Consider the following 51,756-nt stretch of genomic DNA (forward strand, 5'->3'; position numbering starts at 1 on the left):
CCTCCCCCAATAGCCCCCGCCCCGCCCTCGCCCTCGCCCTGGCCCTGGCCCCGTCGATCATGGAGTTGTGATGGGCGAAAGCTCCATGTGTGCCCCTTCTGCGAGGCAACAACTCCATGATCGACACAGGGTCAGACCGGGCGGCTCCGGCGATCTTGCGGTTTCGGTTGTCGGGATGCGTGGAATGCCCCTTGTGCCACCGCAGAAAGTGCAAGATCGCGGGGGTGAGGGTCAGGGGGCTTGTTCGGCGATCAGCTCGTCGTCGTCCATGGCGCCGGTGGGGTGGAAGCCCAGGGAGGTGTAGAGCGCCGCTGCTGGGGTGTTGTCCGGGTGGTACGAGAGGCGGACCGGGGGGTTTCCGTCCTGGGCCGCCAGCCAGGGCGCCAGGGTTTGCACGGTGGCCCGGCCGACGCCCCGGCCCTGCTCCGCCGCGTCGATCAGCATCCCGCCGATCCAGTGCGAGCCGTCGTCGTCCACACCCCACATGACGTGGCCGACGACGGTCTCGTCGGCGTACACGGCCAGGGAGTTCCACACGTCGGAGCGCATGCTGAGCAGCAGGTAGCGGGCACCCAGCGCGGCCACGAACCGGCGCTGGTCGTCGCGCGGGGCGACGTCGGCCACCGCCCGCCAGTTGTCGTCGTCGACCGGCCGGAGTGTGACCCGCCGACCGAGCCGATCCAGGTGTGCGTTATCGATCATCGGCGGATGCTACCCGGCCCGGACAGAGAGATCTTGGACAGTTTCCGTCACGGGAGAACGGAAACTGTCCAAGATCTGCGGTCAGTCGAGCAGGGCGTCCAGGCCGACGGTGAGGCCGGGGCGGTTGCGCACCGCGCGGACGGCCAGCAGCACGCCCGGCATGAACGACACCCGGTCGTACGAGTCGTGTCGGATGGTCAGCGTCTCGCCGATGCCGCCGAACAGCACCTCCTGGTGGGCGACCAGGCCGGTGGCGCGCACCGCGTGGACGCGTACCCCGTCGATGTCGGCGCCGCGCGCACCCGGCACCTCGTCCTTGGTGGCGTCCGGCACCGGGCCGAGGCCGGCCTCGGCGCGGGCCCGGGCGATCTGCCGGGCGGTGTGGGTGGCGGTGCCGCTCGGGGCGTCCAGCTTGCGCGGGTGGTGCTGCTCGATGATCTCGACGGACTCGAAGTGTCGGGCGGCGCGGGCGGCGAACTGCATCATCAGCACCGCGCCGATGCCGAAGTTCGGGGCGATGACCACACCCACCTCGGGCCGGTCGGCCAGCCAGCCGCGCACCTGCTCCAACCGCTGCTCGGTGAAGCCGGTCGTGCCGACCACCGCGCTGATGCCCTGCTCGACGCACCACCGGAGGTTGTCCATCACGACGTCCGGCGTGGTGAAGTCGACGACCACCTCGGCGGCGGAGACGGCCGAACGACTGTCGCCCTGGTCGATCGACGCCGTCAGGGTGAGGTCGTCGGCGGCGTCGACGGCCTTGCAGACCTCGATGCCCATCCGGCCGCGCGCGCCGAACACGCCGACCCGAATCTTCTCCTGCTCGTCAGTCACGGGGCACAACCTATCCCAATCGGGACGTGCCCCAGTCGTCGGATCCGGGCGGCTCCACCGACCGGGACGCGCCCCGGACCGGGCCGCGACAGCCCTCAGACCGCGAAGTCGCCAGCGCCGAACGGGCCCACCACTGCCAACGACATCGGGCGGCTGAGCAACTCGGCGGCGAGGACGTTGACGTCCTCCACGCTGACCTCGTCGACCCGGCGGAGCAGCTCGTCGACGGGCATCAGGTCGCCGTAGAGCAGCTCACCCTTCGCCAGCCGGCTCATCCGGGAACCGGTGTCCTCCAGGCCGAGCACGAACGAGCCCTTGCTCATCCCCTTGCCCCGGGCCACCTCGGCCTCGGTCAACCCGTCGGCGGCCACCCGGGCCAACTCGGCGCGGGTCAGGGCCAGCACCTCGTCCACCTTGCCCGGCGCGCAGCCGGCGTAGACGGCGAACAGGCCGCTGTCGGCGTACTGGCTGGCGTAGGAGTAGACCGAGTAGGCCAGGCCGCGCTGCTCGCGGATCTCCTGGAACAGGCGGCTGGACATGCCGCCACCGAGCACGTTGTTGAGCACCCCGAGGGCGAACCGGCGATCGTCGAGCCGGTCGATGCCGGGGCAGCCGAGGATGACGTGCGCCTGCTCGGTCTCCTTCGGCTCCACCACCGTGGTCACCGGCCTGGTGCGTACCGCCGGGGTCGCCGCGCGGTGCGGTGCCGGGCTGGCCGGGTCGCTGTCCAGCGGGGTGCCGCGCACCGCCTGACGGACCAGCTTGACCACCGCCGCGTGGTCGAGATTGCCGGCGGCGGCGATGACGATCTGCGGCGCTGTGTAACGCCCCCGGTAGAAGTTCTGGATCTGCCGGCGGGTCATCGGGGTGACGGTCTCCGCGGTGCCGGAGATGAGCCGGCCCAGCGGGTGGTCGCCGTAGACGGCCTGGACGAAGAGGTCGTGCACCTCGTCGCCCGGCTCGTCGTCGTGCATGGCGATCTCTTCCAGGATCACGCCGCGCTCGGTCTCGACGTCGGCCGGCTCCAACAACGAGTCGGCGACCAGGTCGCACATCACGTCGATCGCCAGCGGCAGGTCCTCGTCCAGCACCCGCGCGTAGTAGCAGGTGTATTCCTTCGTGGTGAAGGCGTTGGTCTCACCGCCCACCGCTTCGATCTGCGAGGAGATCTCCAGTGCGGTGCGCTTGTGGGTGCCCTTGAAGAGCAGGTGCTCCAGGAAGTGCGCGGCACCCGCCTGCGGGCCGGTCTCGTCGCGCGAGCCGACCGCCACCCAGATGCCGAACGAGACGCTGCGCATCGCCGGAATCGCCTCGGTGAGGACGCGCAGGCCGCTGGGCAGCACGGTACGTCGTACCGTGCCGCCCAGCGGGTCGTCGCTGAGCGTCCGGGTCACCGCGCGGGCGGTGCCGCCGGAACGGCCCGCCCCGGTGCCCCGAGACGCAGCCACCCCCCGTCGATCCGGTGGAAACGGCGCGCTGAAGGCCCGACTCACGTGGTGCTCCCGGTTCGACGAGGGGTGGGTGATGCGAGGTACGACGATCAGCTGTGCCGGGTCCGGCGGCGCGGACGCTCGCCGCCCTCGCCACCCTCGCCGCCGTTACCGCCCTCGCCGCCGCGCTCCGGGCCACGCCCGCCACGGTCGCCGCCGCGCTCACGGTCACCGCGGTCACGCGGAGCCCGGTCGCCGCGGTCCCGACCAGCCGGCCGGTCGCCAGCGGCGGCCTCACCGGCGGCCGGAGCCTCGGTGCCCTCCGGGCGGACCTTGTCCAGGTAGATCTTGCCGCGGGCGTCGATGTCCGCGATCTCGACCTCGACCCGGTCACCGACGTTGAGGAAGTCCTCGACCCGCTCGACCCGCTTGCCGTCGCCCACCTTGGAGATGTGCAGCAGGCCGTCGCGGCCCGGCAGGAGCGAGATGAACGCGCCGAACGCGGCGGTCTTGACCACCGTGCCGAGGAACCGCTCGCCCTGCTTCGGGAGCGTCGGGTTGGCGATGCCGTTGATCCGGTCGACGGCCGCCTGGGCCGACGGGCCGTTGGTGGCACCGACGTAGATCGTGCCGTCGTCCTCGATGGAGATCTCGGCGCCGGTCTCGTCCTGGATCGCGTTGATGGTCTGCCCCTTCGGGCCGATCACCATGCCGATCTTGTCGACCGGGATCTTGACGGTGGTGACCCGCGGCGCGTAGTCGGACATCTCGGCCGGAGCCTCGATCGCCGCCTTCATGACCCCGAGGATGACCTGCCGGGCCTCGTTCGCCTGCTGAAGCGCGGCGGCGAGCACGTCCGACGGGATGCCGTTGAGCTTGGTGTCGAGCTGCAGCGCGGTGACGAACTCCGGGGTGCCGGCGACCTTGAAGTCCATGTCACCGAACGCGTCCTCGGCACCGAGGATGTCGGTCAGCGTCACGTACTGGGTCTTGCCGTCCACCTCGTCGGAGATGAGGCCCATCGCGATGCCGGCGACCGGCGCCTTCAACGGGACACCGGCGGAGAGCAGGCCCAGCGTCGAGGCGCAGACCGAACCCATCGAGGTGGAGCCGTTGGAGCCGAGCGCCTCGGAGACCTGCCGGATGGCGTACGGGAACTCCTCGCGCGACGGCAGCACCGGGATCAGCGCCCGCTCAGCGAGGGCGCCGTGGCCGATCTCCCGACGCTTCGGCGAGCCGACCCGGCCGGTCTCACCGGTCGAGTACGGCGGGAAGTTGTAGTTGTGCATGTAGCGCTTGCGGTTCTCCGGGGAGAGCGTGTCCACCATCTGCTCCATCCGGAGCATGTTCAGCGTGGTGACACCCAGGATCTGGGTCTCGCCCCGCTCGAACAGCGCCGAACCGTGCACCCGGGGCAGCACCCCGACCTCGGCGGTCAGCGCCCGGATGTCGCGCGGGCCACGCCCGTCCATGCGGACCTGCTCGCGCAGCACGCGGTTGCGCACCTCGGACTTGGTCAGCGAGCGGAAGGCAGCGCTGAGCTCCTTCTCCCGACCCTCGAAGCGAGCGCCCAGCTCCTCGGCGACGCGGGCCTTGACCCGGTCCAGGGCTTCCTCACGGTCGGCCTTGCCGGCGATGGTGATCGCCTCGGCCACGTCGGCGCGGGCCAGCTCGGCCACGGCGTCGTACACGTCGTCCTGGTAGTCCAGGAAGACCGGGAACTCGGTGACCGGCTTGGCGGCGACCTCGGCCAGCTCGCTCTGCGCGCGGCACAGCTCACGGATCGCCGGTTTGGCGGCCTCCAGGCCGCTGGCGACGATCTCCTCGGTCGGGGCGGTGGCACCGGCCGAGATGAGGGCGACGGCGTTCGGGGTGGCCTCGGCCTCGACCATCATGATCGCGACGTCGCCGTCGTCGAGCGTGCGGCCGGCCACGACCATGTCGAAGGTGGCGCGGGCCAGCTCCTCCAGGGTCGGGAAGGCGACCCACTGGCCGTCGATGTGGGCGACACGGGTCGCCCCGATCGGGCCGGAGAACGGCAGGCCGGAGAGCTTGGTCGACATCGAGGCGGCGTTGATCGCCACGACGTCGTACGGGTGCTGCGGGTCGAGCGCGAGGACGGTCTCGACGACCTGGACCTCGTTGCGCAGGCCCTTGACGAAGGACGGGCGCAGCGGCCGGTCGATCAGCCGGCAGGTGAGGATGGCGTCCTCGCTGGGCCGACCCTCACGGCGGAAGAACGAGCCGGGGATGCGGCCCGCGGCGTACATCCGCTCCTCGACGTCGACGGTCAGCGGGAAGAAGTCGAACTGCTCCTTCGGGTGCTTACCGGCGGTCGTGGCGGAGAGAACCACCGTCTCGCCCAGCTGGGCGATGACGGAACCGGCGGCCTGGCGAGCCAGCCGACCGGTGGAGAAGGTGATCTCACGGGTACCGAAGGACCCGTTGTCGATCACGGCGGTGCGGGATTCGGTGCCGAGTTTGGTCTCGGTCATGTGCTGTCGTGCTCCTTCGCGTCGTGGGCCCACGACATCGGGGAGCTGCTCAGCCGGCCGGTCTTCGATCGAAGCGCCCGGGTGGTCGGCATGATGCCGGGTTCCCGGGGGCCACTACCGGAGACCGGTACGCTGACCGGCTCCCTCTCGGGTGGTCGCGCGGCCCGTGTTTCTTCAGGTGGGACGCGGCACGGGGGAGCGGCCGTCCGGCCACTCCCCCGTCACGTCACCGGCGCAGACCGAGCCGCTCGATGAGCGACCGGTAGCGGGCAATGTCCTTCTTCTGGACGTAGTTGAGCAACCGACGGCGCCGGCCGACCAGCAGCAGCAGCCCACGGCGGCTGTGGTGGTCGTGCTTGTGCACCTTCAGGTGCTCGGTCAGCTCCGCGATCCGCTTGGTGAGGACCGCGACCTGAACCTCCGGCGAACCGGTGTCGCCCTCGGCGGTCGCGTACTCCGCGCGGATGCTGGCCTTGGCTTCCTGATCGAGCGCCATGTTCTCCCTGTTTCGATGGGTTGATCAAGTGGGTGTCCGTCGTCCCGATGGACCGGGAACGGACCGGTACCTCGCACCCGCGGCGTCGAGCAGGCACGCGAGGCCCCACGCCGGTCACCCGACGTCCCGGCAAGACTACCAGCACTCGCCGGTAACACCCGGCGAAGGGCCTCGGTGGCGGCCCGTCACGCCACGACGGTCAGGCCAACGCGCGCCTGGTGCGCTCGACGTCCTGGTTCATCTGGGCGATCAACGGCTCGATCGAGTCGTACCGGACCTGACCACGCAGGTGCGCCACGAAGTCCAGGGCCAGCCGCTCGCCGTACAGGTCGCCGGAGAAGTCCAGCGCGTACGCCTCCACCCGCCGCTCCCGGCCGGAGAAGGTGGGGTTGGTGCCCACCGAGACCGCCGCGAGCAGCGGTTCACGCTGACCGCGCCGGATCAGCCGGGCCGCGTACACCCCGTCGGCGGGCACCGCCGCGTACCGGTGGCAGAGCAGGTTGGCGGTGGGGAAGCCCAGCTCCCGGCCCCGCTGGTCGCCGCGGACCACGACCCCCTCCAGGCGGTGTGGGCGGCCCAGCGCGGCGGCCGCCGCGCCCACGTCGCCAGCGTCGACGCAGGACCGGATGTACGTGGAGGAGAAGACGGTGCCGTCCTCGGCGACCAGCGGGCCGCCCTCCACGCCGAAGCCGAACGTCCGACCCAACTGCTCCAGCAACGCGACGTCGCCGGCCGCCCGGTGCCCGAAGCGGAAGTTGCTGCCGACCACCACCAGCGCCGCGTGCAGGTGCTCGACCAGGACGTCGTGCACGAACTGTTCGGCCGGCACCCGGGAGAACTCCGGGGTGAACGGCACCACGCAGAGCACGTCCACGCCGAGCGCCTCGATCAGCTCGGCCTTGCGGGCCGGCTCGGTGAGCACCGCCGGGTGCGAACCGGGGCGGACCACCTCGGCCGGGTGCGGGTCGAAGGTGACCACCACCGACTGCACGCCCAGCTCGCGGGCCCGGGCCACGGTGTGCCCGATGGTCGCCTGGTGCCCCTTGTGCACGCCGTCGAAGACGCCGATGGTGACCACCGAGCGTCCCCACCCGCCGGGCGCCGCGTCGTAGCCCCGCCACCGCTGCATGCCGTTCCTCTCTGCTGTCCCGCCGCCGGCGGGTCGACACCGCCGGCTGCCGGCCGACGGACCTGCGCCCACGGTCAGGCCGGGGCGAGCACGATCTCCGCCCGAGCCCGGCCGTCCCGCTCGCTGACGATAGCGATCAAGCCGCCGGCCGGCCCGAACACGGCGTACGGCCCGGTGAGGCCGGCCGGGTCCAGTGGCCCACCGTGGGCGAGCACCCGGGCCTCGTCGGGCGTGGCCTCCCGGCGCGCGAAGAACCGGTCGGCCGCCGCGTCCAGGGGCAGGTTCACCACGTCCGGGGCGCGCTGCTCCAACTCGTCGAGGGTGGCCGCCTCGGCGAGGGTGAAGCCACCCACCGCGGTGCGCCGCAACGCCGTGAGGTGCCCACCGACGCCGAGCGTCAGGCCCGCGTCCCGGGCGATGGCCCGGATGTACGTGCCGGAGGAACAGGTCACGTCCACGTCCACGTCCACCACGTCCGGTTCGGTGCGGCGGATCGCCAGCACCGCCAGCCGGGAGATGGTGACCCGCCGCGCCGGCAGCTCGACGCTCTCCCCGTCGCGGACCCGCTTGTACGCCCGCTGCCCGTCGATCTTGATGGCGCTGACCGCGCTCGGCACCTGGTCCACCTCACCGCTGAGCCCGGCCAGCGCCGAGCGGATCGCGTCGTCGGTGACGTGGCCGGCCGGCACGGTGGCGGTCACGTCGCCCTCGGCGTCGTCGGTGACGGTGGTCTGGCCGAGCCGGATGGTGCCGGTGTAGCTCTTGCCCGCGCCGATCACGTACGTCAGCAACCGGGTGGCCCGGCCGACACCGATCACCAGCACCCCGGTGGCCATCGGGTCGAGGGTGCCGCCGTGCCCGACCCGTCGGGTCCTGGCCAGTCGGCGGATCCGCGCCACCACGTCGTGCGACGTCATGCCGCCGGGCTTGTCGACCACGATCAGACCATCGGTGCTCACGTCGGCCAAGCCTGCCAGATGACCGCTGTCGGAGAGTGCGTGGGCGGGCCCCCGGGTGACCCGGACGACCGGCGGGGTGCTCAGCGGACCGCGCCGGTCACCGCCCAGCCGCCGTTGCGCAGCCGCAGCAGCAGGGCGACCAGCCGGATCACCACGAACACCGTGAGCCCGGCCCAGATGCCGCCCAGCCCGAGATCGAGCGCGTACGCCAGCCAGATGGCCGGCAGGAAGCCGCCGAGCGCCGCCACGATGGTGAGATTGCGCAGGTAACGCACGTCGCCCGCGCCGATCAGCACGCCGTCGAGGGCGAACACCACCCCGGCCAGCGGCAGCATGACGACGAACCACGGCCAGGCGACGGCGGCCTGCTCGCGTACCCCCGGATCGGAGCTGAACCACGACGGCACGATGCCGGCGCCGGCGGCGATGAGCAGCGCGAAGCCCACGCCGCAGACGCCGCCGAGCAGCCCGATCCGGCGGGCGAGCGCCCGCGCCCCCGCGTCGTCGCCGGCGCCGAGCGCGGCGCCGACCAGGGACTGTGCGGCGATGGCGAGGGCGTCGAGCACCAGCGCGGTGAAGAACCAGAGTTGCAGGGCGATCTGGTGGGCACCGACGGCGGCGGCGCCGAACCGGGCGGCGACGGCGGTCGCGGACAGGAAGCTGGCCTGGAACGCCAGCCCACGGATCAGCAGGTCGCGGCTGAGCACCAGCTGCTGGCGGATCACCCGGGGCCGGGGTCGCAGCGACACCCGCTCAGCGACCAGGGCGGCGGCGAAGAGCACCCCGCAGAGCGTCTGCGCGACGACGTTGGCCACCGCCGAGCCGACCAGGCCCAGCCCGCCGGGGTAGACCAGCAGCGGGCAGAGCAGCGCGGAGAGCAGGTTGGGGCCGAGCACGAAGACCAACGGGCGGCGAGTGTCCTGCACGCCGCGCAGCCAGCCGTTGCCGGCGGCGGCGAGCAGCAGGCCGGGGGCGCCGAGGGCCGCGATCCGCAGCCACTGCGCGGCGGCGTCGGCCACCTCGCCACCACCACCGACGAGGGTACGTGCGAGCGCGCCACCGCCGAACTGCATGCCGACCGCGATCAGCAGACCGACACCGAACGCCAGCCAGGACGACTGGACGCCTTCGGAGACGGCGGCCGCCCGGTCACCCGCGCCGAACCGGCGGGCCGCGCGCCCGGTGGTGCCGTACGCGACCACGGTGCCGACCCAGGCGGTCAGCGTCATGACCGTGCCACCGACGGCGAGCGCGGCGAGCGGCACCCGGCCGAGGTGACCGACCACTGCCGTGTCGACCAGCACGTACAGCGGCTCGGCGGCGAGCACCACGAGGGCCGGCAGGGCCAGCGCGGCGATCCGGCGCGGCGAGGCGGGTCGGTGGGCGGTGGGGGCGGTCTGACTCATCGCCGCCGATCCTGGCACGACGACAGTAAGGATCGCAATCCCGCCCAGGGCTTACCCGGTCGCCGGTCGGCCGGGTGCGGTCGGGCCGGCCGGGGCGAGTAACTGGGGTCAGAGGCTTTGGAGCTGATGTCGCAGACGAATCAGGTCGTGACGTCGCAGACAAAGCGGGTGGTCACGCCGCAGACAACTCAGGCCGTGACGTCGCAGACGAAGCAGGCTGTGACATCCAGGCGAGGCGGGCCGTGACGTCGCAGACAGGGCAGGTCCTGCGATGTCGTAGACGATTCAGCTCCAAAGGCGCACCAAGAGGCGTCGGATCCTCCCCGGCCGTGTCGGCAGAGGGGATCACCACTGGTGCGGTCGACTCACTGACGGGTGTCCATCGACGTCTGCAGCGCGCGGCGGGCCTGCTCACGGGCGTCGTCGGTGGTGGTCTCGGGCTTGGGCTTGTTCGGCATGGTGGCGCTCCTCTTCCAGGGCGGGAGCCGCCGGCACGCGGCGGCCCTCACGGGCGATCGTGCTGAGCGCCCCACGGCGGTCCGGGGTTACCGGAGCAGCCGGCTGGGCAACGTGAGCCCGGGTCGGTCGACCCTGGAGGGAGGCGGCACAGGGTGTGGCACCACCGCCCGTGACCTGCACCGCCAGGCGGCGCAGGCCCTCTCCCAAGTTATCGTTCAGGTCCACATACTGCTTACGGTTCCCGCCATCTGGACACGCGACAACCCGGCTCAGCGGGCCAGAAAGTGCCAGCCCAGCCACCACCAGAACCCGAACAGACCGATCCGGCCCACCGGCACCGAGCCGACCTCGTACCGCATCACGTACGCGCAGACCTCGCCCAACGTGGGGATGCGGGACCCCTCCCGGCGGGCCATCCACTCCACCACCGCGAAGAGGACCAGCGCGGTGAGGAACCCGCCGATCGCGATCGCCCGCATCATCGCCGCACCAGCCCCCAGAAGGCGGCCAACCAGGCGAACCAGGCTGCCGACCGGGTCAGATGATCTTCCAGGAGAGGGTCGGCCAGCCGGGAGAAGGTGGGGAAGTCATCGCCGGCAGCCATCACGAAGGTCACGCCCTCGAAGACCCCGAAGACCACCACCGGCACCGCCCACCAGACGGCCCCCGCGCCCAGCTGGCGCGGTGCGGGCCGGCGCGGCACCCGGTTGCTCAGACCGAGCCAGATCAGCACCCCACCCGTGCCGAGGGTGAACAGATTCGCCTCGGTGGAGAAGGACGCGAACCGGCCACCGACGAGCGACAGGCAGACGAGAACGGGAACGGAGACGGCGGGCCGGTCCCAGGCGCGGGGGGCCTCCACGGTGAGGTCGTGCGGCTGCTCCATCCCGCAATTCTTCCCGGTCACACGGAGGGCGGGAAGACCGACACTCCCCGGAGCTGACCCTGATCTTCCGGATCCGATCGACGAAGGTCGAAGTTCGGCCTCAGCCGATCAGTGCCGCGTCCAGCTGAGCACGGATCGACTCGACCACCTGCTCGACACTGCCCCGACCGGTGAACCCGGCCGCGAACGTGTGCCCACCACCGCCCAGGGCGACCGCGACCCGACTGACGTCCACCGCGCCCTTGCTGCGCATCGACACCGCCCACTCGGCGGGCCGGGTCTGCTTCACCACGCAGCTCACATCCGCCTCGGCGGTGCATCGCACCGAGTCGATCAACGCCTCCAGCACGTACGGCCGCTGGTCGTGCCGGGCCAGGTCGTCCAGCGTGGCGAAGGTCCAGACCAACCCCCGGCCGGCAGCGGCGGCCGGCTCCAGCCGGGCCCGACCGAGCACCTCGCCGAAGAGGCGAACCGCGCCGAAGGGCCGGGTGTCGAAGACCCGGCGGGAGATGTCACCGGGCGAGATGCCGGTCGCCAGCAACCGGGCAGCCATCTGATGCACCGCCGGCGTGGTCGCCTCGAACCGGAACGAGCCGGTGTCAGTGGTCAGCGCCGTGTAGAGGCACTCGGCGATGGCCGGATCGACCACCACCCCGAGCCGGGCCAGCAGCTGCTCGGCCACGACCGACGTGGCCGCCGCACTCGGGTCGACCAGGTTGACCGTGCCGAAACCGGGGTTCGAGGCATGGTGGTCGAGCACCAGCGCCGCACCCGCCGTCGACAACCGCCCGGCCAGGTCGCCGAGGCGCGACACGCTCGCCGCGTCGAAGCAGATCACCAGATCGGGCGCCGGGTCGGCGGCGTCTGCCGGGACCAGCAGATCCAGACCGGGCAGCCCACGGAACGGCTCCGGCACCTCCGGCGGCCCGGGGAAGGTCGCCTGGACGTCGCGTACGCCGAACTGCCGCAGACCCAGACCGAAGCCGAGCATGCTGCCCAGCGCGTCGCCGTCCGGGTTGACGTGGCAGATCAGCAGCGTACGGCCGGTCGGCGGGAGAGCCCGCAGCAACGCCTCGGCCGCGGCCCAGTCCGCCTCGGCGGGGCCGAGCCCGGTAGCCCCGGCGAGCGGGGCGTCGGCGGTGCTGGTCACCGCGTTTCCCCACCCCGCGGGGAATCCTTGACGTCGGTGGCCTCGTCGGCCTCTTCCGTCTCGTCGGCCTCGTCCGTGTCGTCGTCCACCCGGTACGGCTGGGCTTCGCCCGCGTACTTCGCCTGGGCGGCGAGCCGCTGCACCTCGGCATCGGCGTTACGGGCGGCGGCGAGCAGGTCGTCGATGTGCTTGACCTGGTCCTGCACGTCGTCGAGGACGAAGGTGAGGGTCGGCGAGTGGCGCAGCCCGAGCGCCTTGCCGACAGTGCTGCGCAGCATCCCCTTGGCGCTCTCCAGCGCCGCGGCGGTGTCCGACTGGGCCACCGAGTCACCGAGCACGGTGTAGAAGACCGTCGCGTCGCGCAGGTCAGCGGTAATCCGGGCGTCGGTGATGGTGATCATCCCGAGCCGCGGGTCCTTGATCTGGCTCCGCACCACCGACGCGACCAGCTCACGCACCCGTTCCGCGTGCCGGCGTACCTTGGCCGGATCAGACATCTCGCCACCTCCACGGCGTCCTGCTCCCGGTCGACCCGGCGGCCCGGAGGCCGCCGGCCGACCGGCCAACATCTCGAACACTACCTTCGCGGCCGCGCCGGTCGCCCGGCACAGCCGGCACCATGGTCAGTCGTCGTCCGCCCCGTAGAGCCGGCGACGGACCGACAGCAACTCGACCTCGGGGCGCGCGGCCACCAGGCGCTCACAGGAGTCCAGCACCTCACGGACGTGCGTCGTCTCGGCGGCCACCACGGCCACCGCGAGCTGCGCTCGACCATGCAGGTCCAGCGCGCCCACCTCGGCGGCCGACACCTCGAAACGGCGCAGCGCCGCCACGATCGGCCGTACATATGATCTCTTGGCTTTGAGCGACCTGGAGTCGCCTGGCAGCAGCAGGTCGAAGACCGCGGTTCCGGTGAACATCGCCCCGGACGATACCGCCAACCCGCCCCGCATGATCAAGGGGTTTACGCCGGTCGGCGTAAACCCCTTGATCAGCGTGTCACTGCCGGATCAGGCGCGAACCTTCTCCCGCATCTCGAAGGTCTCGATGACGTCGCCGACCTGGACGTTGTTGTAACCACCCAGGGTCAGACCGCACTCGAAGCCCTCGCGGACCTCGGTGGCGTCGTCCTTGAACCGCTTGAGCGAGGTGATCGTGAGGTTGTCCGCCACGACCGTCCCGTCCCGAAGCAGTCGAGCCTTCGCGTTGCGTCGGATGACGCCCGACCGGACGATGCAACCGGAGATGTTGCCGATCTTGGACGAGCGGAAGACATCGCGGATCTCCGCGGTGCCCAGCTCGGCCTCCTCGTACTCCGGCTTGAGCAGGCCCTTGAGCGCTGCCTCGATCTCCTCGATGGCCTGGTAGATGACGGTGTAGTACCGGATCTCCACGCCCTCGCGGTCGGCCATCTCACGGACCTTGTTCGAGGCCCGCACGTTGAAGCCGATGATCGTGACCGGCTCGGACGAGGCGCTCGCGAGCATGACGTTGCTCTCGGTGATCGCGCCGACGCCCCGGTCGAGGACCTTGAGCTGAACCTCCTCGGGGATGTCGAGGTTGAACAGCGCGTCCTCCAGGGCCTCCACCGAACCGGAGACATCGCCCTTGAGGATGAGGTTGAGCGAGGTCTTCTCGCCCTCCTTGAGCTGCTCCATGAGCGTCTCGAGGGTGGCCCGACCACGGGAGTTGGCGAATGCCGCCGCCCGCCGCCGTGCCTGTCGCTGCTCGGCGATCTGCCGCACCGTGCGGTCGTCCGCCGCGGCGAGGAACGTGTCACCCGCACCGGGCGGCGCGGTCAGACCCAGCACCATGACCGGACGCGCCGGCCCAGCCTCGGAGAGCTGGTTGCCGTTCTCGTCGAGCATGGCCCGGACCCGGCCGTGCGCCCCACCGGCGACGATCGAGTCGCCCGCCCGCAGGGTGCCCTTCTGCACCAGCACCGTCGCCACCGCACCGCGGCCCTTGTCCAGGTGCGCCTCGATGGCCACACCCTGCGCCGGCCCGTCGATCGGAGCGGTCAGCTCCAGCGACGCGTCGGCGGTCAGCAGGACGGCCTCGAGCAGCTCCTCGATGCCGATGCCGGGCTTGGCGGCCACGTTGACGAACATGGTCTCGCCGCCGTACTCCTCGGCGACCAGGCCGTACTCGGTCAGCTGCTGGCGGACCTTGTCCGGGTTGGCCTCCGGCTTGTCGACCTTGTTGACCGCGACCACGATCGGCACGTCGGCCGCCTTGGCGTGGTTCAACGCCTCGATGGTCTGCGGCATCACGCCGTCGTCGGCCGCGACGACCAGGATCACGATGTCCGTCACCTGGGCACCACGGGCACGCATGGCGGTGAACGCCTCGTGACCCGGGGTGTCGATGAAGGTCACCGCGCGGTCCACACCATCGTGCGGAACGTGCACCTGGTAGGCACCGATGTGCTGGGTGATGCCACCCGCCTCACCGGCCACGACGTTCGCCTTGCGGATGGCGTCGAGCAGCTTGGTCTTACCGTGGTCGACGTGACCCATGACGGTCACCACCGGCGCGCGGCTGACCAGACGCTCCTCGGCCACCTCCGCGTCGAGGTCGATGTTGAACTGCGCGAGCAGCTCGCGGTCCTCGTCCTCCGGGCTGACGATCTGGATGTCGAAGCCCAGGTGCTCACCCAGCAGCTGCAGGGTGTCGTCAGAACAGGACTGGGTCGCGGTGACCATCTCGCCCAGGTTGAACATCTCCTGGACCAGCGAACCCGGGTTGGCGTTGATCTTGTCGGCGAAGTCCGACAGCGAGGCGCCACGGGAGAGCCGGACGACCTGACCCTGACCCCGGGGAGCACCCGAGCTCATGGTCGGAGCCGACAGGTTGTCGAACTCCTGTCTGCGCTGCTTCTTGGACTTACGACCGCGCGTCGGCCGGCCACCCGGACGCCCGAAGGCACCCGCGGCACCGCCGCCACGGCCACGACCACCGGCACCCGGACGACCGCCGCCGCCAGCCGGAGCACCCGGACGGAAACCGCCACCGGGAGCACCGCCGCCGCCACCGGGACCGCCACGGTAGCCACCGCCACCGCCGGCACCCGCGCCGCCACCAGGGCCGCCGCGGTAACCGCCACCGCCACCGGCGCCACCGCCGGGACCGCCACGGAAGCCGCCGCCACCGCCACCGGGACGGCCTGCGCCGCCGCCGGGACGACCAGCCCCACCGGGACCGGGGCGACCGGCAGCCGGACGCTGGCTCGGCATGGACGCCGGGCTGGGCCGCGGCGGCATGGAGTTCGGGCTCGGCCGCGGCGGCATGCCCGCCGGGCTGTTGGGCCGAGGGCCACCCGCACCGGCGGCCGGGGGCCGCTGCTGCTGGCCACCCTGGATGCCGAACGGGTTGTTACCGGCACCGCGCGCCGGCGGGCGACCGCCCGGCCGGGCACCCGGACCGGGAGCCGGCGCGCTCGGACGAGCTGCCGGCGAACCGGGACGGGGCGGCATCGCCGCGGGACCCGGCCGAGGGCCGGGACGGTTACCGCTGCCACCGTCCGCCGGGGGCTCCCGGCGAACCGGGTTCTCCCGCTGCTGCTGGCGGGCGGCCTGCGCGGCCTTGACCGCGGCCTCCTGCTCAGCCTTCAGCGCGGCGGCACGCGCCTCCGCGGCCGCCACCTCGATGTCGTGGGCACTCGCCGGCTTGGCGACCGGAGTCGCCGACTGCGGCGCACCGGGCACCGGACCCTTGGGCTTCGGACCGGGTGCCGGCGCGGCCGGCCGCCGAGGCGGCATCGGCTTGGCCGAGACCCGGGGCGCGCCCGGGGTCGGGGTTGGCGTCGGGGTCGGGGCTGAAGCCGGCGTCGACGCGGGCGCCGACGGGGCGGCCGGTGCCGGGGCACCGGCGGACGCGACGAATGCGTTACGCAGCCGCCGGGCGACGGGCGCCTCGACGGTGCTGGACGCGGACTTCACGAACTCGCCCATTTCCTTCAACTTGGCGAGAACGGTCTTACTCTCGACCCCGAGCTCTTTTGCAAGCTCGTGTACGCGGGCCTTGCCTGCCACTGCACTCCTCACTCCGAGGTCGTGCGGGCAGCACCCGCAGCGACCTCACTCGTGCACTTGAAGCCTGGTCATTTCAGGGACTTCATCGTGTGCTCATGTCGGTCGTCCTACCCTGCTAGCGACCCTCGCCCGGTCGGGCTGACCGGACGTAGTGGTTGGCGCATCGACGTGCTCTGCCAGCACACCGTGGTCAAGGACCTCGGTGCTGCGCAGCGCACGCCCGAAGGCGCGGCGCCGCACCGCCAGCGCGAAGCAGGCCGGATCCGGGTGCATGTTCGCTCCCCGACCCGGCAGCCTGCGGAGCGGATCAGGCCGGAGGCTGTGACCAGCCTCGTCCCTGACCGCGACGATCCGCAGCAATTCGCTGGCCGGCGCACGTTGCCGGCAACCCACACAGGTGCGCTCCGGCTGCGCGCGTCGTACCACTGGAGGAAGTCTACCCCTAGCTACCCGAGATCGCGCCGCCCGGCTCCCGCACGTGATCAGTTACCCCACGCGCGGCGGGCGGGGACTGCTCCGCATCGGAGCGGATGTCGATCCGCCAACCGGTCAATCGGGCCGCGAGTCGGGCATTCTGCCCCTCCCGACCGATCGCGAGCGAGAGCTGGAAGTCGGGAACTGTCACCCGGGCGGCCCGACCGGCCAGGTCGACCACCTCGACCCGCAACGCCTTGGCCGGCGACAGCGCGTTGCCGACGAAGGTGGCCGGGTCGTCCGACCAGTCGATAATGTCGATCTTTTCGCCGTGCAGCTCACTCATCACGGCCCGCACCCGCTGACCCATCGGGCCGATACAGGCGCCCTTGGCGTTCACGCCAGGGGTGGTGGAGCGGACGGCGATCTTCGTGCGATGGCCCGCCTCACGGGCGATCGCGCCGATCTCCACGGTGCCGTCGGCGATCTCCGGGACCTCCAGGGCGAACAGCTTCTTGACCAGCGCCGGGTGCGACCGGGACAGGGTGATCTGCGGCCCGCGCATGCCCTTGGCGACGTGCACCACGACGCAGCGGACCCGCTCGCCGTGCGCGTACCGCTCACCGGGCACCTGCTCGGACTGCGGCAGCACGCCCTCCAGCTTGCCGAGGTCGACGCTGACGATGCCCTTCTCGGTACGCGTCTCGTGCGCCTGCACCACACCGGTCACCAGGTCACCCTCGCGGCCCACGTACTCACCGAAGTGCACCTCGTCGGTGGCCTCCCGCAACCGCTGCAGGATCACCTGCTTGGCGGTCATGGCGGCGATCCGGCCGAAGTCGTGCGGGGTGTCGTCCCACTCGCGTACCAGGCTGCCGTCGGAGTCCATCTCCTGCGCGTACACCAGGGCGGCGCCCGACTTGCGGTCGATCTCCACCCGGGCGTGCGGTTCGGCCCCGTCGGTGTGCCGGTAGGCGGTCAGCAACGCGGTCTCGATCGCCGCGAGAATCGTGTCGAACGGGATCTCCCGCTCGCGCTCGAGTGCGCGCAGCGCCGCGAGGTCGATGTTCACCTCTCCTCGTCCTCCACATCATCTTCGTCGTCGATGTCGTCTGAATCGTCGATCTCGTCGGAATCGTCCGCGTCGTCGATCTCGTCGTCCGGCTCGCCGAGTTCGGCGAGCCGGGTGAACTCGACCTGTACGCGGCCGGGGCCCAGCTGGGCGTACGCCCAGGCGGCACGGCCGCCGTCGGTCTCCAGGTGCACGCCCTCGTCGTCGGCAGCGACCACCCGGCCGGTCACCTGACGGTCACCGGCGGGCTGTTCGCCACGCTGGCCGGGCAGCGTGGCCGCGCCCCGGACGGTGACCTTGACCAGTCGGCCCACGTTGCGCCGCCAGTGGCGGGGCAGGGTGAGCGGCCGGTCCACACCGGGCGAGCTGACTTCCAGCTGGTACTCGCCGGAGACGATGTCGCCACCGGTCTCCTCGGCGGCGTCCAGCGCGGCCGAGACCGCGCGGGAGACGTCCGCGACGGCGTCCAGGTCGATCCCGCCGTCGGTGTCCACCAGCACCCGCACCACATGTCGGCGGCCGGCCCGGGAGACCGACAGGTCCTCAAGGTCGTAGCCGGCGTCGTTGACCACCGGTTCGATCACGGCCCGCAGTCGGGTCCGCCGCGCGGCGAGGTCACCGCCGCGGGGACCCGCGGTGTCGCGGGGTCGACCCGTCGGCCTGGTGGCACGGCCACGCTGCGTCATCTCCGCACCTCTCCCTGGTCGACGGGGACCGGAAGTCCCGCCATGCCGGCACGCCACCGGAGTGGACACGCCGGTGGTTGCGCAGAGCGTAACGCGCCTGCCCGGCGGCGGACCGGGCGGCGCACCGACGCCGGTGCCCCCTGGACGGGCACGCATGGTGTTGACTTGGCCGGTGGGGATCGGCAGAACGACACAGCGCGACCAAACATCCGGACATTCCCGGCGAAAGCTCCTGGGCGCCGGGGTGCTGCTGGTGCTCGGTGGCACCGTGACGCCGCTGACCGGCTGTGATCTTTTCGACCGTGACGATGAGCCGACGCCACCGCCCGACCCGCTGCGGCCGATGGTGGACGAGTCACTCGCGCTGGCCGCCGCGTACCGGGCGAGCGCGACAGCGCATCCCGAGCTGGCCGACCGGCTCAACCCGATCGCCGAGACGCACACCGCGCACGCCACCGAGCTGGCCCGGGTGATCGGCGTGACGCTGCCGTCGGCGGCCTCCGCCGCCCCGAGCACCGCCCCGGCGGCCGACCCGAACGGCGCGCGGGCCGCCCTGCGGGCGCTGGAGAAGACCGCCCAGCAGTCCGCCACCGCGGCCTGCGCGGCGGCGCCCGCGGAACGGGCCGCACTGCTCGGGTCGATCGTCGCCGCCCGGGCCACCCACCAGGAGGCACTGAAGTGAGGCAGCCGTCCGCCGGGGAGGCGCTCGCCTCCGCACTGTCCGCCGAGTACGCGGCCATCTACGCCTACGGACGGATCGGCGTCCGGCTCAGCGGAGCGGCGCGGGACGCGGCACGCCAGGCGGAGGCGGCGCACCGCCGCCGACGCGACGCGCTGGTGGTGCAGCTCACCACGGCCGGTGGCGTCGTCCCGCCGGACCGCGCCGGTTACGCGCTGCCGTTCCCCGTCACCGACCGGGCCAGCGCCCTGCGGCTCGCCGCCGAGGTGGAGGAGCGCACCGCCGCGCACTGGCGGGCCGCCCTGGCGTCCACCACCGGCGCCGATCGGGACCAGGCACTGGCCGCCCTGGTCGAGTACGCCGTGCGGGCCACCCGGTGGCGGAAGACGGCCGGGCTGACCCCGCTGACTGTCCCGTTTCCCGGACGACCGACCTGAACCGGTCCGCTCCGGTTGCAGTACGCATACCAGGTATGCATACTCCGTTGCCATGTCCATCCGTCACGGGTTGCTCGCCCTGCTCGAACGCGGCCAGATGTACGGCTACCAGCTGCGCGCCGCGTTCGAGGAGTCGACCGGCTCGACCTGGCCGCTGAACATCGGGCAGGTCTACACCACGCTGTCCCGGCTGGAGCGGGACGGTCTGGTACGCCCGCTGCCGGAGAGCGAGGCCGGGCAGCGCCCGTACGAGATCACCGACGCCGGCCGCGCGGACCTGGCGCTGTGGTTCGCCACCCCGATCAGCCGCACCGACCGACCCCGCGACGAGCTGGCGATCAAGCTGGCGTTGGCGCTGACCACGCCCGGGGTCGACGTCCGCTCGGTGGTGCAGGCCCAGCGCAGCGCGACGATGCGGGCCCTGCAGGAGTTGACCCGGTTGAAGTACGGCAGCAACCGGCCGGAGGACCTCCCCTGGCGCCTCGTACTGGACTCGATGGTGTTCCAGGCCGAGGCCGAGGTGCGCTGGCTGGACCACTGCGAGACCAGTCTGGTCCGGCACCAGCCCAGCGGCCCGGCGCCTCCCGCTCCCCCGCCCGGTGACGCCGACGCGCGGGACGCTGCTCGATGGGCCGGCGAGGAGGCACGACGGTGAGCGGGGCACGACGGTGAGCGGGGCGGACGACGCGGTGCTGGAGCTACGCGCCGTCCACCGCACCCACGGCACCGGGCCGGCGGCGGTGCACGCGCTGCGCGGCGTCAGCCTTGTCGTTCGGCCCGGCGAGCTGGTCGCCGTGATGGGCCCCTCCGGCTCCGGCAAGTCGACCCTGCTGGCTCTCGCCGGTGGGTTGGACCGCCCGACCGGCGGCGAGGTCCGGGTCGAGGGGCAACCGCTGGGGGCACTGGACCGCCGCGGGCTGGCCCAGCTGCGTCGCCGCCGGATCGGCTACATCTTCCAGCAGCTCAACCTGCTGGGCAGCCTCAGCGCGCTGGAGAACGTGGCGCTCCCGTTGGAACTCGACGGAACCAGCGGGCGTCGGGCCCGCGCACTGGCCATGACTGCGCTCACCGAGGTGGGCCTGCCCGCGTTGGGCGACCGCTTCCCGGACCAACTCTCCGGCGGACAGCAGCAGCGGGTGGCGATCGCCCGCGCGCTGGTGGGCGAACGCCGGCTGGTCCTCGCCGACGAGCCCACCGGGGCGTTGGACTCGCAGACCGGTGAGGCGGTGCTGCACCTGCTGCGCCGCCGGATCGACGCGGGTGCCGCCGGAGTGCTGGTCACCCACGAGGCGCGGCACGCCGGCTGGGCCGACCGGGTGGTGTTCCTCCGCGACGGCGTCCTCGTCGACACCACGGCGCCGCTGGGCAGCGTCGAGCAGTTGCTGTCCGGCAGCGAACGGTGACCATCCGCCGCCTGCCACGGGCCCCCGGTCGGGCCGACAGCGCGTCACGGCAGCCGGTCGCGCCGCCCGCCCCGGTCGGCCGACGGCGGTTCGCCGAGCTGACCGGCTCCTGGCGGGCGGCGCTGCGGATCGCCCGGCGGGAGTCACGCCGGTCCCGACGGCGGACCATCCTGGTGCTCGCGATGATCGCCATGCCGGTCGCGGCGCTGGCCTTCCTGGCCGCCAGTTACGACATGGCCGAGCTGACCCCACAGGAACGCGTCGACCGCCGCCTCGGCGTGGCCGACGCGCAGCTGCAGTGGATCGCCAACGCCCCGGTGGGGCAGGACGAGTGGGGTGAGGGCTGGTACACCCGCGACGGCGAGCTCCCCGCCAAGGTGACCGCGGCCCAGCTGACCGAGCTGCTCGGGCCGGGCAGCCGTGTCACCGAGGTTCGTCAGCGCGTTCCGCTGACACTGCGCGGCCCGCACCGCGACGAGGTCGTGAACGGTCGGGTGCTGGACCTCGCCGATCCGCTAGCCCGTGGGCTGGTGCGGTTCCGGGCCGGCCGGGCGCCGCAGCAGGCCGGTGAGGTCGCCGTCAGTCCGGTGGCGCTGCGCCGGCTGGATCTGCGCCTCGGCCGCGCCGTGGCCGCCGCCGACGGGAGCAGGGCGTACACAGTGGTGGGGGTGGTCGAGTTCCCCGACGACCTCGGGCCGGTGGTGGCGCTGCATCCGGGGGCCGTGCCGTCGACCGGTCCGGAGCCGGACGGTGTCTGGTTGGCGGACGTGCCGGGCACCGTCGACGCGGCGCTGGTGTCCCGGCTCAACGACCGTGGGGTGGTGGTCACCGCGCGACACTGGATTGCCCCGACGACCGGAGCGGACCGGACCTGGTTCGGGTCGATCGTGGGAAGCGACCCCAACGACCTGAGCACCGGCATCCTGATCGCCGGCCTCGGGCTGCTGGAGGTCGTCCTGCTGGTCGGGCCGGCCTTCGCCGTCGGCGTCCGTCGCCGCCGGCGGGATCTGGCGCTGGTCGCGGTGGCGGGTGGGGACGCCGCCCAACTCCGCCGGGTCGTCCTGGCCGACGGTGTGGTGCTGGGCGTGCTGGGGGCCGCTGCCGGCCTGCTGGTCGGCGTCGGCGCGGCGTTCGCCGGTCGCCCGCTGATGGAGCAGTACGTCTTCAGCGCCCGTTTCGGTGGCTACCGCTGCTGGCCGAGCGCGCTGGTCCTGCTCGGTGGTGTCGCGGTGCTGGCCGGGGTGCTCGCCGCGCTGGCGCCGGCCTGGACCGCCGCCCGGCAGGACGTCAGCGCCGGGCTCGCCGGGCGACGCACCCCGGCGAAATCCCAGGGCCGGTGGTTGGTTCTCGGACTGACGCTGGTGGTCGGCGGGGCGGGGCTGGCGGCGTTCGGGGCCACCCAGACGTCCCCGGCGGTGGTTCTCACCGGGCTGATTCTCGGCGAGTTGGGCCTGGTCTGCTGCACGCCCACGCTGCTCGGGGCGCTCGCTCGCCTGGGCCGGGTGTTGCCGCTGGCACCACGGATCGCGCTGCGCGACGCCAGCCGCAACCGGGCCGCCGCGGCACCTGCCATCTGCGCCGTGATGGCCGCCGTCGCCAGCAGCGTCGCCCTCGGCGGATACCTCGCCAGCGACGTCGCCCGCGACGCGCGCGCCTACCGGCCGGCGCTGCCGACCGGCCACGTGATGGTCAACCCGATCGGATCGGCCGGGCAGCCCACGCTGGCCCAGATCACCGACGCGGCCCGCACCCAGTTCGGCGTCGGCGCGGTCGCCCAGGTGCAGACACCGACCTGCGGGGCAGGGCCCACCGGCTACTGCGATGTCACACCAGTGCTTCCGCTGACCCGGGCCTGCCCCTGGCAGCCCGGCGTCCAACTCTCCGCGGCGCAGCGCCAGCAGGCCCGCGCCGACCCCCGCTGCCAGATCCGCGAGGCGGACTACTTCGGCGGCTACGTGGAAACCGGAGTCGACGACGGGACCGCGCTCCCCCTGCTCACCGGCGTGGACCCAGCGACGACCGCCGCCGCCACGGCCGTCCTGCGCGCCGGTGGCGTGGTGGTGACCGACCCGCGCTACCTGCACGACGGACTGGTGACCGTCCGGGTCGGCGACGTGGGGGCCGAGCCAAACCGTCCGATCACGGTCCGCGACCTTCCGGGGTACGCGCTGCCCCGGGCGACCGGCCAGCCCCGTCTGCTGCTCTCCGCCGCCGCCGCCCGGCAACTCGATCTGACCTGGTCTCCGACCGGCTGGGTGATCGGCACCACGACCCCGCCCGACGAGGAGCAACAGGCACGGTTCACCGCCGCCATACGGCCCTTCGGGACGTTCTCGCTGATGGTGGAGTACGGCGGCGCGCCACGCGACGTCTCACCGTTGCTTCTCCTGCTCGCGGCCGCGGCCGGGTTGATCACCGTGGGGGCGGCGGGGATCGCCACCGCGCTCGCCGCCGCCGAGGGACGCGCCGAGCTGACCACCCTCGCGGCCGTCGGCGCGGCCCCGGCGGTACGCCGGCTGCTGGCGATCTGCCAGGCCGGGGTCATCGCCGGTCTCGGGTCGGTGCTCGGCATCGTGGCCGGCCTCGGCACCGCCGCTATCGTGCTGGTCTCGGTGAACCGGCAGTACGCCACCGACTGGCCGGTGTCCGACCCGTACCCCTTCCTGGTGCCGTGGCCCGCGCTCGGGATCCTGGTGCTGGTGCCGGTGGTGGCGATGCTCGGGGCGGGCCTGTTCACCAGGGCCCGACTGCCGATCGAGCGGCGGCTGGACTGACTGATCCGCCGGCGATCGAAAGGGGACCGCTCAGGGGTGCCGTCGGGGCCGGGCAGCCGGCAGACTGATCGGCGTGTCAGTGCTGGGAAGAGTCACCCGTCGGCTCGGTCATCATCGTTGGTTCGGCGCGGCCGCACGGCTGTTGGTCCCCGCCGATCGGGTGGTCGGTCGCCTCACCCGGGGCCGGGTGGTAGCGCTCGGCCTGATCCCGTCCCTGGTGATCACCACGACGGGCCGCCGCTCCGGCAAGCCGCGCAGCAATCCGCTCGTCTACGTGCCCGACGGCGACGCGTACGTCGTGATCGGCTCCAACTGGGGGCAGACGCACCACCCCGGTTGGGCGATGAACCTGCTCGCCGATCCCGCCGCCGAGGTGGACGTGAAGGGCCGGCGGGTCGCGGTGCGGGCCGAGCGGGCGACCGGCGCCGAACGGGACCGGTTGTGGCAGCTGCTGGTCACCGAGTGGCCCGCGTACCGGACGTACGTGCAGCGGGCCGGCGACCGGGAGATCCACATCTTCCGGCTGGCCCCGACCGGGCGCGGCGCGCCCGACGGTCCGCCGTCGGCTGGCTAGGCTGACGTTCGGTAGCGAAAGGCGGACCCGTGAGTGAACAGGCCAGTGTCGACCGGGGCCTCGACGACCGACGGTGGACGGTCGCGGAGCGGGTCGCCGAGGCCGTCCAGCGGCGGTTCCCGGCCGACGTGCTCGCGATCGCGGTGCACGGGCCACTGGCGCACGGTGACGACGACGGCGGTGGGGACCGCGAGGCGGGCATGCTGGTGGTCACCTACCGACCTGGGACCGGCCCGCCACCGGCGACCCGGCGGGTGGACGGGGTGCTCGTCGACCTGACCGTGGCCGCCGCCGACGACTACCTGGCCCAGGCCCGGGTGCTCACCCCGCTGTGGCCGCTGACCGCCGACCGGTACGTCACCACGCAGGCGTTGCACGATCCGACGGGTTGGTTGCGGACGCTGCGCGACGAACATCTGGGCCGGCTGGCCCGGGCCCGTCCGGCGGAGTTCAGCTCCGCGGCCCGGCAGGCGTGGTACCGGGGCAGCGCGGCGCACTCCCGGGCGGCCCGGCTCGCCGAGTGGTACGAGACCGATCAGGCTCTGCTGATGCTCGGTGAAGCCCGGTTGGCGGCGGCCACGGTGACCGGCCTGCTGAGTCGCACCTACTTCCGTGATCCGGGGGACGCGGTACGCCGCACCGGTCTGGCCGGCGCGGACATGACCGAGGTGGGTGTGGTGCTGGCCCGGCAGGCCGAGGAGCTGGCCGCCCGGGGCCGCGCCGTCGACGGCACCATCGACGAGCTGCTCAGCACCTGACGCGCGTCACAGCCCGCCCGACACACCGATCAGCGCGCCGATCAGATAGGTGGCGCCGGCCGCTGCGGCGCCCAGCAGCAGCTGACGCAGCCCACTGGTCCACCACGGACGGTTGGTGAAGCGGGCCACCACGGCACCGGCGACGAACAACCCCAGCCCGCCGACGGCGAGGGTCAGCCAGAGTTCGGTGGCGCCGAGCAGGTACGGCAACAGCGGAACCAGCGCGCCGATCGAGAAGAACAGGAACGACGAGATCGCCGCGGCCCACGGGCTGGGCTGGTCGTCGGGGTCGACGCCCAACTCCTCGCGGACGTGCACCCGCAGCGCCTCCTCCGGGTCGCGCCGCACCGCCTCGGCGACCTGGGTCGCGAGGTCCCGGGGCAGACCCCGGGCCACCCACGCGTCGGCCAGCTCCCGGGCCTCCGCCTCGGGGTGCCGTTCCAACTCCCGGCGCTCCTTCGCCACCTCGGCGGCGACCTGCTCGTTGGCGGAGCGCACGCTGGTGTACTCGCCGAGCCCCATCGAGATCGCGCCGGCCACCAGGCCGGCGGTGCCGGTGAGCACGATGCTGCGGGGCGACACCCCGCCGCCGCCGACGCCGGCGATCAGGGCGATGTTGGTGACCAGGCCGTCCATCGCGCCGAAGACGGCCGGGCGCAACCAGCCGCCGGAGACGTCCGCGTGGTGCGCCTCACGCAGCGCCGCCGGGGTGTCGGTCACGGCGCCTGCCCTTCGATCGCGACTGCGGGACTCCGCTGCGCTGCGTTCCTCGCGCTCACCGCGCTGGCCCTGTTCGCGACTGCGGGACTCCGCTGCGCTGCGTTCCTCGCGCTCACGGCGCTGGCCCTGTTCGCGACTGCGGGACTCCGCTGCGCTGCGTTCCTCGCGCTCACGGAAGCGTCAGGATCTCGTGGCCGTCGTCGGTCACCACGATGGTGTGCTCGAACTGTGCCGTCCACTTCCGGTCCTTGGTGACCACGGTCCACCCGTCGTCCCACATGTCGTACTGGTAGGTGCCCAGGGTGATCATCGGCTCGATGGTGAACGTCATGCCCGGCTCCATGATGTCCGTGGGACGCGGGCTGTCGTAGTGCGGCACATAGAGGCCGCTGTGGAATGCCTCGCCGATGCCGTGGCCGGTGAAGTCGCGGACCACGCCGTAGCCGAACCGCTTGGCGTACGACTCGATGACCCGGCCCACGACGTTGATCTGGCGGCCCGGGGCGACCGCGCGGATGCCGCGCATCATCGCCTCGTGGGTCCGCTCGACCAGCAGCCGGGCCTCTTCGCTGACCTCTCCGACGCAGAAGGTGGCGTCGGTGTCACCGTGCACCCCACCGATGTACGCGGTCACGTCGACGTTGATGATGTCGCCGTCCTGCAGGACCGTGGAGTCCGGAATGCCGTGGCAGATGACCTCGTTCAGGCTGGTGCAGCAGGACTTCGGGAAGCCCTTGTAGCCCAACGTCGACGGGTACGCGCCGTGGTCGCAGAGGAACTCGTGCACCACCTTGTCGATCTCGTCGGTGGTCACACCGGGCTTGCAGTGCTCGCCGGCGAGCTGGGTGGCCTGGGCGGCGAGCCGGCTGGCGACCCGCATCTTCTCGATGGTCTCCGGCGTCTGCACGTGCGAGCCACGCCACTGTTGCGGGCGCGTCTTGCCCACGTACTCCGGTCGGGCGATCTGGGACGGCACCGGTCGCATCGGGGAGAGCGTGCCTGGTGTCAGCGGCGGGCGGACGGTCATGTCGCAAGCCTATCGCCGGGACCGCCGGTGAGCCGCGCCACGGCCGCCCGGTGGGGGTTGTTGCCCTGTCTGGACGGCTGTGTCAAGGTGTCTGCGTGGATCAAGGGGAAGCACCGCCTGTCTTCTCCGCCAGCGCCGAACTCGACGATGGCCACCTCTACGTGGTGGTAGCCGGTGAGGTCGACATGGCGACCGCGGACACGATGCTCCAGACAGCCCTGCGCGAGCCCGCCGGGAAGATCACTCTCGACCTGAGCGCTGTCACCTTCTTCGACTCGGCCGCCATCCACGCCCTGGTCCGGCTCGCCCAGCAGGTTCCGGGCGCGCTCACCGTTCGTCCGTCCCGGCAGGTCCGTCGCGTGCTGGAGATCTCCGGCCTCGGCGAGCAGAGCTGGCTCGACCCGGCCTAGGGTCGGCGTCACAGTCTCCCGCCGGCCCACTGGGCCCGGCCGCCGCCGGGCGCGCGGTCAGTCCTGCAGCTGCCGGCGCAGCGTCACCTCGGTGCCCTCATCGGTACGCTGCACCGACAGGTCGCCGAGCGCTCTGATCAGGGCAAGGCCGCGGCCCCGGAAGCCGGAGCCGGTCGACTCCCGCCACTGCCCGCTGTCGCGCACCGTGGCCGTCACCGTCCGACCCTCGATGGCCACCTCCACACTGATCATGGCCTCGGCGGGGTGGATCGGGTGCTCGATGGCGTTGGCGGCGGCCTCGGACACGGCGACGGTCAGGTCGAACAGGTCGGTCTCGCCGACGGAGTGCGCGACCAGGAAGTCCTCCAACCGCTTGCGCAGCACGCTGAGCCGGGTCGGGTCCGCCGGCAGCCGCAGTGCGAAACGGTTCAGCTCCGCCGCCTCCAGGGCGAGGACGGCGACGTCGTCGCGGCGCGGCCGCCCGGTGACCCGCTCGACCACCGCGTCGATCAGGTCCACCACGTGCTCACTCGGGGCGGCCGCGTCGACGCGGAGCTGGGCCAGTGAGGCGTCGATGCCGATCTGACGGTCCTCGATCAGCCCGTCGGTGTAGAGCAGCAGCCGACTGCCGGCCGGCAACTCGGCCTCGACCGACTCGTACGTGGCACCGGGAAGGGCGCCGACCGGTGGACCGAGCGCCCGGTCGTGCAGGAACGCCACATCGCCTCCGGTAATCAGCAGTGGGGACGGATGACCGGCGCTCGCGTACCGCAGTCGACCGGTGCGGGGGTTGAACATCAGACAGACCACCGTCGCGAAGGATCGGCCCTCGGTGGAGCCGACCAGCCGGTTGAGCCGGGTCAGCGACTCACCCGGATCGAAGCCCTCCAGCACGTACGCCCGCAGCGCGTTACGCAGCTGGCCCATCGCCGCGGCGGCCGGAACGCCCTTACCGACCACGTCCCCGATGACCAGCACCAGTTCGTCGCCGTTCAACGCGACAGCGTCGTACCAGTCGCCGCCGACCTCGACGTCGGCGCTGCCGGGCAGGTAGCGGCTGGCCACGACCGCGCCGGGCAGTTGGGGCAGCGATCGGGGCAGCAGGCTGTGCTGCAGGGTGGTGGCGATCCGGTGTTCGGCTTCGTAGAGCTGGGCGTTCTCCAGTCGCACCCCGACGAGCCGGGCCAGCTGGGTCAGCGCCGCGTCGTCGGCCTGCGCCTCATCGCCGTCCGCCCGCCAGACCTGCAGCTCACCGAGCTTCCTTCCGGCGGTGCCGGTCAGCTCGGCCACGAAGGACGGGTCGGCGGCGGTGATGCCGCCGCCGTCCGCCTCGAAACGGGCCTCGGCCGCGGTGACCACCACCCGGGCGGCCTCGGCGAGGCTCAACGCGTGCCGGGCGGCGACCTGGAGCACGTCGGCGGTGGATCGGGCGGTGTTCACCGCCACCGCCGCGTCGGCCAACGCCCGGAGCCGGCGGATGATCTGCCCGCGCAGCTGGCCCAGTTCCACGTTGGCCCGCACCCGGGCGATCAGCTCCTGGGCGGAGAACGGCTTGGTGAGGTAGTCGTCGGCGCCGACGGCGAGGCCGGCGACGGCCTCCGCGGAGCCGGCTCGGGCGGAGAGCAGCACGATCGGCACATACCGGGTACGCGGGTCCGCGCGCAGCGCGCTCACCAGCCCGAACCCGTCCAGCCGAGGCATCATCACGTCGGTGAGCACCAGGTCGAACCCGCCCTCGCGGGCCATCGGCAGGGCGTCGAGCCCGTCGTTGGCGGTGACCACCTCCCAGGTCGGGGAGAGCAGCCGGCTGACGTGCTCCTGAAGGTCGGCGTTGTCGTCGACGACCAGGATCCGGCCGGCCGGCAGGGCCGTCGCCGGCTGACGGTCGACCTCGGGTGCCGGCGCGACACCGGCCCACAGCGCGGTCTCCGCCACGAAGAGTCTTGCCTGCTCGGGCTCACCTTCGGGCAGCGGGTCGAACGCCACCACCCGCTCCGCCGGCAGGTGCGCCGAGCCGAACGGAACGGTCACCGTGAAGGTGCTGCCCACGTCGACCTGACTGGTCAGTCCGACCTCACCGCCGTGCATCTCGACCAGCTCCCGGACCAGCGCGAGGCCGATGCCGGTGCCCTCGTGGGTGCGTGCCCGCACCCCCGGCACCCGGTGGAACCGTTCGAAGACGTGCGGCAGCTCCTCCGGCACGATGCCGATGCCGGTGTCCGTCACCTCCAGCCGGGCCGCGCCCTGCACGGCCCGGATCCGCACCCGGATCTCGCCGTCGAAGGTGAACTTGACAGCGTTCGACACCAGGTTGAGGACGATCTTCTCCCACATGTCCCGGTCGACGAAGACCGCAGTGGGCAGCGGCGGACAGTCCACCACCAGTCGCAACCCGGCCCGGTCGGTGGCCGAGCGGAAGGTGCTGGCCAGCCTGGCGGTGTAACCGGCGAGATCGGTGGGCTGGTAGCGGGCGGCGAGCCGACCCGACTCCAGCCGGGAGAAGTCCAGCACGGTGTTGACCAGCTTGAGCAGGCGCAGCGCGTTGCGGTGCATCATGGTGAGCCGGTCGGTCTCGGCAGCGGGCAGCTCCGGGTCGGCCAGCATGTCCTCCAGCGGGCCGAGCACCAGGGTCAGTGGGGTGCGGAACTCATGGCTGACGTTGGCGAAGAAGTTGGTCTTCGCCCGGTCCAACGCGGCCAGCTCGGCTGCCCGGGCCCGCTCCTCCTCGTACGCCCGCTGGGTGCCGAGCGCCTTGGAGATCTGGGCGGCGACCAGGCCGAAGAAGTTGCGGTAGTCGTCGCTGAGCGGCAGCTGGCGGGCCACACCGACGATCAGCGCGCCGACCGTCTGGTTGGTCGCCGTGAGCGGCAGCACGAGGGCTTGGTCGGCGGCGTCGACCGGCGACGCGTCGAGCAGACCGGCCACCTCGACGGTGGCGGGCGAACCATCGGCGATCAACCGGGTCAGCACCTGGGTGACATCAGCGGCGGGCGGGGTGGTGCCGGTGCTGCCGGCCAGGATGACCTGGTCGCTCTCGTCAACCAGATAGATCAGGGCGAACGGCACGTCGGCCCGGTACCGGCCGAGCACCCCGGCGGCGGTCCGGCCCAGCTCCACGGCGCTGCCGATGTCGCTCAGCTCGGCACCCAGCTCGGAGAGCGCCCGCAGCCGGCGCTCACCGAGCACCCGCCCGGTGGTCTCGCTGACGATGCAGTAGACGCCGCTGACCGAACCGTCGTCACCCCGGATCGGGTCGTACGAGACGTTGAAGTACGTCTGCTCGACGAAGCCGTGCCGGTCCAGCAGAAAGGGATGGTCCTCGCCCCGGTAGGAGCGCCCGGTGCGCCGTACCCCGTCGAGCAGCGGACCGAGCACCGCCCACGTCTCCGACCAGTACGCGCGGGCCGGCTGGCCGATCACGTCCGGATGCTTGGCGCCGATGGTCGGCCGGTACGCGTCGTTGTAGAAGGCCAACTGCTCGTCGCCCCAGAACATCACGATCGGGGAACTGGAGGCGAGCATCATCCCGACCGCGGTGGTGAGCGCCGGGGGCCACTGACCGGGCTCACCCAGCGGGCCGGAGGACCAGTCGAAGCGGGCCAACCGGTCGCCCATCTCGCCACCGGCCGAGAAGGCGGCAGCCAGCATCGGGGAGATCTCGTGACCGGACACGCCGGGATGCCCGATGTCCGCGCCCCCCTGGGCCGAGCTCATGCAGCCTCCCGCTCCGGCCGTACCCCTCAGCCGTTGATCTTCACCCCGCCGTGCTCCGACTTGTACCCAAGCGAACCGGCAACGTAACGCATCACGGGCGCGCGACGCTGGTTAGCTACGCCTGAACCGTCGGGCACCGGACAGTACGGACGACCACGGCGTCGAACGGCGGTGATCCCAGTGCGCTGACGGGTCAGAAGACGGGCAGGCCGTCGATGCTCGCCGCGTTCTTGGTGGCCCGGTAGACGACCAGGTCGTCGGTGCTGCGGCGGGAGTGTGAGGTGAGCAACAGATCACGTTCGGCCCGGAAGTCCATCAGTGGCACCGCGTACCCGCAGGAGTCACTGACCCGCTCCACCTCGACACTGATGACAGCCCGGACGGCGTGCACGTCCGGCGGTGCCGGAAACTCGGCGAGCCGATCGGCGAACCCGTCCTCGGTCACCGCGACGCTGCTGCCCCGACCGTGCAACCGGACGATCTTCGGCGGGCCGTCGAAGGCACAGAACATCAGCGTGATCCGGCCGTTGTCCCGCAGGTGGGCGATGGTCTCCGCGCCGCTGCCGTGATAGTCGAGGTAGGCCACCCGGTGCGGGCCGAGGATCACGAACGTGCCCCGCATGCCCTTCGGCGACACGTTGACGTGCCCCTCGGCACCGGACGGCGCGGTGGCCACGAAGAAGAGCGGCTGGGCCGCGATGAACTCACGCAGACGACCGTCGATCTCCGGGTAGACCTTGCCCATCCGTCGATCCTCCCATCCGCGCCATCGGCCGGCGGGGGCGATCTCAGTCACACCCGCTGGTCAGCCGCCCGCACCAACGCCGTGATCGGACGGGGATCCCGCTCGTTCTCCGGATGCCACTGCACCCCGAGCACGAACGGCCGGGCCGGATCCTCCACCGCCTCGACCACCCCGTCCCCCGCCCACCCGGTCACCGTGAGCCGGCCCGGATCGGCCACTGCCTGGTGGTGGTACGAGTTGACCTGGTCGACCCCCGCCAGCACCGACGCGGCCAGGCTCCCCGGCGCGAACCGCACCGGGTGCGCCCCGTACACGCCGGGCGCCGGACGGTGCGCCTCGTGACCCACCACGTCGGGCAGGTGCTGGTGCAGGGCGCCACCGTACGCGACCGCGAGCAACTGCATCCCCCGGCACACGCCCAGCACCGGCAGCCCGGCGGCGAGCGCGGCGGCCAACACCGTCAGCTCGCCGGCGTCCCGGTCCGGCCGGTCCTCGGTACGCGGGTCAGTCGGCTGGCCGTACCGCCCCGGGTTGACGTCCGCGCCACCGGCCAGCAACAACCCGTCCAGGACACCCACCACGTCCGCGTCCACGTCGTCGGGCGGCAGCACCACCGCCCGGCCACCAGCGGCCGTCACCGCCCGGGTGTACGCCTCCGGCACCAGCACCGCCCGCACACCCCGCCAGACAGCCCAGTCGGCCGGCTCGACGTACGCGCTGACCCCGATCAGCGGCCTCCGCTGAGTTGGCACCGTTCGCGACTGCGGGGCTCGCACACCCGCGCTCCTCACAGGGGGGTCACGTAGGCGCCGGTGATGCCACCGTCGACCACGAACTGCGCGGCGGTCATGAACGAGGCGTCGTCACTGGCCAGGAACGCCACCGCGGCGGCGATCTCCTCCGGTTGCCCGAAGCGGCCCATCGGCACGTGCACCAGCCGGCGGGCGGCCCGTTCCGGGTCGGCGGCGAAGAGCTCCAGCAGCAACGGGGTAGCGACCGGGCCGGGGCAGAGCGCGTTCACCCGGATGCCCTCCCGGGCGAACTGGACCCCCAGCTCCCGGGTCATCGCCAGCACCCCGCCCTTGCTGGCGGTGTACGCGATCTGCGACGTCGCCGCGCCCATCAACGCCACGAACGACGCGGTGTTGATGATCGAGCCCTTGCCCTGCCGCCGCATGTGCGGAATGGCGTACTTGCAGCACAGGTAGACGCTCGTGGTGTTGACCCGCAGCACCCGCTCCCAGGCGTCCAGGCCGGTGTCCAGGATGGAGTCGTCGTCCGGCGGTGAGATGCCGGCGTTGTTGAACGCGATGTCCACCCGGCCGTGCCGGTCGGCCACCCCGTCGAACAGGTCGCGTACCGCCGACTCGTCGGTCACGTCGGTGGCCACGAACTCGCCGCCGCACTCCTGCGCGGCCTTCGCGCCGGCGTCCGTATCGATGTCCACGCAGACCACCCGGGCCCCCTCGGCGGCGAACCGTCGCACGGTGGCCAACCCGATGCCGCTGCCCGCTCCGGTGACCACTGCCACCCGGTCCTGCAACCGACCCTGCACTGGCCTCACTCCTCTGTCGCGATGAAGACGTTCTTGACGTCGGTGAAGGAGTGCAGCGCGTCCGGGCCCAGCTCACGGCCGAGCCCGGACCGCTTCATCCCGCCGAACGGGGTCCAGTAGCGCACCGAGGAGTGCGAATTGACGCTGAGGTTGCCCGAGTCGACGGCACGGGCCAGGCGCAGGGCCCGACCGACGTCCCGGGTCCAGATCGAGCCGGAGAGGCCGTACTCGGTGTCGTTGGCGAGCCGGATCGCGTCCGCCTCGTCGTCGAACGGCAGCACCGAGACCACCGGGCCGAAGATCTCCTCCCGCCAGTGCCGGTCGGCTGGCGAGTCGGCCAGCAGCACCGTGGGCGCGTGCCAGAAACCGCCGCCGTCGGGGCAGGAGCCGGTGAAGGCGACTGTCGCACCGGTGAGGTAACCGGCGACCCGGTCCCGCTGGGCGGCGGAGATCAGCGGGCCCATCTCGGCGGTGTCGCGGGACGGGTCCTCGACGCGTACCGCGCGTACCGCTGGTTCGAGCAGTTCCAGGAACCGGTCGTACACCGGACGTTGGACCAGGATCCGCGACCGTGCGCAGCAGTCCTGGCCGGCGTTGTCGAAGACCGCGCCCGGCGCGGTGGCGGCGGCGCGTTCCAGGTCGGCGTCGGCGAACACGATGTTCGCGCTCTTGCCGCCCAACTCCAGGGTGAGTCGCTTCACCTGGGCGGCGCAGCCGGCCATGATCCGGGTGCCGACCTCGGTGGAGCCGGTGAAGCAGATCTTGCGGACCGCCGGGTGGCTGACGAACCGTTCCCCCACCACGTCACCGGCTCCCGGGATCACTGTGAAGACGTCGTCGGGCAGGCCCGCCTCACGGGCCAGCTCGGCCAGGCGCAGCGCGGTGAGCGGAGTCAACTCGGCGGGTTTGAGCACCACTGTGTTGCCGGCGGCGAGCGCCGGGGCGAACCCCCAGGCGGCGATCGGCATGGGGAAGTTCCAGGGCACGATCACGCCGACCACACCGAGTGGCTCGTGGAAGGTGACGTCCAGCCCACCGGGCACGGGGATCTGCCGGCCGGTCAGCCGCTCCGGGGCTCCGGCGTAGTAGTCGAGCACGTCACGGACGTTGCCGGCCTCCCAGCGGGCGTTGCCGATGGTGTGCCCGGAGTTGCGCACCTCCAGCCCGGCCAGCTCGTCCACGTGCGCGTCCACAACGGCGGCGAACCGCCGCAGCAACCGCGCCCGGTCCCCCGGCGCGACGCCCCGCCACGCCTCGAACGCGGCCGCCGCCCGCGAGATCGCGGCGTCGACGTCCCCCACCGTGGCCCCAGGAACCTCCCGAAACCCCTGCCCCGAGGCCGGGTCAACAACAACTGTCACGCCCCACCCACCCCTCCCCTACGCGATCTTGCAGTTTCTGCCCGGGCAAAAGCCTTATCTGTACGCAGACCGGCGACACAAAGTGCAAGATCGCGGCGGGTTTCGGGGGGTCAGAGGCGTTCGAAGCCACGGGTCAGCTCCCAGTCCGTCACCGCGGCGTCGAAGGCCGCCAGCTCGACCCTCGCCTGGTTGGCGTAGTGGGCCACGACCTCGTCGCCGAACGCCTCGCGGGCCACCGTCGAGCCCTCCCACAGGGCCAGGGCGTCGCGCAACGTGGTGGGGACACGCTCCGCCTCCGGGTCGTCGTACGCGTTGCCGGTGCACTCCTGCCCCAACTCCAACTCACCGTCGATGCCGTGCAACGCGCCGGCGACCAGCCCGGCGATCGCCAGGTACGGGTTGACGTCGGCGCCGGGCACCCGGTTCTCCACCCGCATGCCCTGCCCGTGCCCGACCACCCGCAACGCGCAGGTGCGGTTGTCGACGCCCCAGCGCAGCGCGGTCGGGGCGAACGAGCCCGGCTGATACCGCTTGTAGGAGTTGATGTTCGGGGCGAAGAGCAGGCTGAACTCCCGCATGGTGGCCAACAGCCCGGCGAGCACCCGCTGCCCGGTCGCCGACAGGTGCGCCGGCCCGTCGCCGAGCATCGCCGACGAACCCGACGAGTCCCGCAGCGAGAAGTGGATGTGGCAGGAGTTGCCCTCCCGCTCGTTCGGCTTGGCCATGAAGGTGATCGCCATGCCCTCCTGGGCGGCGATTTCCTTGGCCCCGTTCTTGTAGATGACGTGGTGGTCGGCGCAGGCCACCGCCTCGTCGTACCGGAAGGCGATCTCGTGCTGGCCGAGGTTGCACTCGCCCTTGGCGCTCTCCGGGGTGAGCCCGGCGCCGGCCATCTCGGTGCGGATGCGGCGCAGCAGCGGCTCCACCCGGGCGGTGCCGAGCAGGGAGTAGTCCACGTTGTACTGGTTCGCCGGGGTCAGGTCCCGGTAGCCGCGCCGCCAGGCGTCCTCGTACGAGTCGCGGAACAGCACGAACTCCAGCTCGGTGCCGGCGTACGCGGTCAGCCCGTGCTCGGCCAGCCGGTCCAGTTGCCGGCGCAGGATCTGCCGGGGCGAGGCGACCACGTCACCCGAGCCGTCCAGCCAGGTCAGGTCGGCCAGCAGCAGGGCGGAGCCGGGCTGCCAGGGCATCCGGCGCAGGGTCGCGAAGTCGGGCACCATCGCGAAGTCGCCGTAGCCGCGGTCCCAGCTCGACATCGCGTACCCGTCGACGGTGTTCATGTCCACGTCGACGGCGAGCAGGTAGTTGCACCCCTCGCTGCCGTGCTCGGCGACCTGATCGAGGAAGAACGGCGCGTGAAACCGTTTCCCCTGGAGGCGACCCTGCATGTCGACGAGGGCCAGCACCACGGTGTCGATCTCACCCTCGGCGACGGCGACCCGCAGTTGTTCCAGCGTGAGCGGTGCTTTCCTCATTCGCGGGCCTCCATCACCAAGGTCTACTGGCAAACCGGATCACCGTCAATGCCCCGTGCCGCCTGGGAACGAAACCGCGAGTTCGTCCGCGTCGTCCGATCGTTCGTCGCCGCGCCCGGGCTTGGTGCGATGCACATCCGGGCAGACCGGGAGCCGTCGGTCGCCGCCGAGGTGACACGGCGAGGCCGGTGTCCGAACTCCGAACGCCGGCCCCACCCTCACGTCACTTCACAGTCCCCATCGACACCACGATGTCCTCCTTGCCGGTGTACGACCAGAACACCGGCTCGGCCGAGTAGCTCAGTTTCGCCTCGGCCCACAGAGGGCTCGACGAAACCACGAACCAGTCGTGGCTGCGGGACAGCAGATAGACGCCCCACCCGGGTTCGACCGCCAGTTCGTGCAGCCCCGTCAGACGGCGCGTCTGCTCGGGATGCGCCCTGCGCAGCGACAGGCCGCGCAGCACGAACGGCGTGCACAGGTACGTCACGTCCTGGAACAGCACCTCAAGCCGGTACTCGTGGGTGGAGCTGGCATCTGCCTGGAGCCACAGCTGGGTGTGCGTCCGACTGACGTGCGTGATCTGGAACAGCCGGTCCGGCGCCTCAAGCTCAGCGGTGATTTCGTTGCGGATCATGCGCTCACATCCCTTGAACTCTCGCCCGCCGGAAGTTGGACGAGTTCAGAGCCGCTCCTCGACGGTCACCGATCACTCACGACGTTCGTCGACGGTGCGGACCGGGCCGGTGAACCACTTGCGGGCCGAGGCGTACCACCAGACGGCGACGACCAGCAGCACCCCGCCCACGGCCAACGGCGCGTAGTTCACCGCCGACCAGGTGAACCCGTCGTTGCCGGGCACCCCGGCGGGCACGATCGGCAGCACGAAGTACACGGCGATGATCGCGATCTCGATCACCGCGATCCAGCCGAGCAGCTTGTACCTGCGGCCCAGCGTCCACGGCCCGGGGACGAACCGGTCGCCCATCCGCAGCCGCAGCGCGATCGGGATGAGGAACGACAGGTAGAGCCCGAGCACCGCGACGGAGACCACCGCGTAGAAGGCGATCGGGATGCCGGCGGAGCTCTCGTAGAGCGCCGGCAGGGTCAGCACCAGACCGGCCAGCGTGGCGCCGATGATGGCGTTGACCGGGGTGCCGTTGCGGTCGACGGTCGACCAGAGCCGCCATCCGGGCACCGCCCGGTCCCGACTGAACGCGTATGCCATGCGGCTCATCGAGGTCACGCAGCTCATGCCGCAGAAGAACTGGCCGATGGTGGAGATGATGATGACGATCTTGAAGAAGACCGGGGTCAACGCGGACTCGAAGATGGCGCCGGAGAAGCCGCCCGCGGCGTTGACCGCCTCGACGTCGGTGGCCGCGAAGAGGAACGCCAGCAGCAGGATCCAGCCACCGACCGCCGAGTAGAAGATCGACTGCCAGAGGCCACGGGCTGCGGCCTGCGAGGCGCCCCGGGTCTCCTCGGAGACGTGCGCGCAGGCGTCGAAGCCGGTGATCGTGTACTGGGTGAGCAGGAAACCCAGCGGCAGCACGTAGAACCAGAACGTCAGCCCGCCGATGTCGCCGTCACCGAAGCCGGAGTTGTTGAACCGCTCGGTGAACACGAACTGGAAGCTCTGGTGGTTGTCGGGAACGAAGACCAGGATGGCCACCACGACGGCCGCGCCGGCCACGTGCCACCAGACCGAGACGTTCTGGAGTACGTCGATGATCCGGTGCCCGAAGATGTTGATCAGCCCGTGCAGCACCAGGATGATCACGAAGAGCATGAACGCCTGCCGCAGCGTCCCGGCCCAGCCGTCGAAGAGCGCCGACAGGGTGAGGTTGAGAAACGTCGCGCAGCCGTAGTCGACCGAGGCGGTGACCGCCACCAGACCGATCAGGTTCAGCCAGCCGGTGAACCAGCCGTGTACGGGACGACCCATCGTGGCCGCCCACCAGTAGATCCCGCCCGCTGTCGGGTACGCCGACACCAGTTCCGCCATGCAGAAGCCGATGATCAGGATGAACAGCGAGATCAGCGGCCAGCCCCAGGAGATGGCGACCGGCCCGCCGTTGTTCCACGCCTGACCGAAGGTGGTGAAGCAACCGGCCAGGATCGAGATGATCGAGAAGGAGATGGCGAAGTTGGAGAAGCCACTCCACTTGCGGCGTAGTTCCTGTTTGTAGCCGAGTTCAGCGAGCCGTCGGGCGTCGTCGTCCATCGGTTGCTCGGCGGTCGGCACGGGCGTCGTGGCCACTGCACACCTCCCTGAGGTGGTTCCGCGTGCGAGTGGGCAAAGTGTCGACCCGGCCGATCAAGGCGGTCAATACGTAGTCGGTGGGAATCTCACTCCCGGTGGGCTAATTGCGTTGCCGTCCAGCCACCCCGGCCCGCATCCTGGACCAGTGACCAGGCCCGATCAGGGCCCCACCCCGGGCGCTCGGACCGCCCGACACCGGTGGCGCGGGGCACGCCTCTCTCTCACGCACGGGCACGTCGCCCGTACCCAAAAGTGCCCCGCGCCCCCAACCCCCGGGTTGGGGGGCAGGTCAGGTCAGGAGGAGGCCGGCCACCCAGAGGGCGGCTATGAGCAGGCCGGCCAGGAACTCCACAAGGATCGACAGGCCGGCGGCCTTGAGGGCCTGCACGGTGGACGGCCAGGCGAGCTGGTTGCTGCCCAGCCGCAGCCGCTCCGCCGCCCACACCCCCGCCACGAAGCCGAGCACCAACCCGACGAACGGCACCACGAAGAACCCGATGATGCCGAGCACCCCGCCGGCGAGCAGCGTGGACGTCGGCACACCGGTGCGCTTCAAGTTCCGGCCAGGCCACGCGTACTTGATCACGGCGCCGGTCGCGGCGACCAGTGTGGCGGCGGCGAACACCGCCCAGCCACCCAGCCCGGCACCGCCGAACACGGCCCAGACCAGCACGCCACCCCAGCACAGCGGCAGCGCCGGCAGACCGGGCACCACCACGCCGGCCAACCCGGCCAGGATGGCCAGCCCGGCCACCACGGTCACCACCGTCTGCGAGTCCGTCAGGTCCACGCCGCCACCCTCCGTCGCCGCCGACCAGACCGCAACGGTCCCCCGCTCACGGCAGTGCTCCCTCGCCACGCAGCCGGGCGGTGATCGCGTCAGCCGGGGCCGGGGCACCGAAGAAGCGGCCCTGCCCGGTGTCGCAGCGCAGCGCCCGCAGCCGTTCCGCCTGCACGCCGGTCTCCACCGCCTCGGCCGTGACCCACAGCTCCAGGGCGTGCGCCAACCGGACCAACGCGTCGACGATCCGTTCGTCGCGGTGGTCGGCGGCCTCGTCGGTCCCGTCCGCGCGGATGCCCTCGACGAACGGGCCGGCGAGCTTCAGGCAGTGGATCGGCAACCGGCGCAGGTACGCCAGGTTGGAGTAACCGGTGCCGAAGTCGTCCACTGCCAGCCGGACACCGAGCGCGGCGAGCCGGTGCAGGCTGCGCAGCGGCTCTCCGGCGCTGCCCATCACGGCGCTCTCGGTCAACTCCAGCTGGAGCAGCTCGGCGGGCAGCCCACTGGTCCGCAACGCGTCGGCCACAGTGTCCACGATGGCGGGTTCGTCGGCCTGCCGCGCGGCGAGGTTGACGCTGACCACCAGCCGGGCGTCCGGGAACTCCCGCCACCACCGCTCGGCGTCCGCGCAGGCCCGCCGCAGCACCCACTCGCCGAGCCGGACGATCAGGCCGGTCTCCTCGGCCAGCCCGATGAACCGGTCCGGCCCGATCAGGCCCAGCTCCGGGTGCTCCCAACGGACCAGCGCCTCCACCGCGAGCATGCTGCCCTCCAGCAGCGACACGATCGGCTGGTAGTGCAACACGAACTCGCCCCGGTCGAGTGCGGCGGGCAACCCGGCGACCAGCGCCGACCGGGCGATGTCCCGGGCGCCGCGCTCGGGGTCGTAGACCGCCCACCGGCCCCGGCCCGCCGCCTTGGCCCAGTAGAGCGTGGTGTCCGCGGCCTTCATCAGCTCCGACGCGGTGGTTTCCGAGGCGGGGCACTGCACGATGCCCACACTGGCCGAGACGGCCAACTGGTGCTCACCGACGTGGACCGGGGCCGCGACGGCGGCCAGCGCGGCCTCGGCGACGGCGACCGGGTCGTCGGCGTCGTCGCCGCCCGCGACGAGGATCACGAACTCGTCGCCCCCCATCCGGGCAACCAGGTGACCGTGGTCGGCCACGCACGCGGCCAGCCTGCGACCGATCATCACCAGCAGCCGGTCACCGAGGTCGTGACCGAGGCTGTCGTTGATCGCCTTGAAGCCGTCCAGGTCGAGGAAGCACACCCCGACCCGCTGCCCGACACCCGCGGTGTCCAGCACCCGTCCCAACGTCTCGAAGAACAACGTCCGGTTGGGCAGCCCGGTCAGCGGGTCGTGCAGCGCCTGGAAACGCAGGCGCTGCTGGAGTTGGTACCGCTCGGTGATGTCCTCCATCATCGCGACGGTGAATCGTGGCCGTCCCTCGTGTCGGATCAGTGAGACGGCCAGATCCGTCCAGACCACGCTGCCGTCCTTGCGGTAGTAGCGCTTCTCCACCCGGACCGCGTCGTGCTTGCCCTCGATCAGTTCCTGGTAGAGCTCCCACATCCCGGCGGCGTCGTCGGCGTGGAACAGCCCCGCCACGTTGATCTCGCGCAACTCCTCGATCGAGTAGCCGAGCATGTCGGCGAACGCCTGGTTGACGTCGATGATCCGGCCGTCCACGCCGGCGATGCCGATCCCGATCGCGGCTCCGGTGAACACCGCCCGGAACCGCGCCTCACTGGCGCGCAGCGCCTGCTCCACCTCGTCACGCGCCTGCCACGCCGACCGGGCGATGCGCTCCTGCTGGCTGAAGGTGCGGTCGCGCAGCGCGCGGGCGAACCCGGCGGCCAGGCCGCCCTGCATCGCGGCGATCCGGTCGGCGAGGTCGGCCGGCCGGTCACCGTCGCTGAGAACCCGCCGCCCGAAGGTCGCGCCGAGCGCGTGCAGCGTCCACTCCAGCGCCTGCGGCTCGGTGAGGTGCGCCTCCACCAGGGCCCGCCCGACCTCCTCGGCGGGGCCGACGCTGAACGGCTCCGCCCGTATCGCCTGGGCCAGCCGGACCGTGTGCGCCAGCAGCAGCCGCTCGGTCTCGGCCAGGCTCAGTGGCACGAAACCGAGACGGCGCACCGCGCGGGCCCAGTCGGCGGCGTACCCCACGGCATCGGCCCAGCCGGCAACGACCCCGGCGGGGTCCCGGCCGGCGTCGACCCCGGCGGGGTCCGGGACGGCGGCCACGGGGTCAGCCGGCGGGCTGGTCGTACCGGGCGACGCCTCCGAAGGCGCCGAACCGCTCCGGGTGCTCGTCCACGTCGGACGGTGAGTCGGGACGCCAGAGCGGCATGTGCACGACACCCGGTTCCAGGACGGTCCAGTCGCCGAAGAAACCGGTGACCTGTGCGCGGGAGCGCAGGGTGATCTCGGTGGCGGTACGGGCGGAGAGCCGCTGGGCGTCCAGCATCTCCTGCGGCTGGTCCTCGAATGTGGAGTGCGAGATGACCAGGAAGCTGCCCGGCGCGGCGGCCTCCCGCAGGGTGGCCAGGATCGCCTCGGGACGGTCGGCGTCCGGGATGAAGTGCACCACCCCGGCCAGCAGGATGCCCACCGGTCGACTGAAGTCGATCAGCCCGAGCTGTCGGGTCTCGGCGAGGATCCGCTCCGGCTCCCGCAGGTCGGCGTGGATCACCCCGGTCAGCTCGTTGCCGGCGAGCAGCTCCCGGCTGTGCGCGACGGCCACCGGGTCGATGTCGACGTACACCACGCGGGCCTTGGGGTTCACTCCCTGCGCCACCTCGTGCACGTTGCCCACGGTGGGGATCCCGGAGCCGATGTCGAGAAACTGGTCGATGCCGGCGTCGAGCAGCACCCGGACGGCCCGGCGGAGGAACTCCCGACCGGACCGCATGGTGGCGGCGAGATTCGGGGTCATGCTGGCGATCTGTTCGGCCAGCTGCCGGTCGATCTCGAAGTTGTGCGCCCCACCCAGAAAGTAGTCATACACCCGGGCCGCGCTCGGCCTGGTCAGATCGATCTCGGTCGGCAGTCCGTCCGGCATCAGTGTGCTCCCCAGTTCATCGCCGCGGCGCGGGACGGCACCGGCGGACGGGCGTGCCACGGGCACGCGCGAGCGCCGGCCGACCCGCGGGTCGTGTGGTGTGGACCACTCTAGGCGGCTGACTCCAGCAACAGCGAGATGCCTTGACCAACGCCGATGCACATGGTGGCCAGCGCCCGTCGGCCGCCGCGACGGCGCAGCTCCAGGGCGGCGGTCAGCGCCAGCCGTGCCCCGCTGGCACCGAGCGGGTGCCCCAGCGCGATGGCCCCACCGTTCGGGTTGACGTGGTCGGCGTCCACCGGCAGCCCCAGTTCACGCAGCACCGCCACGGACTGCGCGGCGAACGCCTCGTTCAGCTCCACCACGTCCACGGCGTCCAACCCGACGCCGACGCGGTCGAGCAGCTTGCGGGTGGCCGGCACCGGGCCGATCCCCATGATCCGCGGCGGCACACCGGCCACCGCGGCACCGACGATCCGGGCCAGCGGGGTCAGGCCGTACCGGGAAACCGCCGCCTCGCTGGCCACCAGCAGCGCGACCGCGCCGTCGTTGACGCCCGAGGAGTTGCCGGCGGTGACCGTGCCACCGTCGCGGAACGGGGTGGGCAGCACGGCCAGCTTCGCGAGCGTGGTCTCCCGGGGGTGCTCGTCGACCTCGACCAGCCGGGTCTCCCGACGACCGGCCGGCACGGACACCGCCACGATCTCCTCGGCGAAGCGGCCGTCGGCCTGTGCCTTGGCCGCGCGCTGCTGCGAGCGGTACGCGAAGGCGTCCTGCTCGGCCCGGCTGACGCCGTACTCGGCGGCCACGTTCTCCGCCGTCTCCGGCATCGAGTCGACACCCCAGCCGTCACGCATCAACGGGTTCACCAACCGCCAGCCCAGCGTGGTGTCGTACACCTCGGCCGAGCGGGAGTACGCCGACGTCGCCTTCGGCATGACGAACGGCGCCCGGCTCATGCTCTCCACCCCGCCGGCGATCACCAGCTCCGCGTCCCCGGCGACGATGGATCGGGCGGCGGTGGCGAGCGCGTCCAGACCCGAGCCGCAGAGCCGGTTGACGGTGCCGCCCGGCACCTCCTCGGGCAGACCGGCCAGCAGCGCCGCCATCCGGGCCACGTTGCGGTTGTCCTCGCCGGCCTGGTTGGCGCAGCCGAGCACGACGTCGTCGACCCGCGCCCAGTCCACCGAGGGGTGGCGGGCGACCAGTTCACGGATCACGTGCGCGGCCAGGTCGTCGGGGCGGACGCCGGCCAGCGCGCCCGCGTACCGGCCGATCGGGGTACGGACACCGGCCACCAGGTATGCCACGGTCATCGCGAGTCCTTAGGGGGTGCAGACGGCGGGGGTGGGGCACGCCCACCGGGTCGCGAGGGCTGCCGGCCGCCAGGATATCCGCGCCGGCAGCGGATAGGTTGACGGCATGGCCCGGGCCCAGTTCAGCGCAGAGACCAGCGGCGGTGGCGCGTTCGTCCGCCAGCCGAACCGGTTCACCGGTCGGGTCACCGCCGACTCGACAGCCCCACCCGGCGGCGGCCCGGACGAGGAGGACCGTTGGCCACTGGAGGCCGGCCGTTACCGGCTGATCTGGTGCCGCGCCTGCCCCTGGGCACACCGGGCGAGGATCGTGCGCGGCCTGCTCGGGCTGGACGACGCGATCTCGCTGGGCACCGTCGACCCGATCCGGGACGAGCGGGGCTGGGCGTTCGCCCTCGACCCGGACGGCTTCGACCCGGTCCTCGGGGTGAGCTTCCTCTCCGAGGCGTACCTGGCCACCGACCCCGACTACACCGGCCGGGTGACGGTGCCGGCCCTGGTGGACACCCTGACCGGTCGGGTGGTCACCAACGACTACCCGCAGCTCACCCTCGACTTCTCCACCGAGTGGCGGCGGCTGCACCGGCCCGACGCACCGGATCTGTACCCGGTCGACCTGCGCCCCGAGATGGACGCGCTGATGGCCGAGATCCACGCCGACGTCAACAACGGCGTCTACCGGTGCGGGTTCGCCACCTCGCAGGAGGCGTACGACGAGGCGTTCCGGGCGCTCTTCGCCCGGCTGGATGCGCTCTCCGAGCGGCTGGCCGGGCAGCGTTACCTGATGGGCGACGCGATCACCGAGGCGGACGTGCGGCTGTTCACCACGCTGGTCCGCTTCGACGCGGCGTACCACGGGCACTTCAAGTGCAACCGCGACAAGCTGACCGAGATGCCGGTGCTCTGGGCGTACGCCCGGGACCTGTTCCAGACGCCGGGCTTCGGCGAGACGGTGGACTTCGACCACATCAAGCGGCACTACTACGGCACGCACCGGGAGATCAATCCCAGCGGCATCGTGCCACTCGGGCCGGACGAGTCGGGCTGGCGCACGCCGCACGGGCGTGGCTGAGCCGGGTCGGTCCGCCGCCCCGAGCGCGCCCACGACGGGCGGGGACATCGCCCGCCGGGCCGCCGGGTCCGCCGCGGCCGGCTGCACCCTGGCCGGCGCGGTGGCGGTGACGCTCGCCGTGGTCGCCGGTCCCGGTCCAGGGCTCACGGGGTACGTCAGCGAGGCGGGCATCGCCGGCAGCGCCCACGCCGCTACGTACCGGATCGGGATCCTGGCCCTCGCCGCCGCGTTGCTGCTGATCGGCGCGGCGCTGCCCCCGGGGGTGTGGGCGGCGGCTCCGGCGCTGCTCGCCACCGGGGCCGTGTTCACCGCCGTGTCCGGGGCGGTGACCTGCTCCGACGGATGCCCGCTGCCACCGTTCGAGCGGGCGACGACGGCGGACCTGGTGCACGGCGGCGCGAGCATCGCGGCGACCGCGGCGGTGGTCTTCGCCATGATCACGCTTGCCGTCTCCGGGTCGGTCGGCAGCATGGTGCGCCGACTGGCGGGCGGGGCCGCCGTGCTGGCCCTGCCGCTCTGCGCCACTGTGGGGTTGGCGATGCTCGTCATCGGCCGGGGCACACTGGTGGGGGTGCTGGAACGACTGATCCTCGCCCTCGCGGTGCTGTGGGGCCTGTGCACCGCCACCGCACTGGCCCTCTGTAAGGAGCCTCACCCCGACCGATCCTTCCAATAAGCGGGAATCGGCGTAACGTCGGCGAGCGATGACCAATGTCTGGGGCCTCACTGTCCGCCTGTATGTCGATCTCCGACTGCAGGCCAGTGGCATCTGTCCGGGCTAGCCGTTTCCACGCCTGCCCCGATCGGACCGGACAATTGGATAGATCTTCATGCCCTTCAGCCTGCGCAAAATTCCCTTCTCCGTGCAGATCCTGCTCGGCCTCGTGCTCGGCGTGGCGCTGGGCTTCCTGGCCCGCACCAACGACCTGAGCTGGCTGACCAGCACCCTGCACACCGTCGGCAGCCTCTTCATCCAGCTGCTCAAGCTGGCCGTGCCGCCGCTGGTCTTCACCGCCATCGTGGTCAGCGTGGTCAGCCTGCGTGGCGTCGCCAACGCCGCCCGGCTCGCTCTCAAGACCCTGATGTGGTTCGGCATCACCGCGCTGATCGCGGTGAGCATCGGCATCGGCCTCGGCCTGCTCACCAACCCCGGCAAGGGGGTGACCCTCGACCTGGGTGGCGCCACGGCGCCGAAGAAGACCGGTTCGTGGACCGACTTCCTCACCGGCATCGTGCCCACCAACCCGGTCGGCGCGTTCGTCGAGGGCAACGTCCTGCAGATCGTCTTCCTGGCCGTCGTCATCGGTGCCGCGGCCCTGCTGGTCGGCGAGGCCGCCGAACCGTTCGTGGCGCTGAACCGCTCCCTGCTGGAGATCGTCCAGAAGGCGCTCTGGTGGGTCATCCGGCTCGCCCCGATCGGCACCCTCGGGCTGATCGGCAACGCCGTCGCCTCGTACGGCTGGGACCTGCTGGCGCCCCTCGCGAAGTTCACCACCGCCGTCTACGTCGGCTGCGCCATCGTGCTGTTCGTGGTCTACCCGCTGGTCCTGATCCTTGCCGGCCGGCTCAACCCGCTGCGCTTCTTCGCCGGTGCCTGGCCGGCGATCGAGCTGGCCTTCGTGTCCCGCTCCTCGGTCGGCACCATGCCGGTCACCCAGCGCTCCGTCGAGCGGCTCGGTGTGCCCCGCGAGTACGCCTCGTTCGCGGTGCCCTTCGGCGCCACCACGAAGATGGACGGCTGCGCCGCCATCTACCCGGCCCTCGCCGCGATCTTCGTGGCCCAGGTGTTCGGCGTGCAGCTCGGCATCGGCGACTACCTGCTGATCGCCTTCGTCTCGGTGGTCGGCTCGGCGGCCACCGCCGGTCTGACCGGCGCGATCGTGATGCTCACCCTCACCCTCAGCACGCTGGGCCTGCCGCTGGCCGGCGCCGGCCTGCTGCTGGCCATCGACCCGATCCTGGACATGATCCGCACCGCCACCAACGTCGCGGGGCAGGCACTGGTGCCGACGGTGGTCGCCGCCCGCGAGGGCACCCTCGACCGCACCGCGTACGAGTCCGCCGGCCGGCGTGACCTGACCGAGCCGGAGCCGGCAGCCGACACCCGACCCGAGCTCAGCCCCGTTCCTGCCTGATCGGTTCGCCCAGACGACGACGGGCCCCTCTCCCCGGGGGGCCCGTCGTCGTGTCGGAGAGGATGACCCCATGAGTTCCCTGTTCACTCCCCTGGCCCTGCGCGCTGTCACACTGCCCAACCGGATCGCCATGGCACCCATGTGCCAGTACTCCGCCGGCCCCGACGGTCTGCCCACCGACTGGCACCTGATCCACCTCGGCAGTCGTGCTGTCGGCGGCGCCGGCCTGGTCCTGACCGAGGCGACCGCCGTGCTTCCCGAGGGCCGGATCAGCCCGCAGGACACCGGCCTCTGGTCAGGTGCGCACGTCGACGCCTGGCGGCCGGTGACCGCGTTCGTCGCCGCCCACGGCGCGGTGCCGGCCGTACAGCTCGCCCACGCCGGCTTCAAGGCCTCCACCTACCGTCCGTGGGCGCCGGAGCGCGGCGGCGTGCCGGACGCCGAGGGCGGCTGGACGCCCGTCGCCCCCGGCTCGGAGCCGTTCACCGCCGGCTACCGGACGCCGACCAGCCTGGACGAGGCCGGCATCGCCGGTGTGGTCGAGGCGTTCGCGGCCGGAGCCGAGCGCGCAGTGGACGCCGGCTTCGCCGCCGTGGAGATCCACGCCGCGCACGGCTACCTGCTCAACGAGTTCCTCTCGCCGTTGACCAACCACCGCACCGACGGCTACGGCGGCGACCGTGCCGCCCGGATGCGACTGACCCTGGAGGTGGCCCGCGCGGTGCGCGCCGCGGTCGGCGAGGACGTGCCGGTGCTGACCCGGATCTCCGCCACCGACTGGGTCGAGGGTGGCTGGACGATCGACGACAGCGTGGTGCTCGCCGGTGAGCTGGCCGGCGTCGGCGTCGACCTGGTCGACGCGTCCTCCGGCGGGGTGAGCGTGGACCAGCGCGTCCCGCTCGGCCCCGGCTACCAGGTGCCGCTGGCCGCCCAGATCCGCCGCGACGCCGGCGTGCCGACCGGCGCGGTGGGCCTGATCGTGGAGCCTGAGCACGCCGAGCAGATCGTCGCCGGCGGCGAGGCCGACCTGGTGCTGCTGGGCCGGGAGTTGCTGCGCGACCCCTACTGGCCGCGTCGGGCCGCCGCGAAGCTCGGCGTCGCCTACTCCGGGCCCGCCCAGTACGCCCGCGCCGCCTGAACCCCGACCGGTCGGGCGGCCGCCCACACGGCGGCCGCCCGACCGTCGGTCAACCGGCCAGGTGCGACCAGTCGCCCTCCAGGTCCTGCCAGGTGCCCTGGGCCGCCACCGTGCCGCCGAGCAGCACCACCACGTGGTCGGCCCGGACCAACGCGGCCCGCTTCGCCGTCGAACCGACAACCGTCACGCCATGGCCGCGCAACGCCTCCCACAGCGCCAGCTCGGTGGTGACGTCCAGCGCCGACGACACATCGTCGGCGACCAGCAGTTCGGTACGCGGGGCCAGCGCCCGGGCCAGCGCCAGCCGCTGCAACTGCCCCCCGGAGAGCCGGGTGCCCTTGTGCCCGATGAGCAGGCCCAGCCCTCCACCGGCGGCGGCCAGGTCATGGTCGAGCTGGGCGGTGCTGACCGCCCCGGCCGCGTCCACCTGGTGCCCGAGGGCGATGTTGTCGGCCACCGTGCCGGACAGCACCCGGGGCAACTGGGCGACGTAGCCGACCTGGTTGGGACGCAGGAACAGCTCCGGCTCGGTGACCGGGTCACCGTTCCAGGCCAGCTCGCCGGTGTGGTGCACGATCCCGGCCAGCCCGCGCAGCAACGACGACTTGCCCGACCCCACCGGCCCGACGACCAGCACCAACTGGCCCCGCTGCACGGTCAGGTCCACGTCGCGGACGGCCACCGTACCGTCGGAGTGCACCACCCCGAAGCCGCGCAACTCCAGCCGACGCAGCGGGTGGCGGGGCGGCATGGTCGGCGCGGGCGCCGTCCCGGCGGTCAGGTCGACCTCCGGCACCCCCGCCGAGTACGCGCTCACCCCGGTCATCGCCGCGGTTCGCCGGGTCCAGACCCGCGCCGAGGGCAGCTGCGAGATCAACGACGCCGTGGTCCAGGCGAACCAGCGGGCCGCGCCCAGCGTGGAGACGGCCACCAGCACCGCCCCGGCGGAGAGCGAACCGTTCAGGTACAACGCCCAGGCGCCGATCGGCAGCAGCCCGCTGGCCATCGACGGGGTGGAACGCGCCCACACCTGCACCGCGATCTCCCGCCGCTGCCGGTCGCTGCGCAGCACGTCCAGGCCCGCCAGGTGACGCAGCACCGCAGTGGTCGCGCCGGCGAGCTTCACCGTCCGCGCCGCGGAGAGCGCGGAGACCAGCGCGGTGGCGAACGCGGCCCGCGCCGCCACCGTCGCCCGGGCCGCGCGCTCCAGTTTCGGCCCGAACAACGTCGCGGCCAGCCCGGAGACGACCATCGTGCCGAGGAAGAACAGCCCGGGTACGACACTGCCGGTGACCGCCGTCATGGCGACCACGAGCACCAGCGCGACGGTCTGGTCCAGCACGTTGTCGGCCAGCTGGACCACCCGCTCGGTGTCCCCACCCTGCGCCACCACCTCGGCCGGGGTGTGTGAGCTGACCCGACGCGGCCCGGTCTGGCCGTGCACCAGGCGAAGGCCGATGCGCAGCATCTGCCGCACCCACCACTGCGGGAACCAGACATGGGTGTAGAACGGCAGCGGCAGGGTGATCAACAGCCCGGCGACGATCCCCACCGCCGGCAGGTACGGGCTGCCCGTCCCGTCGACCAGGTCCGCCCAGAGCCAGGGCAGCACCGGGCCGTCCAGCCCGAGCAGGCTGAGGCCGAGGAACAGCACGATCGCCGCCGCACCGTACCGGGGATCGTTGGTGCACAGCCGGAAGATCTCCCGCAGCGTCCTGGCCGGCGGCACGGGCGGCAGTGGCGGCGGATCGGCCCGGGTCGGCGCGACCGGCTCGGTCGGCCTGACCAGGGCGGGCACCGACGCGACCGGCTCGCTCGGCCAGGCGTTGGCCGGGTCGGGGCCGACCAGCAGGTCGGTGCCGGCGCTGGTGCGACCCGACGGCGTCACCGTGGCGTACGCGGCGGCGTGGCTGGTCGCCAACAGTTCGGCGAAGCGGGTCGACGTTTCCAGCGGACCGGCCTCGACCACCGCGCCGTCGGCCAGGACGACCACCTCGTCACAGCGGCGTACCGAGGAGAGCCGGTGCGCGATGACGATGCCGATCCGGTCGCGCAGCAGCCGTTCGGTGGCGCGCTGCACCCGCGCCTCGGTGACCGGGTCCAGGCGCGCGGTGGCCTCGTCGAGGATCACCACGTGCGGCTCCCGCACCAGGATCCGGGCGAACGCCACCAACTGCTCCTGACCGGCGGAGAGCACATGCCCGCCCTCCCCCAGCCGGGTCGCCAACCCGTCCGGCAACTCGGCGATCCAACCGGCCAGGCCCAACTCGTCGAGCGCCCGGGCCGCCGCGTCGAGCAGCTCCGGGTCGAAGAGCGCGACGTTCTCGGCGAGCGTGCCGGCCAGGATCTCGGTACGCTGCGGCACCAGCGCCACCCAGCGGCGCAACTGCTCGACGTCGAGGTCACACAGGTCGGTGCCGCCGAGGAAGACAGTGCCCGGCGGCACGTCGACCGCCCGGGTGAGCACCTTCGCCAACGTCGACTTGCCCGAACCGGTCCGTCCGATCAGCGCGTACGACCGACCACGGGCGAAGGTGAGGCTGAGCCCGCGTAGCGCGGCCCCCCGGTCACTCTCCCCGTACCCGAATGTCAGGTCCCGAATGCGCAGGTCGCCCTCGCTCGGGCTGGCCCCGCCGACCGGTTCCTGCCGGGCCTTGTAGAGCAACTGCACCCGCGCCCACGCGCCGAGGGCCTCCTGGATCTCCGGCACCATCCGGCTGACATGTTCCGCGGTGGCCCCGAACGCCAGGGCGAGCAGCCAGATGGCGGTGAGCCGGGCGGCGTCGATCCGGTCGGTGGCCAACGCCCACGCACCGCCGAGCACCACCGCGCCGATGCCAGCCCGGATCGTCGCGGTGGCCACCGTCGCCACCCGGGCGGACAACACCCAGACCACACTGCCCCGCGACAGCACGGCAGCGGCCCGCCGGGCGTACAACCGCAGCACGTACGGCCGCGCCAAACTGGTGCGTACGTCATCCTGGCCGTGCACCGCCTCCTCCATCACGGCGGCCAGGTCGGACCACGCCTCCTCCTCGGCCATCCGGGCCGGGCCGATCCGTGCCGTGGGCCGACGCAGTCCGATTGCGAGCACCACCGTGAGCAGCAGCATCGCGATCCCCGCCGGCCACCAGACGACAAGCGCGACCACCATCGACAACAGACCGACGCAGAGGCCCTGGGCCAGCCGGGTGCCCTGGTTACGAACCGCCGACGCCACCTGATAGACATCCCCGTCGATGCGGTCCAGCAGCTCACCCACCGGGGTGGTCTCCAGGGTGGGCAGGTCCTGCCCGAGAGCGACGCGACAGAGCCGGCGACGCACGTCGGCGGACCAGTCGGCGGTCAGGCCGGCCATCAACAGGCTCACCGCGAGGTCGCTGAGGACCACAGCGACCAGAGCCCCGGCCAACACGGCGAAGAAGCCAGCAGAACGATGCACCAGCACCGCGCCGGCCAGCGCCGACGCGCCCGCCTGCCCAGCGGCGCCCACCACGATCAGAACGGCCACTATCGTCATACGGCGGGTCGAGGTGCCCCACAGATCACGGAGCAGGCGCATGGAAAGTCCTCCGGGACGTGGGTGGCGGAGACCTCAGCCTGCCGGCGCCAACCCGTCAACTCAACCGATTTTCCGGTCCTGAGCAGGGCCTCCGCCGGTTCAGCCAGGAGCAGCGGCGGACCGGCCCAGGCCCCGTCCGCCGTCACCCATCGGCCCCGTCCGCCGTCGACCGTCGGCCCCGTCCGCCATCGACCATCCGTCCCGGGCCCGCCCCTACCGCACGGCACGGCCCGGACGACCCGTACGCCCGGCCGAACACCCGACGGGGCGTCTTCGGGGTTCTTGATCGACTCGGGTTTCATGAAGTCGGGGTGGCCCGGCGTCCCGGATGCCCCGGTTTCCGTGAACCCGAGTGGATCACGGGCGTGCGGGCCGCTTCGGCGCCGTGGGGCCGTGGTCGTGTGGGTGGTGTGTCGGGTTGTGGGGTGTGTGTGGGTGGTGACCGGGCGCACCCGCAGGCGGGAATCGTGGCCGGGCCGGGGTCGTTACACACCCTGACGATCGCAGCAGCACCTCCCGCCGCCCGGTCTTCACGGGCGCGGGATCCGAGGTCCGGCAGGGTGGAATGCCCGCCGCCACCCGGTCGTTATGGTCCCCACGATCGACCGCAGGCACCGCCGTGATGGGGGTGCCGACA

The 51,756-nt window shown here is 72.2% G+C and carries 44 protein-coding genes; 12 read left to right on the top strand and 32 right to left on the bottom strand.

What is annotated here, in order from left to right; all coding sequences use genetic code 11:
* Window positions 1-231 precede the first annotated feature (231 nt).
* The 17 genes from IF22_RS0129455 to rimP form a co-directional block, all read right to left on the bottom strand.
* Window positions 232-702 carry a GNAT family N-acetyltransferase gene (locus tag IF22_RS0129455; RefSeq protein ID WP_030337589.1) on the bottom strand — a complete coding sequence of 157 codons (471 nt, stop codon included), beginning with the start codon at window positions 700-702 and terminating at the stop codon, window positions 232-234.
* Between the two features lie 81 nt (window positions 703-783).
* The gene (dapB, locus tag IF22_RS0129460; protein WP_030337591.1) at window positions 784-1,536 is read right to left on the bottom strand and encodes a 4-hydroxy-tetrahydrodipicolinate reductase; all 753 of its coding nucleotides are present in this window, start codon (window positions 1,534-1,536) and stop codon (window positions 784-786) included.
* A 95-nt stretch (window positions 1,537-1,631) separates the two neighbouring features.
* Entirely contained in the window at window positions 1,632-3,029 is a 1,398-nt protein-coding gene (locus tag IF22_RS0129465; RefSeq protein WP_030337592.1) for a M16 family metallopeptidase, read from the bottom strand.
* Between the two features lie 47 nt (window positions 3,030-3,076).
* Window positions 3,077-5,461 (bottom strand): polyribonucleotide nucleotidyltransferase, encoded by a 2,385-nt coding sequence (locus tag IF22_RS0129470; RefSeq protein WP_030337593.1) that lies wholly within the window; start codon window positions 5,459-5,461, stop codon window positions 3,077-3,079.
* Window positions 5,462-5,687: 226 nt separating this feature from the next.
* Window positions 5,688-5,957 (bottom strand): 30S ribosomal protein S15, encoded by a 270-nt coding sequence (rpsO, locus tag IF22_RS0129475; protein WP_030337594.1) that lies wholly within the window; start codon window positions 5,955-5,957, stop codon window positions 5,688-5,690.
* 199 nt (window positions 5,958-6,156) lie between these two features.
* Window positions 6,157-7,086: a bifunctional riboflavin kinase/FAD synthetase gene (locus IF22_RS0129480; protein WP_030337595.1), complete on the bottom strand. Its 930-nt coding sequence runs from the start codon at window positions 7,084-7,086 to the stop codon at window positions 6,157-6,159.
* A gap of 74 nt (window positions 7,087-7,160) precedes the next feature.
* On the bottom strand, window positions 7,161-8,063 hold the full coding sequence (gene truB, locus IF22_RS0129485; protein ID WP_030337596.1) for a tRNA pseudouridine(55) synthase TruB: 903 nt from the start codon (window positions 8,061-8,063) through the stop codon (window positions 7,161-7,163).
* A gap of 62 nt (window positions 8,064-8,125) precedes the next feature.
* Window positions 8,126-9,451: an MATE family efflux transporter gene (locus IF22_RS0129490; protein ID WP_030337597.1), complete on the bottom strand. Its 1,326-nt coding sequence runs from the start codon at window positions 9,449-9,451 to the stop codon at window positions 8,126-8,128.
* Between the two features lie 728 nt (window positions 9,452-10,179).
* Window positions 10,180-10,389 carry a DUF6186 family protein gene (locus tag IF22_RS0129500; RefSeq protein WP_030337599.1) on the bottom strand — a complete coding sequence of 70 codons (210 nt, stop codon included), beginning with the start codon at window positions 10,387-10,389 and terminating at the stop codon, window positions 10,180-10,182.
* Complete coding sequence (locus tag IF22_RS0129505; protein WP_030337600.1) at window positions 10,389-10,796, bottom strand: hypothetical protein; 408 nt, start codon at window positions 10,794-10,796, stop codon at window positions 10,389-10,391. The genes IF22_RS0129500 and IF22_RS0129505 overlap by 1 nt, the downstream gene beginning before the upstream one ends.
* A gap of 100 nt (window positions 10,797-10,896) precedes the next feature.
* Window positions 10,897-11,946 carry a DHH family phosphoesterase gene (locus tag IF22_RS0129510; protein ID WP_030337601.1) on the bottom strand — a complete coding sequence of 350 codons (1,050 nt, stop codon included), beginning with the start codon at window positions 11,944-11,946 and terminating at the stop codon, window positions 10,897-10,899.
* Window positions 11,943-12,443: a 30S ribosome-binding factor RbfA gene (rbfA, locus tag IF22_RS0129515; protein ID WP_030337603.1), complete on the bottom strand. Its 501-nt coding sequence runs from the start codon at window positions 12,441-12,443 to the stop codon at window positions 11,943-11,945. Before rbfA ends, IF22_RS0129510 begins: the two co-directional genes overlap by 4 nt.
* Window positions 12,444-12,569: 126 nt before the next feature.
* Entirely contained in the window at window positions 12,570-12,866 is a 297-nt protein-coding gene (locus tag IF22_RS0129520) for a DUF503 domain-containing protein (RefSeq protein WP_030337604.1), read from the bottom strand.
* 90 nt (window positions 12,867-12,956) lie between these two features.
* On the bottom strand, window positions 12,957-15,980 hold the full coding sequence (gene infB, locus IF22_RS0129525) for a translation initiation factor IF-2 (protein WP_030337605.1): 3,024 nt from the start codon (window positions 15,978-15,980) through the stop codon (window positions 12,957-12,959).
* A gap of 93 nt (window positions 15,981-16,073) precedes the next feature.
* The gene (locus IF22_RS34740) at window positions 16,074-16,406 is read right to left on the bottom strand and encodes a YlxR family protein (RefSeq protein ID WP_081884157.1); all 333 of its coding nucleotides are present in this window, start codon (window positions 16,404-16,406) and stop codon (window positions 16,074-16,076) included.
* Window positions 16,407-16,422: 16 nt separating this feature from the next.
* Window positions 16,423-17,466 carry a transcription termination factor NusA gene (gene nusA, locus IF22_RS0129530; protein ID WP_030337606.1) on the bottom strand — a complete coding sequence of 348 codons (1,044 nt, stop codon included), beginning with the start codon at window positions 17,464-17,466 and terminating at the stop codon, window positions 16,423-16,425.
* On the bottom strand, window positions 17,463-18,152 hold the full coding sequence (gene rimP, locus IF22_RS0129535; RefSeq protein WP_030337608.1) for a ribosome maturation factor RimP: 690 nt from the start codon (window positions 18,150-18,152) through the stop codon (window positions 17,463-17,465). Before rimP ends, nusA begins: the two co-directional genes overlap by 4 nt.
* 154 nt (window positions 18,153-18,306) lie before the next feature.
* Here rimP and IF22_RS0129540 point away from each other — a divergent pair, with 154 nt between their 5' ends.
* The 7 genes from IF22_RS0129540 to IF22_RS0129570 all read left to right on the top strand — a co-directional run bounded on the left by IF22_RS0129540 (window position 18,307) and on the right by IF22_RS0129570 (window position 24,777).
* Entirely contained in the window at window positions 18,307-18,834 is a 528-nt protein-coding gene (locus tag IF22_RS0129540; RefSeq protein ID WP_245233766.1) for a hypothetical protein, read from the top strand.
* Window positions 18,831-19,268, top strand: coding sequence for a ferritin-like domain-containing protein (locus IF22_RS0129545; protein ID WP_030337610.1), 438 nt, complete (start codon window positions 18,831-18,833; stop codon window positions 19,266-19,268). The genes IF22_RS0129540 and IF22_RS0129545 overlap by 4 nt, the downstream gene beginning before the upstream one ends.
* Before the next feature lie 52 nt (window positions 19,269-19,320).
* Window positions 19,321-19,923 carry a PadR family transcriptional regulator gene (locus IF22_RS0129550; RefSeq protein ID WP_030337611.1) on the top strand — a complete coding sequence of 201 codons (603 nt, stop codon included), beginning with the start codon at window positions 19,321-19,323 and terminating at the stop codon, window positions 19,921-19,923.
* A gap of 13 nt (window positions 19,924-19,936) precedes the next feature.
* Complete coding sequence (locus tag IF22_RS0129555; protein WP_030337612.1) at window positions 19,937-20,671, top strand: ABC transporter ATP-binding protein; 735 nt, start codon at window positions 19,937-19,939, stop codon at window positions 20,669-20,671.
* Window positions 20,668-23,445 (top strand): ABC transporter permease, encoded by a 2,778-nt coding sequence (locus tag IF22_RS0129560; protein ID WP_030337613.1) that lies wholly within the window; start codon window positions 20,668-20,670, stop codon window positions 23,443-23,445. Before IF22_RS0129555 ends, IF22_RS0129560 begins: the two co-directional genes overlap by 4 nt.
* A gap of 73 nt (window positions 23,446-23,518) precedes the next feature.
* Window positions 23,519-24,019: a nitroreductase/quinone reductase family protein gene (locus IF22_RS0129565; RefSeq protein ID WP_036412576.1), complete on the top strand. Its 501-nt coding sequence runs from the start codon at window positions 23,519-23,521 to the stop codon at window positions 24,017-24,019.
* Between the two features lie 29 nt (window positions 24,020-24,048).
* Window positions 24,049-24,777: a hypothetical protein gene (locus IF22_RS0129570; RefSeq protein ID WP_030337616.1), complete on the top strand. Its 729-nt coding sequence runs from the start codon at window positions 24,049-24,051 to the stop codon at window positions 24,775-24,777.
* A 6-nt stretch (window positions 24,778-24,783) separates the two neighbouring features.
* Here IF22_RS0129570 and IF22_RS0129575 read toward each other — a convergent pair whose 3' ends face one another.
* Window positions 24,784-25,497: a VIT1/CCC1 transporter family protein gene (locus IF22_RS0129575; protein ID WP_030337617.1), complete on the bottom strand. Its 714-nt coding sequence runs from the start codon at window positions 25,495-25,497 to the stop codon at window positions 24,784-24,786.
* Between the two features lie 169 nt (window positions 25,498-25,666).
* Window positions 25,667-26,524: a type I methionyl aminopeptidase gene (gene map / locus IF22_RS0129580; RefSeq protein ID WP_030337618.1), complete on the bottom strand. Its 858-nt coding sequence runs from the start codon at window positions 26,522-26,524 to the stop codon at window positions 25,667-25,669.
* 95 nt (window positions 26,525-26,619) lie between these two features.
* Between map and IF22_RS0129585 the strand changes: the two genes are divergently transcribed.
* The gene (locus IF22_RS0129585; protein ID WP_030337619.1) at window positions 26,620-26,934 is read left to right on the top strand and encodes an STAS domain-containing protein; all 315 of its coding nucleotides are present in this window, start codon (window positions 26,620-26,622) and stop codon (window positions 26,932-26,934) included.
* 57 nt (window positions 26,935-26,991) lie between these two features.
* Here IF22_RS0129585 and IF22_RS0129590 read toward each other — a convergent pair whose 3' ends face one another.
* The 12 genes from IF22_RS0129590 to pcaF form a co-directional block, all read right to left on the bottom strand.
* Window positions 26,992-30,648, bottom strand: coding sequence for a SpoIIE family protein phosphatase (locus IF22_RS0129590; protein ID WP_030337620.1), 3,657 nt, complete (start codon window positions 30,646-30,648; stop codon window positions 26,992-26,994).
* 193 nt (window positions 30,649-30,841) lie between these two features.
* Entirely contained in the window at window positions 30,842-31,393 is a 552-nt protein-coding gene (locus IF22_RS0129595; protein WP_030337621.1) for a pyridoxamine 5'-phosphate oxidase family protein, read from the bottom strand.
* Between the two features lie 47 nt (window positions 31,394-31,440).
* The gene (locus IF22_RS0129600; RefSeq protein ID WP_030337622.1) at window positions 31,441-32,145 is read right to left on the bottom strand and encodes a gamma-glutamyl-gamma-aminobutyrate hydrolase family protein; all 705 of its coding nucleotides are present in this window, start codon (window positions 32,143-32,145) and stop codon (window positions 31,441-31,443) included.
* Between the two features lie 35 nt (window positions 32,146-32,180).
* On the bottom strand, window positions 32,181-32,948 hold the full coding sequence (locus tag IF22_RS0129605) for a 3-oxoacyl-ACP reductase (RefSeq protein ID WP_030337623.1): 768 nt from the start codon (window positions 32,946-32,948) through the stop codon (window positions 32,181-32,183).
* Between the two features lie 5 nt (window positions 32,949-32,953).
* The gene (locus IF22_RS0129610; protein ID WP_030337624.1) at window positions 32,954-34,309 is read right to left on the bottom strand and encodes an aldehyde dehydrogenase family protein; all 1,356 of its coding nucleotides are present in this window, start codon (window positions 34,307-34,309) and stop codon (window positions 32,954-32,956) included.
* 110 nt (window positions 34,310-34,419) lie between these two features.
* Window positions 34,420-35,784 carry a glutamine synthetase family protein gene (locus IF22_RS0129615; RefSeq protein WP_030337625.1) on the bottom strand — a complete coding sequence of 455 codons (1,365 nt, stop codon included), beginning with the start codon at window positions 35,782-35,784 and terminating at the stop codon, window positions 34,420-34,422.
* A 223-nt stretch (window positions 35,785-36,007) separates the two neighbouring features.
* Entirely contained in the window at window positions 36,008-36,421 is a 414-nt protein-coding gene (locus IF22_RS0129620; RefSeq protein ID WP_030337626.1) for a hypothetical protein, read from the bottom strand.
* A gap of 72 nt (window positions 36,422-36,493) precedes the next feature.
* On the bottom strand, window positions 36,494-38,047 hold the full coding sequence (locus IF22_RS0129625) for an amino acid permease (protein ID WP_030337627.1): 1,554 nt from the start codon (window positions 38,045-38,047) through the stop codon (window positions 36,494-36,496).
* Between the two features lie 292 nt (window positions 38,048-38,339).
* Entirely contained in the window at window positions 38,340-38,840 is a 501-nt protein-coding gene (locus tag IF22_RS0129630) for a DUF456 domain-containing protein (protein ID WP_030337628.1), read from the bottom strand.
* Between the two features lie 46 nt (window positions 38,841-38,886).
* Complete coding sequence (locus IF22_RS0129635; protein WP_036412579.1) at window positions 38,887-41,079, bottom strand: putative bifunctional diguanylate cyclase/phosphodiesterase; 2,193 nt, start codon at window positions 41,077-41,079, stop codon at window positions 38,887-38,889.
* Window positions 41,080-41,083: 4 nt separating this feature from the next.
* Window positions 41,084-41,896: an SAM-dependent methyltransferase gene (locus tag IF22_RS0129640; protein ID WP_030337630.1), complete on the bottom strand. Its 813-nt coding sequence runs from the start codon at window positions 41,894-41,896 to the stop codon at window positions 41,084-41,086.
* Window positions 41,897-42,006: 110 nt separating this feature from the next.
* Complete coding sequence (gene pcaF, locus IF22_RS0129645) at window positions 42,007-43,212, bottom strand: 3-oxoadipyl-CoA thiolase (protein WP_030337631.1); 1,206 nt, start codon at window positions 43,210-43,212, stop codon at window positions 42,007-42,009.
* A gap of 106 nt (window positions 43,213-43,318) precedes the next feature.
* Here pcaF and IF22_RS0129650 point away from each other — a divergent pair, with 106 nt between their 5' ends.
* The 4 genes from IF22_RS0129650 to IF22_RS0129665 all read left to right on the top strand — a co-directional run bounded on the left by IF22_RS0129650 (window position 43,319) and on the right by IF22_RS0129665 (window position 47,557).
* Window positions 43,319-44,284, top strand: a complete 966-nt coding sequence (locus tag IF22_RS0129650) for a glutathione S-transferase family protein (RefSeq protein WP_030337632.1) — start codon at window positions 43,319-43,321, stop codon at window positions 44,282-44,284.
* Window positions 44,277-44,960 carry a DUF998 domain-containing protein gene (locus IF22_RS0129655; protein ID WP_051708861.1) on the top strand — a complete coding sequence of 228 codons (684 nt, stop codon included), beginning with the start codon at window positions 44,277-44,279 and terminating at the stop codon, window positions 44,958-44,960. The genes IF22_RS0129650 and IF22_RS0129655 overlap by 8 nt, the downstream gene beginning before the upstream one ends.
* A gap of 166 nt (window positions 44,961-45,126) precedes the next feature.
* Window positions 45,127-46,419, top strand: a complete 1,293-nt coding sequence (locus IF22_RS0129660; protein ID WP_030337634.1) for a dicarboxylate/amino acid:cation symporter — start codon at window positions 45,127-45,129, stop codon at window positions 46,417-46,419.
* Between the two features lie 70 nt (window positions 46,420-46,489).
* The gene (locus IF22_RS0129665; protein ID WP_030337635.1) at window positions 46,490-47,557 is read left to right on the top strand and encodes an NADH:flavin oxidoreductase/NADH oxidase; all 1,068 of its coding nucleotides are present in this window, start codon (window positions 46,490-46,492) and stop codon (window positions 47,555-47,557) included.
* A 49-nt stretch (window positions 47,558-47,606) separates the two neighbouring features.
* On the opposite strand, the gene IF22_RS0129670 is transcribed toward IF22_RS0129665, so the two are convergent.
* Window positions 47,607-51,119: an ATP-binding cassette domain-containing protein gene (locus IF22_RS0129670; RefSeq protein ID WP_030337636.1), complete on the bottom strand. Its 3,513-nt coding sequence runs from the start codon at window positions 51,117-51,119 to the stop codon at window positions 47,607-47,609.
* Between the last annotated feature and the right edge of the window lie 637 nt (window positions 51,120-51,756).

The organism is Micromonospora parva, from assembly GCF_000718515.1.
GTDB lineage: Bacteria > Actinomycetota > Actinomycetes > Mycobacteriales > Micromonosporaceae > Micromonospora > Micromonospora parva.

What these genes read in the sequence shown, in the direction of transcription:
- IF22_RS0129455 (WP_030337589.1), bottom strand. Translation starts at nt 702, where the DNA reads ATGATCGATAACGCACACCTGGATCGGCTCGGTCGGCGGGTCACACTC.
- IF22_RS0129470 (WP_030337593.1), bottom strand. Translation starts at nt 5,461, where the DNA reads ATGACCGAGACCAAACTCGGCACCGAATCCCGCACCGCCGTGATCGAC.
- rpsO (WP_030337594.1), bottom strand. Translation starts at nt 5,957, where the DNA reads ATGGCGCTCGATCAGGAAGCCAAGGCCAGCATCCGCGCGGAGTACGCG.
- IF22_RS0129480 (WP_030337595.1), bottom strand. Translation starts at nt 7,086, where the DNA reads ATGCAGCGGTGGCGGGGCTACGACGCGGCGCCCGGCGGGTGGGGACGC.
- IF22_RS0129490 (WP_030337597.1), bottom strand. Translation starts at nt 9,451, where the DNA reads ATGAGTCAGACCGCCCCCACCGCCCACCGACCCGCCTCGCCGCGCCGG.
- IF22_RS0129500 (WP_030337599.1), bottom strand. Translation starts at nt 10,389, where the DNA reads ATGCGGGCGATCGCGATCGGCGGGTTCCTCACCGCGCTGGTCCTCTTC.
- IF22_RS0129505 (WP_030337600.1), bottom strand. Translation starts at nt 10,796, where the DNA reads ATGGAGCAGCCGCACGACCTCACCGTGGAGGCCCCCCGCGCCTGGGAC.
- rbfA (WP_030337603.1), bottom strand. Translation starts at nt 12,443, where the DNA reads ATGTCTGATCCGGCCAAGGTACGCCGGCACGCGGAACGGGTGCGTGAG.
- IF22_RS0129520 (WP_030337604.1), bottom strand. Translation starts at nt 12,866, where the DNA reads ATGTTCACCGGAACCGCGGTCTTCGACCTGCTGCTGCCAGGCGACTCC.
- rimP (WP_030337608.1), bottom strand. Translation starts at nt 18,152, where the DNA reads ATGACGCAGCGTGGCCGTGCCACCAGGCCGACGGGTCGACCCCGCGAC.
- IF22_RS0129540 (WP_245233766.1), top strand. Translation starts at nt 18,307, where the DNA reads ATGGTGTTGACTTGGCCGGTGGGGATCGGCAGAACGACACAGCGCGAC.
- IF22_RS0129550 (WP_030337611.1), top strand. Translation starts at nt 19,321, where the DNA reads ATGTCCATCCGTCACGGGTTGCTCGCCCTGCTCGAACGCGGCCAGATG.
- map (WP_030337618.1), bottom strand. Translation starts at nt 26,524, where the DNA reads ATGACCGTCCGCCCGCCGCTGACACCAGGCACGCTCTCCCCGATGCGA.
- IF22_RS0129590 (WP_030337620.1), bottom strand. Translation starts at nt 30,648, where the DNA reads ATGAGCTCGGCCCAGGGGGGCGCGGACATCGGGCATCCCGGCGTGTCC.
- IF22_RS0129595 (WP_030337621.1), bottom strand. Translation starts at nt 31,393, where the DNA reads ATGGGCAAGGTCTACCCGGAGATCGACGGTCGTCTGCGTGAGTTCATC.
- IF22_RS0129615 (WP_030337625.1), bottom strand. Translation starts at nt 35,784, where the DNA reads ATGAGGAAAGCACCGCTCACGCTGGAACAACTGCGGGTCGCCGTCGCC.
- IF22_RS0129620 (WP_030337626.1), bottom strand. Translation starts at nt 36,421, where the DNA reads ATGATCCGCAACGAAATCACCGCTGAGCTTGAGGCGCCGGACCGGCTG.
- IF22_RS0129640 (WP_030337630.1), bottom strand. Translation starts at nt 41,896, where the DNA reads ATGCCGGACGGACTGCCGACCGAGATCGATCTGACCAGGCCGAGCGCG.
- pcaF (WP_030337631.1), bottom strand. Translation starts at nt 43,212, where the DNA reads ATGACCGTGGCATACCTGGTGGCCGGTGTCCGTACCCCGATCGGCCGG.
- IF22_RS0129650 (WP_030337632.1), top strand. Translation starts at nt 43,319, where the DNA reads ATGGCCCGGGCCCAGTTCAGCGCAGAGACCAGCGGCGGTGGCGCGTTC.
- IF22_RS0129665 (WP_030337635.1), top strand. Translation starts at nt 46,490, where the DNA reads ATGAGTTCCCTGTTCACTCCCCTGGCCCTGCGCGCTGTCACACTGCCC.
- IF22_RS0129670 (WP_030337636.1), bottom strand. Translation starts at nt 51,119, where the DNA reads ATGCGCCTGCTCCGTGATCTGTGGGGCACCTCGACCCGCCGTATGACG.